This window comes from Bacteroides sp. Phil13 (assembly GCF_001940965.1).
In the GTDB taxonomy this organism is placed as follows: domain Bacteria; phylum Bacteroidota; class Bacteroidia; order Bacteroidales; family Bacteroidaceae; genus Bacteroides; species Bacteroides intestinalis.
The window spans coordinates 1-57,671 of sequence record NZ_MSHA01000049.1 but is presented as its reverse complement, the minus strand read 5'-3'; the positions used below and the strand labels follow the sequence as shown (position 1 = coordinate 57,671).

The window sequence follows — 57,671 nt, the reverse complement described above, 5'->3', positions numbered from 1 at the left end:
GTCTTCATTGAGTACCTTCTGCGAACGTGCCATCCGTGAGATGGGAGTTAATCCGGTTCTTGCGCGTGACGGTTATGACTCCTGGACATTCCATAAAGGCAGTTCCGAAGTGCGTATCTTTGTTTATGAAAATACTTATCTGTTTGCTGTTTCTCCTATCAATCTGTTGCCAAAGAAAGAGGTGGAAAGGGTGCTCGATTATATCCTGGGTGAAGATTTCAGTCCTTACAAACTCGGTATTGAAGGACGCCAGATCTACATAGCATATCGTGTACATCTGTCTGACATTACGGATGCATCGGAAGATGAAATCCTGACTAATCTGGTGAATCTGGCATTGAAAGCCGATGAGATGGATAATATGATGGTAGAAGAGTTTGGTTGCGAATTTTCTGAATATTCTAAACACGAAGACTGACTTTAAGTAATAATTGCAAACGCGGCTGCCTGAAAGATTATCTTTTGGCAGTCGCGTTTTTCATTGGAAACTGTAAGAGAGAATTCTTGTTAGAGTAATTATCTGTTTGCCAGCAAAGCGTTGTTCCAATTTGTTGCATTGTGTTCTGTTACCAGATTCCAGGAGTTGTTTTTCTCATTCCAGTTGTAAGCCATGTAGTTCATGCCATTCTCGTTCATCTGATAAACGGCTTTGGATTTCACATTCGTGTAGTCACCGTCTTTGCTGTTCCATGCTACATATTCCACGCCTACTTCATTATCGGTGTAGCTGAAGTTGAGGCAATACTGTTTTTCGAAGCGGCTGTTGTCCTGGTTCCATTTCAGGATTTCCTTTGCTGATACACGTCCTTTTTCATCATGTGTGTAGTTGTATTGCAGGTGGCGTTCCAAGTACTTGCCTTCTTTTACTTTATAGACTGTCTGGGTTTCTACACCGTTTTCCTGTTTCTCACTGTTGTAAGCGAAGTCTTTTACGTTGTTACCACTTACTGCGTTTACTACGGATGTCAATGCGAATACTACTGATAATACTAAAGCTTTCATAATGATTTTATTTTTTAAGTTATACATTTCGTTACTTTTGATGTTGCAAAGATAGGGCAGGGGCATGAGGATGAATGTTATCGTAATGTTATCATTAGGTTAACGACACTTTTACGACTCTGGAGAACTCTCTTGTTTTTTTAGAGTTGTATGTATTTTTGTATTCCTCTTTTAATCAGTGAGATGCTGATTTCCATTCGTTTCTTTTCATTGTACCTTGCCATTGGCTGGAAAGAACGCATTCTCGTCCGATATAAAAAGTAGTGCATTACTTCGTGATCCATAGTTATTTGCTATTTTTGCAGGCGAATATAAACGGATAAGATGAAATTACGTACTGTCATCTCTCTTTCACTGGTGAGTCTGATTGCTGTTGTGTTGATACAGTTGGGCGGAATGCTTTATGCTTTTCATGCACAGATGCAGGAAGCGGAGAAATCACTGAACAAGTGCTTCTGGATGTCTTTCACGGAGACAGTGGATAATCTGGTGAACAACCTTCCTTATCCTGATAATTCAATAGCTATCATAGCGTATGCACCCAATCCTAAATACAAGCGGATAGATGGGGATGAAAGGAATAAGCGCACTTCCCAACAGGCGGCACAGGCTTTGCAACGGGTGTATGGAATAAAAGAAATTCCGTTGGCCACCATAGATAGCGTGTTGCACAATAAGTTGCGGAAGTTAGACATGGATGGAACGCTGACCGTGGAGCGCATTAATGTAAATACAAATGAGGTGCTGGCAAGTACCAATCCTCAGGTAAGTATCCGTAACTTTGCCGCTGTTACTTCCGAAACAGCTTTCACCTTTAAATCCCGTGGGGAGGCTGTCCGTGCCATTCTTTCTTTCCCTGCCAGGGAGATGGAGAAGAGACTCCTGTTACTGTCATTCATTACATGGCTATTGCTGGGTACGGCTGTCTATGCCTTGATTGTACAGATGAAGTCGGTATTCCGCCAACGGCATGACTTGCAGAAACAACAACAGGACTTCTATACGTTGGCCGAAGAAATGAAACATCCCGTCAGCTGGATGAAGAACTTGATAACCACAGAAAACTGGCAAGAGATAGAGGCACAAAGCAACGTACTCTTTGAGAGAACCAATGCTACTCTGACACATGCCAAAGCAGAAATCCGGCAAAGAAGTACGGGCAGGCCTATTTCTCTTAAAGCAATTTCTATGGTCAGCTTGGCGGGAGTATTCCTGTTGCTGGCTGTCTGGTCGGGATATTTGTATTACACGACCTCTCAAAAGATACGGTATCAGGCGGAGGAGCAATTGGAAGAGGCTTTCTACCGGGAGGCAGACTTACATAGATATCCGCTTTTCACTAAGGCTAACCCTGATTTTAATTGGGATAGCTCGCCGGGAGAATTTCTCCCTTATCCGCTGCGTATGATGGACGAGCTTTATAAGGTATATCTGGAGAAAGGTTATCGCTACCGAATACAGTTGCTTACCATTCGGCATCTTTACAATAAGTTTGATGAAGGCTTCCGTATGAAGACGGCTTATGATATACAGGATACGATCAGTCTGCGTAGCCGTGTGCCTATTCCGTTCTCCTTGCAGTTTGCCGACAGTGTGTTCAGAAAACAGCTTTTGGAAACAGGTTTTCCGGATAGGGCGGATATCCATTGGATCAGATATCCGTCCCGGGAGTTGATACTTTATACAGGTAGTCCGGCTATTGACTTCGGGGATATCACTACCCGGTTGTTTCCGTTGGATAAGGATAGTACGAGTTGCATCTTTGCTGTGGTTCGTTCACCACAACGTACTATAATGAGTGCCACTTGGTATATGCAGGTGCCGCTGCTTATTGCTTTCCTTTTCGTATCTCTCTGTGTTTTCTTTCAGATACGTATGTTGCGGGCGCAGCATCGGTTGGAACAGTTTCAGAAGGACTTTACTTACTCCATGATACACGATATGAAGTCACCGTTGCAGTCTGTCATGATGGGAGCGCATATCCTCGCAGGTGGTAAGTTGACGGATAAGCCTGAGAAGCAGCTCCGTTACAGGCAAGTGATGGGGGATGAGTGCGAACATTTGCTGACGCTTTCCAATCGTGTAGTAATGTTGACAGAGATAGATCGTGGAGAACTGGAACTACATAAAGAAGAAGTTGCCCTAAGACCGTTGCTGCGGGATATAGCGGAAAAGTATCAGTTGAAAGCGGCGAAGACGGTTCATTTCGATATCGATTGTGAAGAAGGATGTAGTGTTTATGCGGATGCTTTCTGTCTGCGTGAGATACTTTCCAACTTGGTGGACAATGCCGTCAAGTACTCTAATGAAGAGGTTCTGATTATTCTTTCAGGTAAAAAGACAGAGGATGAAACCATTGTTAGAGTGCATGATAACGGTATTGGTATTCCTTTGAGCGAACAGCATAAGATATTCAATAAGTTCGAGAGGGCTGCTTCCGGCAGTCGTAAGACGGGGGCATCAGGTTTCGGATTAGGATTGAATTATGTGTTGCAGGTGGTGAGTGCCCACGGTGGTATGGTGAAGGTAGAAAGTGCGGAAGGGAGTTACAGTGAATTTACGCTACAATTCCCCTTGCGTTAAAAAAGCCTGCTGGCAAAGATGAAATGTGCTCAACTATTTGTTATTCAGATAGGGTTTTGCTATTTTTGTATACAGAGTCCGTAAAAAAACAAAGGAGGTAGATTATGACACGCAGGGTTGGCATATCTTGGCTCCCAATTCGTTGGGGATTATTTTTTCTGTTCATTTCTGGTTTGCAGTTGCTTTCTGCACAGGAAGATAGTGCACGTTTCACTCTTGATAGCATGTTGATAAAGCCGAAAGCTGCATTTCAGCTTCCATCCGTCAACCTGCTTCCCGAAAAGACTGTATATCCTTTGATTAATCCTATACAGTTAGGTGATTTACCTTCTTTCTCCTTGAAAGAGGAACTCCGTATCCCCTATCATATAAATCCTTCTCCACTATTCCGGGGCGATTATAGCACAGGAGGTGTATTAAGGCAATTTCCTCATGGAGCGGTATTCGGTTCCGGGAGCCAGACCAGTCTTCCGGGCATCGGGCGTTTCAATAATGCTTCCTTAGGATATCAGCATATCTTTAACGATCGGCTATCGTTGCAACTTCGTGCCAATGCCATGAAGATAAATATGTCTCGCATCACCGGGCAAGCCTTCAGTACTGCGGGCAGGCTGACTTATCGTGCTTCCGACCGGGTTGCCTTCAATGTCTTCGGTTCGTATGATATCGGTAATTCTTATGGGATGAGCACTAATAGTTATGGTGCTACGATGTCTCTTGATATGTCCGAACGTTTTGGTGTAGAGGTCGGTGCCCAGCGCTATTACGATGCCATGCGTGGGGGGTGGCAGACGGTCCCCGTTGTGATACCTTATTATCGCTTCGAGAAGTTTAAGCTGGGGTTGGATGTAGGTGGAATAATATACGAGATTCTGCGTAGCGCGGTGTTTGATAATCGTGGCGGCGGTGACTTTGGTGGCGGCCCTACGATTAGACCGCCAAAGTTCTCATTTCCAATAAAATAATTTCCTAAATCTTTCTTGATATGTACCGGATCATTGAGATGTGCCAGTTGTGCAAGCCTGTTGTGCATATCCTTTTGTGAAAAGCATTCTTGCGATAATTAGCATAAGAATGAATGATATTGCAATGCTATCTTCGGGTTAACGAATAATTTATTACTTTTGTGGCTGATATCATAACTGATAAAGATGGAGTTAGATAAGTCATTAAAGGTAGATTTTCTTTCAGAAATCAAAGGAATCATCCAGCAGGCACGTACTAATGCTGTACGAAGTGTAGACTTCTGTCGTGTACAGATGTATTGGACGCTTGGGAAGCGTATTTTTGAAGAGGAGCAGAATGGAAGGGAGCGTGCCGATTATGGAGCTTACTTACTGAAAAATCTCTCTAAAGAACTTGTCCCGGAATTTGGCAGTGGGTTTTCTTATCGTCAATTGGCTTTCTGCCGCCAATTTTATAAAACTTATCCAATTGTGAACGCATTGCGTTCACAATTCAATTGGACTCAATATAGGCTTCTTATTCAAATAGATAATCCGGATAAGCGGGAATATTACGAACTGGAAGCGATGAACAATTGTTGGACAGCGCGTGAGTTAGAACGCCAAATTAATTCAGGCCTTTATGAACGTTTGTTATTAAGTAATGATAAGGAAGCCGTTTTGGCTGTAGCGCGTAGAGAGCGTATCCCGGAGACACCTTTGGAAATCATTAAAGATCCTATGGTGCTGGAGTTTCTTGGTTTGAAAAAGGAAGCGGCATATTATGAAAAAGACCTTGAACAGGCATTGATTACCCATTTGCAGGATTTCTTGTTAGAATTAGGGAATGGTTTTTCTTTTGTGGCCCGGCAAAAGCGTCTGCTACTTGAAGATGACGAATTCTTTGCAGATTTGGTTTTTTATAATCGCCTGCTACGCTGTTTTGTTGTTATAGAATTAAAAACCCGGAAGATAACCCATGAGGATATAGGGCAGTTACAAATGTATGTGAACTATTATGATCGGGAGGAAAAACTTTCGGAAGAGAATCCTACTATCGGGATATTGCTATGTGCAGATAAAAATAATATGGTAGTTCGTTATTCATTACCAGAAAATAATACTACCATATTGTCAAGTAAATACCAGATTTATTTACCTTCAGAGGAGCAACTTGTGAAAACGCTTAAGCAAGAATTGGAAGAGCGAAGGTTAATTGATAATTTATAGTATAGTTAAGTTAATACAATTCATATCAAAGACATGGATACAATAAAGTTATTGTTAGTTGAGGACGATCCCAGCCTGCGTTACATCGTTCAGAGCGGATTGGAAGATATCATAGAGGGCTATGAGGTGTTGGCAGCTGCCAATGGTGAAGAAGGATTGGCAATGTGGAGGGAGCATCGTCCCGATGTCATTCTTTCGGATATAGAAATGCCCGTCATGGATGGTTATGAGATGGTGAAGCGCATCCGTGAGGTGGATAAAGAGACGCCTATAATCTTTTCTTCCGGTTTGGTTTCTCCCAAAAATGTATTGAAAGGCTATGAGTTGGGAGCCAACAATTATATCAAGAAACCTTTCATTCCCGAAGAACTGGATGCCCATATTCATGCTTTGTTGAAACTCTCCAAAGGTGAAAAGAGTAAGGACGAAAGCGAATGTTACAAGATTGGAAAGGAATATGTGCTTGATGCTACGCACGCCATATTGAAACATTCTTCCGGTGAAAACAAGACATTGACCGCCCGTGAAGCAGGACTGTTGCAAATGCTTTGTGAGAACAGAGGGGATGTAGTACGCCGTGAAGCCATTCTTGATAAGTTTTGGAATACGGAAGATGATTATTTTGCTTCCCGCAGCCTGGATGTATTTGTCACGAAACTCCGTAAGTTGATAGCTGAAGATTCATCAGTCAGCATTAAAACGGTGAAAGGTGTGGGGCTGATGCTGGAAGAATGAAACATTAGTAATTAAGAATGTAAATACCGGGATAATGAGATATAAATTTCATCATCCCGTTTTTTTTGGAATACAAGTTATAAAGGAAGTTGCTTTTCTTGCAGATGAATCGGAGAAAATATCTGATTCCTGAAAAAGATGTTATCCGGTTCGGAGAAGTGGATCAGATAGTAGTAATTATAAAAATATGGAGACAAGGAAGAAAGCATATATCTGATGACAGATAATATTGCTCCTCCATTGGTTCTTCATGAAAAGCTGTGGGTGGAATCAGTCCCTTTATGCAAATGTCCCCTTATTTGTCTATCCTTTCTATCGAGTTATTATTTGAAAAACAGTTGTTTAGTTTGTGGGTTGTCCCCTTCATTTATCCCCCACGATTGTTTCATTATTTACAGGTTACTTTTTACTTTTGTTTTCATACGATAACCAGGAAAGATGGAACTATTATTAATTATTATAAAAAGTAATATTTATGGAAAATCAAACAAAACTCTACCCAAGCTATATGGGTGAATTCTATGCAGCAAACCCGTTGAAATTTGAAAAAAGAAAGAACAATGTTAAGCCGATGCTTTATTATGGATTGGCTGTAGTCGCTGTTATTATTGTTATTTTTCCTGGTTTTATCCCTGTAGCGGGTTGGTTGGTTCGGACGGTCGGAGTAATTGCTGTATTAATATGCTTGCTTGCGGCGTATTTGAGCAATTTCGATTATTATAATAGCGAGAGTGGGGGTAAGATCAAAGAGGTGGGCTTGAAGAAGTTCAAGCGTGATGAAACCGATATAGACAGAATCCTGGAAGCGTTTCTCAGAAAAGACTTTGAGTATCTGGCTGATTTGCCCGGAGCATACAGTGCACCGGTCCAGATTCATGTGGAAGAGGATAAATTAGGGCAGGAGATGTATTGCTTACTGACTTCTTATGATTCTGACAGCAACATTATCGGTCTGACCAATGTCCTGACCTTATCAGGAAACGATTATCTTGATCATGCGGATGTAATCAGGCAGATGCTTAAAGATGCGGAAAACGACTGATTCTTATTAATTGTAGGACCTGATGAAAAAGCTGGTTTTGCTTTTGCCTTTCTGAATGTCCGCTTGCTTTTCTGTATTTATGAGTAGAAAGAAATTTAGGCCCAAACAGCAATCGGTTCAGGGCGAAGATGCCTCCCGACGGCAGCTGAAGAAAAGAACGGCACTATGGAAAATCCTGGTGCCTGTCTTTGTCTTTCTTTTCCTGTTGCATTGCAGGATGTGGTATATAGAAGAGGAAATGCTGATGCATACTGCATTCTCTTCCGGCAGCTATTTAGGATTGAACCGGAAAATCGTTATTCTCCTTATGACGATAACGATGTGTAGCTGGATGGTTTATATCTGTAAGAAAAGCACCGGGAAGTGGTATCATTGGAGAAACTTTGTCTATGCTTTTATGTGTGGAGCTGCCGTAGTAGGGTTGTGTACCAATATACTGGTGGTTTTTCTGTTCTGGTTGAACAGTTGTTTTACTTCCGGTATGCAGACCCGTGAGTATATAATTGTCAATATCGCTCCCCACGACCGGACGCGTAAAAGTCACAATCCCCGTTCTGCTGCATGGTTGCTGAATACATTTTCTTACGGGGAGATATTTATACAAGGTGACCGTTACATTCGCATCTACTTGCCCATTGACTCTGCATACCGGCTCAGCGATGAACGAGACATCTATCTTAAAATAGAGTTGGAAGACGGCTGGCTGGGATGGGGGGTAATACGGAAGATCAATTCGGTGACCACAACAAAAGTATCGGAAAAAGTAGAAGTTCGTTTCCTTGAAGATGAGCAGGCACAGGCGCCTGATTCTTGTTTGCACGAAAAAAGTGAAAACGCTTTTAAGTATACATGGAGGGATATTCATATCTTTGCCAAACTGAGGAATATTAATTTATCGGATACTACCCACGTCAGTGTAAATCAGTATATAGACGGGCAAAAAGGTATTCCGGTATGGGAGATTGATATACGCGATTCCATTCAGCCGGATATGGCCAGAGTGATATTGATTCATGGAGAGACTGGAGAAGTGATGATGGATTCGTACGAATAACACGATATTGAAGATGAGATTGAAGAGTTTGATAGGGATAATCCTGTGGGGCGGTATGTTGGTTGCTTGTGGACCTGATAATCGCGTGGCCTTGGCAGAGAAACTGATGGCGGAAAAGGAGACAGACAGTGCCATAGTAGTGATGAATAAGATTAAGGAACCGTTGCATAACTTATCGAAGCGCGACTATGCACTTTATGCCTTGCTGATGTCCGAGGCTGTCCACAGGAAGCAACAGTTGAATGCAGCTACAGATACCCTGTTGCTACCGGCTATTAAATATTTCAGCCAATCGGGCGATTCTCTGTATGCCGAACGGGCCCTTTACTGCAAAGCACATCTGGACAGACGGCTTAACCGGATGAGCGATGCCATGCAGTCTTTTCTGAAGGCTCTGCTTTTCCTGCAAAATAGTGGTAATCATGAGCAGCTCTACCGGGTGAATACCTGGTTGGGAGTTGTCTGCCTGAATCAGGAAGAATATTCCGGCAAGGTGCGTTATTCCAAAGAAGCCTTGAAAGCGGCTTTGGATTTGGGAAATATGTTCTATAAGAATATGGCCTTGTGCGATATTTCTACTGGATATTTGTTTTTGAATCAATTGGATAGCGCCCTTTATTATGCTCAGGCGGCCTATGAGGCGGCTTTAGCCGATTCTGTTCCTCGGCAGCTTCCTTTCATCTATACAAATCTGGGTAGTATCTATTCCCGGCAAGGAGAGCCTGCCAAAGCACTGGATTATATAAATAAATCAATAGCTCTTCGTCCGGCTAAGGATACTGTGAGAATTCTTTCGCTCTATGGGGCAAAGTTGGAGTTGTTTGGGAAACTGGGACAATATGATTCGGCATATCACTATTTTCAGAAAGTTATCTCCAGCCCAAATCCTTCTTCGGTGGCTGACGCCTATAATAATATGGCGAAAATATATCATAAGATGGGCCGTGCTTCAGATGCCTATCCTATGCTACAGCGCTTCATTGAGTTGTCCGATACCATACGCAAGTATCGTCATACTGAGGAAGCCATTGCATTGCAAGAGCTTTATAAACACGAACAGCTTTCGGTAGAAAACCTGTATTGGCGTACCCGGGCTGCGGAAAGGCAGCGTAATGTGTATTGGATGACTACAATCTCTCTGTTGCTGGTTTGGGTGGCAAGTGCGGTATATTTCATCTATCGCCGTAACCGCAACCATCTGATGGCACAGCAGCATCAGCTTGTAAAAAAGGAAAAAGAATTGGCGCAGCAACGTGAGATCACTTCCGAAAACCTCCGGCGCATGGTGGAGCTGGAGCAGAAGGAAGCTAAGCTGAAAGAAACTTTTTTCAGGAGACTCAGCCAGAAGGTGGTGCAGGAAATTGAAAGAGGGGGAAATGTGATTCTTTCCGATGAAGACTGGGACGATATTGTGCAGAATGCCGACATCATCTTCAATAACTTCACGAAACGCCTGCAACAGACCTATCCGAGTCTGAATAAAGATGATTTGCGTTATTGTTGTATGGTGAAAATGCAATTATCCCAGTCGGGCATGGCGCAGGTGATGCATTTGGAGCGGGATTCTGTGAAGAAACGTCTGAAACGTATCCGTATGGAGAAGATGGGGGCGGATAGTGGTGTTACGTTGGAAGAACTGCTGTATAACTTTTAAAGTAAAAAGACAGCCTCGTTCCCTTGTTAACTCGTCTCCTCGTCAACTAATTCAAATCCGTGCAAATAGATACCAAGTTCTTCATACTTATATAGTTTGTTTGGTTTGTTGCAAATATATGGGGATTTGAATTGCAGTATTGTATACAGATTTGTTATACCAATTTTGCGGAGATGTTTTATTTGTCTTGGGACTCAGAAGAAGGAGGATGTGTCTGTAAAAACACATCCTCCCGTCTACCTTGCTTGCAGGTATACCAGAGCTGAAGTTTTCAGGTCTAATTTAAATAGTCAAAGGTGAGTAGCAATGCAATTGCGTTGCGTTTGCGACTTTTCGGCCGTCCGGCTTCCACATGGCCCGATTTGACTCACCTTTGAGTATTTTATTTTTTATATATTAATGCTAATTTGCTGCCAAAAGGATACAAAAAAAGCGTGGAACGTCACACTTTCAAATGTTCTAGAAGGAACTACCAATCCCAACAACACAAATGAAAGGAACGCCCACGCCTATAGAGACGCAGGCGTTCAGTCATTTTTCACGTGTTGTATGTTATGCCAAAGGCACAACGAAAATTGGTAGTTTTCTAGAACGCAAAAAAGCTGAACGCTTCGATATTTTATTTCAAAGAACAGAAGGGATACCCCTTGCCGATTAACAGCAGCACAAATATAGTAAATTCTTGAATTAAAAAGCTTTTTACTCTTTTATTTTTCCTATAAAGCTTTCTTTTTTTACTTTCAAAAGGATGTCAAAAGTCTCCGTAACCCCAGTGTACAACAGTTTCCTTTCAGGTATTCTATTGATTTATCCAAAAGAAAAACTGGCTCTTGAGGCTGATGCCATTACATCCATTTGATAGGATGCCCCAATGCCCGTTTTATCGCTTCCATCTCGGCACTGTGCCACATTTCATGCTTGAAGCACCAGGCAAGGGCTTCATACTTATTATTGGCAACCGGATGTTTGAAGGGAATAGGCTCTAAATCTTCTGATAAAATACGGTCGTCCAGGCGGGACAGGTTACTGATACATATCTCATGAACAGCGTCCAGTTGTTTTTTTAGCTCTGCCACAGGAAATAAATTCTTTTCGGTGGAGCGGTGCAATGTACCCATTCCATTGAAAACCTTTACGTAATCGACCATCGGAATAAGTTTGCTGACGGCTTCATTCCTCCCGGTGATGCAGGTAATGGCATGAAAGTTCTGACTGATAATCAGATGTCCGATTTGCCATGCGAAGTTGGAGTCAGTGCCTTCGGGGATGGTGTACCACAGATTTTCCGGAAGTTCCGATACTAAACGATTCACAAAATTCCGCGATTCAATAATCTGTTCTTTTAAAAAATCAATCTTGCTCATAATTAGTTTATTTAAGTTATACATAGTAGTTAGTGAGCAAGCTTTCCATTCTGTGACAGCTCAGGGAATAAATTTTTCCCAGTAGTTCTTTCTTGGAAGTTCCTTTTCGAGCCGTTGGTAAACGTCGACGAGGCAGATAATCTTCTTGATGGCGGTATATTCTTTCTCCAGATTGAGCGAGGTGACTTGCTTGCATATCCGGCATTTGCAGGTCCCCTGCGGGTTGTATAGCGGACAGGTGTCATTCATGAAGTGAGTAATCTTGCGGATGGAACGGGAGGAAATCTGACGGACGCTCTCTTCCGTTATGCCCATGATTTCACTGATTTGCTTATACGGCAGGTTGAGGTTTATTTTGAATATGAATATCAGCCGGGCATCGTTCGTCAGGCAATGGTTCTGGGCTGTCAGACACCAGTCGCAGCATGCTTTTATCCATTCCTGTTCGTTCCGGTCCTGCCCGTTATAATCAATGACGGGAAGTTCGCGAAATTCTCTCAACTCATTCATTGTGGCTATTCTTTCGTTCCGGGCATATCGCAGTATGGTGCGTTTGCATATTGTGTATATCCATGTCGATAACCCGGATTCCCCGTTGAACGAGTCTATGCTTTTGATGATTTCGTACCAGACTTCCTGAGCCGCTTCTTTAGCGATTTCCTTGTTTTGTATCATGCGGTGTGCTATGGAAGATACCATGACGCCATATTGTTCTACGATTTCCTTTAAGTCAGGTTGCATATTCTAAGGTATTGAGTTTGCGAATGTAGCTAATTTGTTTTATCCTGCCAAGGCCGGTAAATGCGGGCATCACTTTCGTTTTGACACTTTGCTTTTTATGCATAACGAGAATGCGATATTTCCGTCCCGATGTAAGGAAGAACGGAAAGAAACGAACGAAAATCAACATTTTGTTGATTGATAGCGTGATACATAAATATGTACAACTCTAATAAAAGAAAAACAGATGGTCTGTGCAGTGAATACAGATGGTTTGTCTCCCATCTATAGATGGTTTGTTTACGATCTATAGACCGTTCGTTTACGATCTATAGATTGTGTGCGTTACATCTATAGATTGTGCGCCTCAGATATATAGTTCCTTCGTGTAAGAAGTATAGTTCCTTGCATAGGTATTGCATATACTGCCTGCTTTATGCAAAAGGCGTGTATATATATTCTATAGATTGTACGAATGGATTCTGTTTCGGGTGTTTTCAGAAAGGTGTCTGTTAGTAAAAGTACTATTTTTGTAACTTTATGTTCGGAATAAAGTGTAATGTCTGACTTTAGGTGCGGTAATTTGGTCCGTAAATATTTATCCTTTTGTTATAAGTCTGCAGGTATATTTCAAAGCGGTGTCTTCATCGTTCATGAAATCGGAAATTGTTTGAGATACTTGATGATGGGGAGGAATTCCCATCCCTTCCATAGGAAACCCTTTTGGTGACAAATCCGGTTGACGGGTGGGTATTCGCAAATAAGTACCATGTTTTGTTCTGAATGTGCGAGGACCATTTCCTGTATCTCCTCCGGTGGCTTCACCGACAAGCGTTACGTTTCCGCTTTCTTTCATATCTATTGTGAAGCTTTCGGCGGCAGAGCAGGTGATAGTACTGGTCAGCAGATAGATTTTTCCTTTATAAGCATCTGCTTCGGGTTGCATTAGTTGACTGCTGACGCAATGCGGTTGCTCTTTCCGGATAAAATATTTGCAGATATCCCGTCCGTTGCCACTGTTGCCTCCTCCGTTTTGGCGGATGTCTATAATGAGATAGGGAAGGTCTTTTATTTGAGGATAAGCTACTTTGAAATCTTCCAGCACGGGGGACATCATGGTGTTGATGGCCAGATAGCCGATGCTGTCTTGCAAAACTTTGGTTTCTACGGTTACCTCTTTTTCATCAGAGAAGTAGTCTCTTCGTTTCAAGGGTAAAGAGATTGTCAGTGTATCGCCCTTTCTCAGTAACGTATAGTCTCGGAGGGTGTCGGCATAGCTGGTGAATGCGTAACGGGCTGATTTCAGATGCCTCCATGCGTCAGTTGACGACTCGGCATATTTTTCGTGCTGATTAATCCACTCTTTATAAGGAACTTTGCTGATGGCTATGATGCAGTCTTTATCCTTGAACCCGTGTTGTGCCAGATAGGCATTGGGCTTGTTGATGTATAAGGAATCTTGTATGAGGACCGGAAATTGTCTCGCCGTGTACGTCCTGAAGCAGGAAATGGCATGACTGCACTGTAAGGCGGAAATGTACTCTTGTACTGCCAATCCATAGTCTGTGGTGGTTTGTGCCTGGCGGACACGGGTGATGTATGTCTGGTATAATGAATCCATATTCAGATGTTTGGCTTGGTATAGTGAATAGTTTTCCATTACTATCTGGTGTATCTCCTCAAAATCAGCCTCAAACTGTGAAGGTTTCACAGGTATTTCCGAAAGATAGAAATACTCCGCTTGAGGTTCTTTGTTGTAAAAATGCTTGGCATAAATGCGTAATCCGCACCAGGCAACGGCGCATACGGCTATTACGATAAATGCAATTTTTAAATGTTTCATGCTCTATAGAATTTTGTTATACATATTCGGTTGTTTCTTTATGGTTATTCTCTTGAAAACAACCATAGCTACAAGACATTTCCGTGCAGGAAGGAATTATTTCACCACAAAGACTACATCTGCCAAACTCTTATAACGATCCTTTTTAAATGTAAAATTAACCTCTTTCAATGAGTTTGCATTAAAGTAATTCAGATAGTCATTAACTTTAGGTTCAATTAATGAAAAGGCGCGTTTCATTTTCCACGATTGGCTCATATCTGTCGTATCAACAAGAATTACAAACAATCTATTTTCTGCGCCAAATCGCATTTCTCCTTGATTGGCATATAACCATGTCATGAGTTCCATTGTATTTGCTTGTGCATCAGTTATAACATCTTTTCGTTTAGTCTTCAATTCGTCGAGAATGTCAGTGCGTCCTATCTCTGATAACTTTTCAGAAAGAGTATACATTTGTTGTGATTCGGATAAGGTATTATCCACTGTGATACCAACTTCCTTTGCTTTTTGTTTGAGCCACGTAAGTTCTTTCTTTCCAAGTTTATCTTTTAACTTTTCATCCATATATTGATTGGGAAAGAATGTGACTTTCAAGTCTATTGGATTATTGTCTATAAAAAAGTCTACACTTTTGATTTCTCCTACGGCCGAGATCACTTTTTCATGGCGTTTAAACAATGATTCTATAAGGTACGAAGTCCAATTGTTGTACCAGCTCGTTTGCACATAATGCCATGCATTGTCGGCTATCTCTGTTTGTTTACTTACCAAATCATCATAATTGCTGATGACTTTCACATATCTACTTACGAAGTGTTTATCCAACGAATTGTTTTGATCGCCACCCCAGGCATAATGTTGCACTTTATACAAATCTGCTTTGAGTTTGGCTTCGTCAATGCCCATGGCGTCATACCAATTATGACTTTTTACTTTCAGGTAGTCGTCAAGTAACTGCATTGCATTTGGCATACCTTCAAGTTTCCCAAACAGCTCAACATTCTGCTCTGCAATCTTGGTAGCGGCAAGGGTTATATTATTCTCAACAATAAATTGTTCAATCTGCTTGCTGCGACATACAGCACGTACCTTGAGCCATAGCAATCCGTTTATGTCATGATTAAAAGCATATAGATTTTGGGCTCTGAACTCCTTGTCCCATTTTTCAAAATTTGTCATAGCGTATAGAATCTATTTTGTTGTACATACCAAAAGTATTTCACTACTACCTGCTACGCTACCTTTCCCTCCACGTCCGGCACTATACGTCTTTCTTTCAATCCTTACATTACGATAAGGCTCAATCATACCTACCATGGTATCAATATCAGGATAACTCCGGTCATTGTAACTTATAAGCCAAGTGGGGATATGACGGGCGTGTTCAAACATCAGCCGAAGATTCGACAGAGCCTCGCTGTTCTTATCAAATCCGCTATATTTTTTCGGTTCATAACGCTTGGTTCCATTGATAAACTTCTTATCTTTCCAATATTCCACGTATGTTTCCAACAGATGATAAAATGACTGATAATCGGCATGGCTGTTGCAATATGGCGGATCGAAATACGCTAAGTCTATTTCGCTCAATTTGGGAAGCAAATCAAGAATGTTTTCATTGTAACTGACGTTCTCTCTGTTATTATCGAAAACGGCAGCATTATATTCTGGAAGTAGTTCCATAAACAGTTCTTTCAGAGGACGAATTAAACTACGGTTGCGTTTGACCCGAGCGGGGTCAGCAGCATATACCAAGGCTTGCGTATGAGCAAAATGCCCCATAGTAACCTTACGGGTTATGCTTCGGCACATTACAGCCAAAGCTAATGAACGTTTATACGGATTGTCTAAACGGTGTACATTACTACGAAAGCTATCAGCAAAAGCAGCCTCTTCCGGGACAAAAAATAAACCCGAAAACAACTTCTCTATCAGATTAAATTCTATCGGGTCACTGTTTTCAGAAAAGAGAATGTGTATGTCCCGTTCATTGAGAACATATCCCGGATTTTCAATTAGTGCTTTTCCTATCAAATTATTGAAGTTCAAAAAGTCGTTAGTCACAACCTTTTTACCCAATTGTTTAAGCATATATGCAATAGATTGCGAACCCGAGAATGCATCCAATACCGTATTAGCATCCTCAGGAATGAATTGTGCAATCCATCCTCGATGAATAAATTTTGCTCCTAAATATTGAGGTTCGGGGAACTTATAATCCAAATATCTTGTTTCTGCAAAAAGCATAATATATTCTTTTATTATGCAAAGTTACTCGTTTTTTACTAACATAAATGATGATTCTTCGAATTTCTTTTTGATTAACTATGAGTTCTCTCAATTTAGGAGGAAGACTATTTGTGGGACCGTAGTAAGGTTTTCAAGTATTCCTTCATTGAGACTGTAGTAAATTTCTTTGTTCGCTTTTGTGTGGACACATGTTATTGGCATTTGTTATGTTATTAAGTCTGAACAGCCTCGCTACCCTACGGATAAAAAATATATCTTTGTGAATGAACCTGTTAATTGTCGGACATTAATCAAAACACAGATGAAAAATATGTTTTATTGGGCTGGCATCATAAGCATTCTTATCTGCCTGCCGCTTCGGGTTTCCGCTCAGTCGTACGAACAAATGTGGAAACAGGTTGAAGCTCTGGAACAAAAGAAGTTACCTGAATCTGCAATCAAAGAAGTACAAAAGATTTACGAGCACGCCAAACAGGAGAAGAACATGCCTCAGATGATGAAAGCCCATCTGACAAAGGCATCCTTATCTATCGACGTCACCCCCGATAGTCTGGACCGTGAATTATCCGGACTGAAAACCTGGGTGGCGGAAGAAAAAGACCCGGTGTATAAAGCTATACTGAATCATCTGCTGGGATACTACACCCTCGATACCGGCAAGAGGGATGAGGCTGCCATAGACGCTGCCATTGCTTATTTCCGCCTTTCACTGCAAGATAAAGACCTGCTTTCACGGAAGTCCGCTGCGGATTACCGCCCGATGACTGTCAGCAAAGAGTTGAGCGGGAAGTATTGTGGCGACAATATGTATCAGTTGCTTGCCCGGCAGGCCATCTCACGGCTGAGTGGTTATTTCATTGTCAATCCCGTGTTAGCCGGGAAAATACAAACCGAGATATTGTCTATTTATGACGGGCTGATTGACTTCTACCAACAGCAAGGCATGACGGATGCCCGCCTATTGCTAATGCTCGATAAACTGAATTACCAAGGGAATGACATCAGTCGCGGCGGTGTAAATGAAAATCTGAGGCTGACCGACGAACAAGTAATAACCCTCCTGAAACAATGGGCCGAAGAGTTCTCCGCTTCCCCGCTTTGCGGAGAGGTATATTGCCAACTGGCAGAGCGCTACGACAGAATGCAGGATTATACCGCCAAACTGCATGCCGCCCAAACCGGACTTGAAAAATACCCCCAATCACCCTCTGTCAATGATTTGAAGGAACAAGTGGCAGAAGTGCTCACTCCCCGTCTGGTGGTAGAAATCCCCTTTGCCTATCCGGCAAGGGAAGTGGATTTGAAAGTAAAATATCGCAATCTGACTGGGCTGACCGTAGAACTTTACCGGATGAATCTGCCCGTCACAAGTAATATTCTGAAAGAGGAAATAACAGCTTCCACCGTAAGCCGATATGGCAAATTGGTCGGCACCCGTCATTACCAACTGGCAGCCACCCCGGATTATATGGAAACAGATACCTTGCTGCGTTATAAGTTTCCCACCGAAGGCATTTACATATTAAAATCTATTCCCGACGGCCATCGCAAGTATACAGCATACGGAAAAGCTTATGCTTCCTCCCTGCAAGCCATATTCTTGGGATTGCCCGGCGGAAAACAGGAAATCAATATTATCGACCGCCTGACGGGACATCCGGTGGCAGGCACGGAAGTAGCTTATTACCGTGTGTCGCAGAGAGAAGGTTATCGTTTGGTCAAGGCATACCCTGCAGATAGCAAAGGAACTGTTACCCTTACCCCGCCCGATGAAAGAAACTGGCTGGGAATAAACGTCCGTAAGCCGGGTGCCGATTATATGGAAATCAGCTATGCCGGTTTCTCGGGTGCGGGATATAATGTGCCTGCCTCCCGGAAGTGGGAAAAGCATGTTTCCCTCTTCACCGACCGCGCTTTATACCGTCCCGGGCAGGTGGTGCATGTTTCGGGGATAGCGTATGAGCAATCGGGTGATTCGATACGCGTCTTCTCAAGAGTCCGCAAGGATGTGGTGCTGCGGGATGCCAACCGGCAGGAGATTGGCAAACTATCTCTTGCTACAGACGAATTCGGGGCCTTTTACGGCGACTTTATGCTTCTCGAAACACTTCTCCCGGGAGAGTTTGAACTGTCGGTAGAAAGCGGTGAAAACCGTTATATCCGTGTGGATGAATACAAGCGCCCGACGTTTGATGTAGTCTTCCAGCCCTATCAGGCCACTTATAACGTGGGAGATACCGTATTAGTTAGCGGCGAAGCAAAAACATTTGCAGGCGCTCCGGTAGGATTGTGCAGACTCAATTATAAACTCACCCGTTCGGAGAATGAATTCTGGAGGATTTCGGACCATGAAACTGTCCTGGCAGTAGGTGAAGTGCAGACTGATGCAGCCGGTAACTTCCGCTTCCCGGTCTTTCTGCGCAAACCGGATGATTTCAAGCCCGACCGACCGGGGCGTTACTACACCTATAAAATAACGGCTGAGGTCATCAACCTGACCGGAGAGGTGGAAAGCGGTACTTTGTCGTTACCGGTAGGGCAACAGTCCGTAGCCTTGCAGATTAAAGGTCTGCGCCCAAAGGTGGCTCGCGAGAAACGGGAGTCCATACAGGTGCTGGCTATGAATCTAAACCGACAGCCCGTGACGCTTCAAGCCACTTGCGTGGTGTATGCTTTGGACGAAAAAGGAAACAAAGGCAATGAGGTATGCCGCCGTACAGTCGAAACCCGCCGGTCTTTTGTTCCCGACGATATACTGGCCCTTGCTCCGGGACGTTACACTATGGAAGTGTCAGCCCTCGACGGGCAGGGAAGAACCTGCACGGCAAGGCAGGATTTCATTCTCTTTTCGTTGGCAGACCGTCACCTGCCGGTACATTCACCGGAGTGGTTCTATCAGGATGGGACAGAGTTTAATGACGGGCATCCCGTCAGCCTGTATGTGGGCAGCAGTGAGAAAGATGTCTATCTGTTGTACGATGTCTTCTGTGGCGACAAGCGCATTGAATCCAAACGGATGGTTCTTAATAATGAAATCCGGCAGTTCACCTATCCCTATAAATCGGAATATGGAGATGGCATCACCGTGAACTTCGCCTTTATGCGCGAGGGCAAACTATACACCAAGCAAGTGCAGATAGCCCGTCCCCGCCCGGATAAGAGCCTGCAACTGAAATGGATAACTTTCCGTGATAAGTTGCAACCGGGAGGAAAGGAAGAATGGCGACTCCAAATCACGCATCCCGACAAGAAAGCGGCCGATGCGCAATTGCTTGCCACTCTTTATGACGCTTCCCTCGATAAACTGTACGTCAATGACTGGGCTTTCAACCTGAACTTTCCCCGTTCCACTCCCGGTGTCCGTGCAAACCTGATATTCTCAGGCCATTCCATCTGGATGTACAGCAACTTCCCCTATATGGGCAGCACTTTGCGCGGTCTTCGTTGGTGGGATGTGTATAGCACTCTGAATGCTCCGTTCTGGCGGGTTCCGCGTCCGGAGAACGGTTTTCGTGTAAAGCAGGATAGTAGGATGATGAAGTCCGCAGCTATCAGTCTTGATGCTGAAACCCCGCCCAATGACAGTTTTGAAGTGGAAGACGGAAACTCTGTTGTGGCGGTGCTCGAATCTTCTGATGCTGTGGCATTGGATGATGGTTCGCCATACGTTCCTCTCCGGCAGAACTTTGCAGAAACAGCTTTCTTCTATCCCGCCCTCCGTACGGATACGAGTGGAGTCGTAAGCCTGTCTTTCACCTTGCCCGAAAGCCTGACCGAATGGAAGTTCATGGCGCTTGCCCATACCCGGGGTATGGATTACGGGCAGATAACAGCCCGGGCAAAAGCTGTCAAGCTGTTTATGGTACAGCCTAATATGCCCCGTTTTATCCGTGTCAGCGATAAACCGGTCATCAGTACAGGAATAATCAACTTGTCGGAAGAAAACATCCGGGGAACAGCCCGAATGGAACTGGTTGACCCGCAAACAAACCGGGTTCTGTCAACCCGCGAACACGAATTCAGTGCGGCTGCCGGAGCAACCGTTTCCGTATCGTTTGATCTGGAAACCCCGGATGAAGCTACGGTCTGGATTTGCCGGATTATAGCTGAGGGAGGCAATTTCAGTGATGGCGAGCAGCGTTATCTTCCGGTTCTGTCTGATAAACAATGGGTGACTGAGGCAATACCCGTGCAATTGAACGGTGCGGAAAGTAAATCGGTTGCATTGGACGGCTTGTTCAATGACGGAAGCAAAACCGCTACCGACAAGCGCCTGACGGTGGAACTGACTGCCAATCCCGATTGGTATGCCATACAAGCTCTGCCCGTCATTGGCAATCCTTTGAATGAAGATGCCTTGTCGTGGGCAAGTACTTACTATGCCAATTCACTGTCCACAACCATTATCAATACCCATCCCCGCATCCGGCAGGTGTTCGAAAGCTGGAAAGCGCAGGGCGGTTCATCATCAGGCAATCTCAGTGATAAAGAAGACCTGAAAGATCTGCTGCTTAAAGAAACCCCCTGGCTGGCGGATGCCCTCAATGAGACGGAGCAGAAAAGAAGCATAGCGCTTCTGTTCGACCTGAACACAATGGGCAACCGTAATCAGGTTACAGCATCCCGTCTGGAAGCATTGCAACTCCCCAACGGCTCCTGGAGTTGGTATAAAGGAATGTCGGGCAACCGCTACGTCACCACTCGGATTGTAGAAATGCTGGCACGGCTCCGGACGATGGGCGTATCTGTCGCTCCGCTACAGGGAATGTACGAAAAGGCGGTGAATTATCTCCATACCCAATGGCTGGATGAATACAGGCAGATGAAGGAAAGTGAAAAGAAGGGCGATAAGGATAGATTGCCCGGCGAGCAATCCCTGCATTACCTGTATATCTGTGCTTTGGATGCGCAAGTTGCGAAGCGGGCCGATAAAACAGCTTACTCGTATATGATTGGCAAACTGGAGGCAGCCCCTCCGGCTGATGCCATTTATGACAGGGCGCTTATCGCTACCCTACTGCATAAAGCAGGTAAAACGACCAAAGCGAACGAACTTGCCCGCTCCATTCTGGAATATTCCGTTGCCACACCCGGGATGGGACGTTATTTCGATACTCCGAAAGCCCGCTACTCCCGAAACAGTTATAGAATTCCGACGCAAGTGGCCGCCATCGAAGCCTTGTCCGACATTCTGAAAGAACCGTTGGCGGTTGCCGAAATGAAGCAATGGTTGCTTAAACAGAAGCAAGTGCAGGCTTGGGACAATCCGGTAGCTACTGCCGATGCTGTGTATGCTTTTCTGGGTGGAGATGATAATCAGTTGGCAGAGAACAGCGCTATGAAAGCGGAAATATCCGGAACGGAAGTGGTGACTCCCGATGATGCATTAGGTTATGTCCGCCGTTCGTTCTCCGGCGATGAGGCTGAAACCCGGCAAATAGAAATAGCGCACACGGGTGCAGGAATAGGCTGGGGGGCTGTATATGCCCAATATCTGGAAGATATGGATCAATTGCAATCCGCAAAAGGTAACGGTTTGAAAATCACCCGTACTTATTATAGAGATGGCAAGGAAGTTTCTTCAAAAACAGATTTGCATGTGGGAGATGAACTTACCGTCCGGCTGACAGTGAAAGCAGACCGGGATATGGATTTCATTCAGATAAAAGATACGCGTGCCGCTTGCATGGAGCCAAAGGAGGCGTTGTCGGGATATCGCCATTCCGATGCTATCGGCTATTATCAGGTGATGCGTGATGCTTCTGCCGAATTCTTTATTGACAAACTAAGGAAGGGCATTATTCAGATAGAATACAAAGTCTATATAGATCGTCCGGGAACTTACCAGACCGGTATTGCTACCGTGCAATCGGCTTATGCACCCGAGTTTGGCGGACATACAAAGAGTCTGTCTGTAACGGTGCATTGAAATTATTATTCATTTATTAATCATAAAATGCGTATGAAGCATCTATGTTTACTGATTGCTTTTTTATCTTTCCTTAGCTGTAAGGCTCAGGAGGATAATGAAGATTTGGCAAAGGAGGTGATAATCTCGGGCCGTGTCTTGAATAGGGAGGTCTATCCGAAAGAAAAGGAGGTGACGCTTGTGATACCTTATCTGTCTGAGATGGAGACTGTTTACACTTCTCCCATAGCGGATGACGGTACTTTCAGTTTCCGTTTTAGTCCTTACGCTCCCGTTCGCGAAGTTGTTCTTCGCAATTATGCGGAGCACTTGTTTGTACATCCGGGCGATAGTCTGTTTGTAGAGATTGACTTCAGTAATTTGCTGTCTCCCAAGATTACGGGAACTTCCGGCGATCTGAACCAATATATGGCTCTTTTCACTTTAGGTGGATATTATCGTGGCCCTTATTATTGTAATCCAAGGAGTACTTTCGAAGAATTTGAAAAGGAATTGGGAGAAGAGCATACCAGCCGTTGGGAACGCCGTGCCGACTTCCTGAAGGAACATTCTCCGGGTGCCGAGGTTGAAGAATATACGGCGGATTTGCTGTGGATAGATTATTATAATGCACTCTTTAGATATGCTGCGTCACAGGCGTCGGAGGGTAAGGACGTTAGTCTGTATATGGCATTGATGTTAAAACTTAACCCTCTCTTTTCGGGGAAAACCGTTTTTGCCGGTCTGTTTCCGCTTGCTGAAACGGTGAATTTTTTCCTCTATTGCAATCATACTAGAAAAGAATATAGCGATTTTGAGTTAGCAGATCTTGTCGAGGACTGCAAGGATAATGCGATCCTTCCCTATTTATATCTCCAACACATGGCCGTTCCTTTATGTCACAACGATACGCTTTGTCTGGCTGATTACAGGCTTCAGTTCGACTCTATAGTGCAGGCTCCCCATTTGAGGCAACTCGTACTTGAATTATATGAGGATAAAGTGGATTATCTGAAAGCTCCTGAAAAGGTATCCCACCAGATGCTCTATGGCAATAATGCTGATGAGGCGGCTGCCAGGAAGGACATGCCGTTTATGATTCCCGTATATAATCTTCTGGAAAAGTATGCAGGCAAGGTGATTTATGTTGATTTCTGGGGAGTGATTTGTCCTCCTTGCCTGGCAGAAATGGAGCCTTTGAAGGAATTACGCAAGCGATATTCTCCCGATGATGTGGTAATGGTGAGTATCTGTGGAAGTAGAGACAGGGAGGCATACCATAAGGTTCTGGAGCGCTTCTCTCTACAGGGGAAGAATATTGAGTGCGTCTATTCGGAAGATTGGGCGACCTCCGATGACTATCACCGCATCATGAAGCATTGGGGCATGAATAGCATACCGCAATTCCTTCTGATTAATCGTAATGGGGTTATAGTGGATTATGGTACTGCATTGAGACCCAGTTATCCGAAGACGGTGGCAAAGATTGATGCCCTCTTGGAGTAAGGGGAGAATCGGGTAGGGGTAGGTATATTAGGCGATATAAATAATTTATTGTTCGCTTTTGTGCGGACACTTGTCCGTTTACGAACACTCTCTGAAAATGTATAATCGTTGATAATCAGTGTTTTATTGTTTTGGCACGGCAATTGACTATATATTGTCGAAGGCGGTTGCCAAAAACTTCCTTTCAAAAACAAGAAGTAATAACAATAAAAAAATAACGATTATGAAAACGAACTTAATTTCTAAAGCAGTGGTAATGATGGTAGTAGTAATAGCAAGCGTAATGAACTTCTCTGTAAGTGCAAGCAATCCTACCCAGTACGTAAAGAATGAAGAGATGACCGGTGAACTGATGACCGCAAAGACTATCTTCAAGAACGAAGACGGACGTCTTTTCCGCCATCTCCGTTACACCTACACTTACGATAACGAAAACCGCGTAATCAGCAAGGAAGCCTCCAAGTGGGACAGCGTAAAAGAAGCTTGGGTTCCTTACTTCAAAATGAATGTAGAATACAATAACAATGAAATTGCAGTAAACTACGCCCGTTGGAACTCCAAGAGCAACGCTTACGACAGCAATATCGAAAAGACTGTTTACGAACTGAACGATGCTAATGCTGCCTTGATGCTGGCAAGTACAAAATAAAGTTAGCGGGGCAGGAATTTCGGTGAAATTTTATCTGTTTTCTTTAATATAGAACATCCGGATTTTTAATCAATGTCAGAGAGATTGCAAAATATTGAAACAAGTGTCGCTAAAATGCTTTTTTTACTGACAAGCGCATCCTCGTAAAAGCAGAAAATAGAGAATTTACATCTAAATTAATGCATACAAATACGTTATTTCTGTATTCTATGTATAATTTATACGCTTTTTATACATTGAATCACTATTCTCAACATATAGGATCTATACATCCGGCATACAGTATCTATAGATGCAACACATCCGATATATAGATTGGATACAAGCAATCTATATATCGGACACAAGCCATCTGTATATCCGGCAGAAAGAGGCTGTTTCAGGCATTTTTAGGTGATACTTTCGCTTTTTTAGAGTTGTTGGTATTTTTGTATCGGCTTATCAATCTGCTGACTATGGATTTTCACTTGTGAATTTACGTTTTCCCTTCCTTCCGTACACAAAGAAAGCATTCTGAATATGCAAAAAAAACAAAATGTCAAAAGGGAAGAATGGTTTCTTTAAAAGAAACGCTTTTTCGCCTCTGTAAGTGCTCTGAGAGCATTTGTAGAGGTGAATTTATTTTTTTATTTCTGATTGTTATGTGAATGTTTTTGCTATTTAACTCTTATCATTATCTTTGGGGATGAGTGAGATTATATGAGTTGGTAACTTAAATGGCAATAAATAATGGATAAGACATTAAAAGAGAAAAATGATGCTTGGACAGATACTGACGAGCATACTGAGATTCCTTTCCGTAAACGTGTACAGAACTTCTGGAAATGGTTTACTGATAACGAAAAGAAACTGTCGCAGATCGTTGAGAACCGTGGGAAGTCGGATAGTGAAAATGCGGTGGAGTTTATCACGGCCGGAACAGATCTGATAAACGAAGAGGTACACTTCAATCTGGGCGGGAACTATGAATTTACTTTCTCTGTTGAAGGTCATTCTTCCCTGTTCTATCTCTATCCCTACGTTGTGTCGCAGTTGCCTGAGCAATTCAAGGACAAATGGCACTTCTTCCCTTTCAACCAAGGTACTGATTCGAGTTTCTCATTTGGCATGTATGGCGTAAGTGTGGCTATGGATCAGGTGAAGGTAGCCGTTACCTATCAGGAAGATATTAATGCTTTCAGCATCCGTTTTTATGAAAAAGACCTGTGTTCGCTGGAAGAAGCTCAAAGTTACAATGCCTATTATATCATGATGGAAATTATGCTGGGTGAGGGATTATCGTACCAGTATATTGCCGATGTGGAACGTGCCGACGCTCCGCTTGAAGACTCAATATCTCTTCCTGTGTTGAGGACATATATCGTAGATACTCTGAAAGCTCACGACAAGGAAGTGTTTGATAATCCGCAGCAAGTCTATACAAGCTATCGTTTTGAGCCACAGGAGAACGAAGAACTGCGTTTTGACGTGGTTGCAGGCAGTTCATGCTTCCAACCCTTGGTAGCTAATTATTATAACGGTTCTACTGAGTTGTTCGATCAACTGAACCGGTTCGGTGCACAGGCTGTGTTCATTGCCTTCCCGTTTGAGAACGAAAAGGAAGGAGATGCAAAGAAAGCCCTGGATTTCCGCTACGAACTGGAAGACCGCCTTTCAGAAGAACTGCTTTCTCCGGAAGGCTTGGGACTTTTATTAGGTGGTGCCGTTGGTACAGGTACGTGTTACATCGACCTTTTGCTATTCGATAAGCCGGCATTTATGGAAAAGATAATCCCTTTCCTGAAGGATTATCCTCAATATCGCTTCTATCTCTCCGATTTTCGTCAGGACTGCGATTTGCACAGGCTGTTTGAAACGGAGGACGACGAATCAGAGGATTAAATAATAAAATCGTTAATTATTAAGATATTACTATTATGAGTATAGGTTTCAGATTAACAGCAAAGTGCAAAAATATCTCTTCCTTTCAGGAATCTCTGGATGCGGTTGCAGCCCGGAACAATATATCTGCCAGCCATTCAGAGGACTATTCTGAGTTATCTCTTTGTCGTTTGGGAAATATATTCTTTAATTATGAACCGGAAGGAGATGAGATAGTCATTGCAGGCGATTGTCAGACTAATCTGCTGGGAGCGGGTTTTCACAAATACGCTACAGAAATTGCCTGTGAACTGATACGGCAAAGCGAACTTTCTTTTGAGGTGGAGGATGATACGGAGTATTACGAGCACAGAGACTTTGAGCGGATGCGTTCCGAGCATTTCTATCCATGGTTGAAGGCTATTATGAAACTTTGCTGCGAACGTATGGAGCAGGGATCTGATATGTCTGCCATCTGTTGGGACTACAATAAGTACATACCTCAGGGTGTGAAAGGAACAGTTGTTTCACCTTTCGGACGTATTAATCCTCATCATTTCATGGAGCGAATAGAAAACGAAGGCATTGAAACACTGGCAAATGAGTTTTTCATGTGGAATAATGAAGAACGTGATGCCCAGTTCTATCGAAATATTGCCTTGAGTGCCTTGTGGGAAGATTGTTATTTCATGCCTTCCGCCCGCAGTGATGCAGATGAGGAAATCAATGCCTTTATTATTGGGAATCTGGAGAAAGCTGTCGAAATGAATGATTCCCTTCCTTTCCCGAAAGAGGATTACCTGTTGCTTTGTCGTTTAGCGGAACAAGAACCGATAGATGTTTCTTTCTTGCCGGACTATGTGCATGAGTTCCCTATAGGCTACCATAAGGGAAAAGTAACGTATAAACTGGGGAATCTTAGTTTTGACCTTCCGGGCCATTACCTCTATTTTGAAGAAGAAGATTCCCGTGGTTATTATGATGGAGTAGATGAAAACTGGCATGTGGTGCGTACGTTGGCTTATTCCATTCCTGATGATGAGGTGAACTATCTGGAAGATAATGAAAATGTACTGGTTGAGGAGAAATTCTTCAATAACGGTAAATGCAGGCTTTACGACCTGGGTGGCGAAGAGGATGGAAGCGACAGTGAATATGTGTGCCAATGCCAGATTATCACCGAACATCAATTTACCCTTTTCACAATCTCGTGTGAAGGAAAAGAAGAAGCTATGGCTTTCTCTACAGACTTTGTCGAACATCTGACTGCAAGCAAGGAAGATAAGTATGACAAACTGCTCGAGCAGATAGAGCAATGGCATACGGATGATGAGGAGCAGAAGATAGTGGATGCCATTCTGGCAATTCCCGAAGAAGAGTGGAATGCAGAGTTAATAGGTCTTCTGGCACGCGCTTATAATAATCAGGAAGAGTATCTCAAGGCTATTGATTGCCTTCTTACTGTAGAAGAAGAAGATAAAGACGCACTTTGGTTCTATCGTCTGGGATATGCTTATTATTATATGAATCAGTTGGAAAAGGCACAGAAGGCTTTTGAACGTTCTCTGGAGTTGGATCCGGATGATGACGATGTGAAGGAATTCATTGATTTGTGTAAAAGCGGAGAATCGCCCTATGATCCTGAAATGTATGATCCTGAAGAGATGGATGCCCTTGAAGCTCATATCGACAAGTATTTCGGTAAATCGAAGAATGTCTTCCATGAGATAGCCTCACCCGATATTCATGTGGATATCTATATTATCGAACCCACGCGTAAGAGGAATTACTATACGTTGATTACCAGTGGTATGGGCGCTCATCGGATGAATGTTCCCCAGGAACTGGCGGAGTATAAATTGGAGCGTGCGGAGCTGGTGATATACCTTCCTGCCGATTGGAATGTGTATGACCATTCGGAAAAGAATTATTGGCCGTTGCGTTGGTTGAAGATACTTGCCCGCCTGCCGATAGGAGAAGACTCCTGGCTGGGTTGGGGGCATACAGTGCCGAATGGTGAACCGTTTGCCGAAAACACCCGCTTCTCCGGTGTGATGCTGATTAATCCTGAAAATGTGAAGAAAGGTGCGGATGTTTGCCAGTTACCCAATGGTGAGGAGGTGAACTTTTATCAGGTAATTCCGCTGTATGAAGAGGAAATGAATTTTAAAGTTACCCATAATGCGGAAACGTTATTAGGTAAAATGGATAACGTAAGCCCGGTAGTCGATATTTATCGCGCGAGTGTTTGCGAGTAAAGCTACAGAGCTACAAGTTACAAGCTACAAGTGGCTGCGCTGTCATGCCGAAAGGTACTTGTAGCTTGTAACTTGTAGCTCTTCTCAATCCCCGGAAACGAAAGTAGTGACAGAACGTGCAGGGATAACTGCCAGTTGTTTCTTGTTCAGCTTTTTAATGGGCAGCAAGTCTTCACCTGGTGTATCGGATGTACGGTAACCTTGCCATGACTTGACTTTCGGGTCATTCACACGTAACGTGCACTCTTGCTCCTGATCAGCATAGTTGATGACTACCATCACCCATTGCCCGTTCGTGTTTCTATAGGCGGAACACATAAGACCTTTCTGGTTGGTATCTCCTTCAGGAACAATCTGTCCGGACTTATCAGTTGCCGTAATAGCCATGCGTACAGCGCCTGGGCGGATGAAACGGCTGTAGTTTCCTAAGATCCACATCAATTTAGAGTCTTCTACTCTTCCATCCTGCAAATCCGGATTCGTGTATTCACGTATCAATCCATCTTTGTAGTCACCGCCTATGGCTCGCCACCATTGCCAACTACGCGCCCCTGCGTAAACAATATCGTGGTGAATGATACGTGCTACATAAAGCGCTGTTTTCATGGTACGGTCAAATCCTCCACCACCACCAATTTCTTCGTCATTTCCCATGATGCAGGTTTCCGTTTGCCAGAAGTCAACCTTGTATTTATCTAATGTATCACGCAATTGGCGACGGTAATCTCTCAGGCTATTGAGCGGTGTATTTGTCCAGTAACTATGTCCTGCGATGAGGCGCGATACGTTCGGGGTATTTCCCAGATAAGTATCTACACTGTCCGGTGAGAAGAAAGACTGTATTTCGTATCCGCGCTCGTGATTAGTCATGTGGGTAGAGAACATACAACGGTAATCCGATGATTCACAGATGGTGATTTCTGTGTCAATCCCTTCCTTTACGAATTCTCTACTGATGAGGCGTACGGCACGTGCTATCTCTTTTTTGGTGGCTGGGGTACCTTCCTGTTTCGGACCTATCCAGTTCCAGTGACCATCCGGTTCATTGAAAGGCGAAAGGTAATCGAACTTGATGCCATCCTTCTCCTCCACTCCTTTTATCACATTTGCCAGGAAGCGGGCGAAGTCTTCATAATGTTCATCTTTCAAGTTAAGTGTACCGTCGCGTCCGGTATTGGTAGCAAGTCCGTTTTGGGTGAAGTAGACAGGAGGAGAGTTAAGAAATGCCAGGAATTTATTGACTCCCCGTTCTTTTGCCAACCGCAGGAAATTGCGCTGGCCTTGCTGCTTGTCCCAGTTATAACTTCCGTCCGGCTGTAAGAAGCATTCGGTGCGCATCCAGGGAGAACCTATCTGGCTGTCTTCTCCTTGTTCCGTACTTCCCGCACCTACATTGAAGCGCCACAAGGAAAGCCCGATTCCTTTGGGCTTTCCGTTAGCATCATTTTCTGTACTGAATAACCAGTCTGCCACCTGGTTTTGCTTCTCCTGGGGCCATTTGCCTATGATGTGCATGCTCCAGGCATCCGAAGCACTGAAATGCTCCATGACTTGCAGTGGCTGTTCCGGGCATATTTCAAAATGACTTGCAGATTGCGCGAAGGTGACATAACAGATAATTAATAGGACCGTTGTTATAACTAATTTCTTCATTGATTAGAGTTTTGATGGTAAAGTGCTATTATTAACTTCGCAAATATAGAGAATGTAAGGAATAAGAATATGGTATAAATCGTGCAAACAAGGGTGTGAAATCTTTCAATACGTAGTTTATATACTTCGGAATATAGATTTTATTCTTACTTTTGAGTCGGACAACCGAACATGTGTAGTTTTTAATATTATGAAAAATAAGAATCTTTTTATAGTTTTATTGTTGTTATTTCCCTATTGGGTATGGGCACAATCTTATTCGGTGAAACGTTTAGATGCCATTGAAGGGTTGACCAGCAATTATGTTTTGAGCATAGCCCAAGACAAACAGGGATTTCTATGGTTTGCAACGGAAGAGGGGTTAAATAAGTTTGATGGTATTCGTTTTGTACCTTACTATAAAGGTGCTCCCGGTAAGCTGAGCATCACCGGCAATGAATTGAACTATCTGCTCGATGATCCTGTAGATTCTGTTTTGTGGATTGCTACGCAACGTGCCGGACTGAATGCCTATAATTATGGCAATAATACCTTTACGGCTTATAAATATGATTCGAAAGATCCGAACAGCCTAGCTACAAATGACGTCACCAGCGTGAAGCCGGCTTCTGATGGTAATTTATGGATTACTACTTACTGGAATGGAGTTGATTATCTGGATAAGAAAACCGGGCATTTCATACATTATAATATGAAGACGGTTCCGGGTATGGTTAGTAACAATATCTGGTCGGTGGCTGATAATGGGGACGGGAAGTTATATATAGGCCATGTTTTTGATGGATTCAGCGTCCTCTCCATAAAAGATAGGAAAATAAAAAACTTCAGGCATAATCCTGCTGATCCTAAAAGTCTGCCCAGTGATGGAGTGATGTGTGTATATGCCGATAAAGATGGCAATATATGGGTAGGAACAGGCGGTGGTTTGGCTTTATTCGATCCGGAAGAAGAAACTTTTATTCTCTTTAAAGACCCGGAAAAAGAGGTTCAGTATAGGATTTTCGACATCAAGCAAATGAAGGATAATAAACTTTGGATGGCAACGGAATTCGGAGGAATTGCTATCCTGGATTTGTCCCAACGTTTGTATCTATCATCAGAACCGATACACTTCCAGTATATAGAGGAGGGGGCTGATGAACATAGTCTGTCGAGTTCCAGCGTGCGTTTTCTTTTCCAAGATTCTTTCAGTAATGTGTGGGCTGGTACGTGGGGAGGAGGTATCAGCTTCCTGAATCATGAATCTTCTTTATTTAATCGTTATAATTTTTCTCCTATCCCGACGGATACAAAGAGTCTTACCGGTAAGATGATCAGTAGCATTTGTGCCGATCATGAAGACAAACTGTGGATAGGGACAGAAAAGGGAGATCTTAATGTATTTGAGAAGGGTAGAAGGATAGCCGTGTATGGGAGAGAGGATGGCATACTTAATGGCAACCCCGTGCAGTCGTCTCTGTGCGATTCAAAAGGTAATCTGTGGTTCGGATTATTTTTCGGAGGAATATGTCATTATGATGCAACCCGAAAAAAAATCCGGCAACTTTTCTCCCAGGATATGGCTATGACCGATGTTCGTGCTTTTTATGAAGATAAAGATCACGTAGTATGGATTGGCACTTCCACAGGAATGTATAAGGCCGACCTCAACGGAGCCATTTCGCCGGAGCATTATTTGGATGAACAGGTGCGCTGTATCTTTAGAGATGAGCAAGGCAACTTCTGGGTGGGTACTTTTGGCGGGGGACTGTTTTTATACTCACCTGCTTTTGAAACCATAAAACGCTTTTACGTAGCCGAACAGTTCCCCTCGAATACAATCAATGATATCTATCAGGATAGCCGGAAGCGAATCTGGATAGCTACCGGCGAGGGGTTGGTGTGTTTTCCGTCTTCCAAGGAGTGGAACTATCATGTTTACGGGCGCGAGGTTGGATTGTGGAATACGCATATAAGGTCTGTTCTGGAAGATGCTTCGGGTAATATCTGGCTCAGTACTAACAAGGGGGTCAGTTGCTATGTGGATCAACAAGGTAGTTTTTATAATTACGGTTATGGTGATAATGTTCCTATTGCAGGCTTCCTGAGCAACAGTGTGACATCTGATGATGAAGGCAGAATTTATTTTGGCTCGCTTAACGGGGTTTGCTACTTTAATCCCGGAGAGGTACTTGCCAAACACGAAGCTCCTCCGGCAGTCATGACTGAAATGAGGATATTCGAACCTTTGGGCGACTGGGAAAGCCGTGAAGAAATACTTACGCTTGATAAATCCTCTTCTGTGGAACTGAATTATATGCAGAATACTTTTAGTGTTTCCTTCAATATCCAGAATTATGCATTGACTAATCAGGTGGAGTATGCTTATATGCTAAAAGGGCTTGAGGACTCTTGGTACACGGTGAAAGACCCCAATAATATGACTTTCCGTAACGTACCGCCCGGTGATTATTCTTTTTTAGTGAAGACACGAATGAGAAATCAGGAGTGGTCGGATAAGGTGACAGCTTTGCATATCCGCATCAATCCTCCTTTGTGGCTGACGTGGTGGGCAAAGACATTTTATGTCCTTGTCAGCCTGTTTATTATATTCTTCATATTCTATATCTATAAGCGGCGACTTGATATGGAGGTGCTGTATGATATGGAGAAGAAAAACCATGAGCGGGAGTTGGACTTGAATCAGGAACGCTTACGTTTCTATACCAATATCACACATGAACTCCGTACACCGCTTACGCTGATATTGGGGCCATTGGAAGATATGCTGAAAAGTAATTCGCTTTCTAATAAGGATGCCCAGAAAATATCTGTGATTCACCAGAGCGCCATTCGCTTGCTGAACTTGATAAACCAGATACTCGAATTCAGAAAGACTGAAACACAGAATAAGAAGTTATGTGTGAGCCGTGATAACATAGCTAATCTGGTGTACGAAATAGGTTTTAAATATAAGGAGCTCAACCGCAATCCAGAGATTGAGTTTTGCATTGAAGTGGAAAGCGAGGACATGCCTTTATTCTACGATAGGGAAGTGGTTACGATTATATTGGATAACCTGATTTCCAATGCAATCAAATATACTGAAAAGGGGACCGTTACATTAACGGTGCATAGGGTGGTGTCTGATAACATTAATTATACTGAGATAAAAGTACATGATACAGGTTATGGCATTGCTCCCGACTCCTTGCCTTATATTTTCGACCGCTACTATCAGGAAGGAAGCGAACATCAGGCTTCCGGTACAGGTATTGGCCTGGCGCTGGTGTATAATCTGGTAGTGTTGCACGAAGGGGAGATAAACGTAGAAAGTGACCTGAATGTGGGAAGTGTTTTCTGCTTTAGGTTATTGACGGACAACACCTACCCCCATGTCATGCATCAGGATTCTCCGGAGGAAACAGAAAACAAGAAAGAAGAGATAGAAGAAATCCTTGATACGGAATCCGGAGAAAAACGTATCTTATTGGTAGTAGAAGACAATCAGGATATCCTTAATTATATTGTTGAATCTTTTTCGGATGATTTTGATGTGAAGACAGCGGTAAACGGTAAGCAGGGTATGGAGCAAGCTTTGCATTGTATTCCTGACATCATTGTGAGTGATATTATGATGCCTGTCATGAACGGGATAGCTATGTGTCAGAAGTTGAAAGAAGATGCATGCACTAGTCATATTCCTATTATTTTGTTGACAGCCAAAGACTCTTTGCAGGATAAGGAAGAAGGATATCAGGCAGGGGCAGATTCTTATCTGACGAAGCCTTTCAGTGCCACTTTGTTGCATAGCCGCATAAATAATATATTGGAATCCCGTAAACGGCTCGCAGAGCGTATTAATACTTCGGCACCTCGCCAGGACTTGGATGAAAAACGTGCTCGCCTAGCAGAATCCATGAACAAACTGGATAATGAGTTCCTGGAGAAGATTAATCAGTTGATAGAAGCGCGTTTGTCATCCGAGAAAGTGGACATTGGCTATTTGGCCGACAATATGTGCATGAGTAAATCTACGCTTTACCGCAAGGTGAAGGCTTTGACCGGGCTTTCTACCAATGAATATGTCCGCAAGATAAAAATGCACTATGCCGAGCACCTGTTGCTGGAAGGCAGATATAGCATATCCGAAGCTGCTTTCAAGGTAGGAATAAACAGTATGATGTACTTCCGCCAATGCTTCAAAGAGGAGTTCGGAGTGCTTCCTTCTGAATACCTTAAGCAGCTTTAGAACTTGCCTGCGATATAAATTATTCAATGAACGTATACAGATTATTCAGTAAAGGGTAAAAAGTACACTTATTTTGCCAGTGAATGATATGTACTCCTTTATTGCATGTTTTATACACATAACAATATTATAATAATCTTTAGCTTTGTAACCGTTAACTAACTAAATAAATATAAAAATGCCTATGGAAACATGACTCTATTCTTTCTACTATTGAACTTAAGTTTATGAACTTAACAGTCGATTATTTTTATTTTGAAAACCTATTTAGTAATTGTATTATGAAGAACAAACTTTATTCAAAAGTTAGGGCTGACGTTCTGAAACAGCTCTACAGCCGATTTTTGTTGATTTCTGTCGTTGCATTTCTGGGAGTATTCTCGGTGAATGCGCAGAATTTGAATGTTAAAGGTAAGGTGTTTGACAAGAACACCCGGGAACCCCTTATCGGAGTAACCGTGTTGGAAAAAGGTGCTGGTACCAGCAACGGTACAATCACTGCCCTCGACGGTGACTTTTCAATATCCGTGAAACCCGATGCTGTTTTAGTTATATCTTATATTGGTTATGTAACGCAGGAAATACCTGTAAATGGCAAGACGAATATCGAAGTGCTGCTGAGTGAAGACTCCAAAGTACTGGATGAAGTAGTCGTAGTGGGATACGGCTCACAGTCCAAGCGGAAAGTGACTACGGCTATTAGTAATGTGACTTCGGAAGACCTTCTACGCTCCTCTTCCACCACTACTGCCGGTGCATTGAGCGGTAAGATGGCGGGTGTGTCAACCCGTGCACTGGATGCACGTCCGGGTAGAGGTATTAACGTCGAGATACGTAATATGGGAAAACCCTTGTACGTAATCGACGGTATTCCTTATGGTGGCGATGCCAGCAGAAGTTGGGTGGGTACTTCACATGTATCCGGTGAAGATGCTTTCAATGCCTTGAGTTTGGAGGATATTGAAAGTATATCTGTGTTGAAAGATGCCTCAGCTTCCATCTATGGATTGCGGGCAGCAAACGGCGTTGTGTTGGTGACTACTAAAAAGGGTACCAAAGACGATAAGGTAAAGGTGAACCTGAATGGCTATTACGGCTGGCAGAACCTGACCCGCTTCCCCGAACTTGCAAGTGCGCCTCAGTATGTAAGAGGTCTGTTGGAATCGGAACAGAATGCAGGCAAGGACCCCAGCAGCCTTTACTCTAAAGAGGAATATGCGAAGTGGCAGGCTGGTACGGAACCCGGATACAAGAGCTATGACTATTACGACATCATCATGCGTAAGAATGTGCCGCAATCCAATATCAATGCCAACATTACCGGTGGTTCTGCACGATCCAATTACTATATCTCCCTGACTAACACCAAGCAGGAAGCCATGATGAAGGACTTCGACTATTCCAGAACGAATCTTCAGGTAAACCTGGAAACGAAGGTGACAAAAAGACTTACCGTAGGTGTACAGGCCAGCGGCCGTTTTGAGAAAACAAGAGATGTGGGACTTCCCGGCGGTGATGGATATTTCTCATCCATCCTTTCCATGTTCAGTAGTCTTCCTACTCATGGGCCGTATGCCAACGATAATCCGGAGTATATGAATAATATCCCCAACCGTCCTGACTTGAACCCGGCTTTGTTCCGCAGAGACATTGCAGGATATAAGGATAATATGACCAAGAACTTCAACGGCAACCTTTATGCAGAATATAAGTTCGATTTCGGTTTGTCGGCCAAGTTTACGTACTCGTACAACTATACGCATCTTGACTTTGACGGATTCCAATACTCGTACGACCTGTACAACTATGACCGAGTGAATGATGTGTATATAGCACAAGGAGGACAAAGCGCCAGATGGAGACTGGAAGAGCAGACCGATGCCGTGGCACGCTATGGTCAATTTATGCTGAACTATACAAAGAGCTTCGGCGACCACAATCTGACGGCTGTTTTTGCTTACGAGAGGTCGGACTATGACCGTGCCAATAGATGGTCGAATACGGCACCTACCAATAACTACATCCCCTTGAAGACTTTGTCGGAACTTACCGATTATGGTGATGGCTGGACTTACCAGGCAAGGTCGGGATATATCGGTCGTTTGAATTATAGCTATAAGGACAAATACATGCTTGAGCTGCTTGCTCGCTACGATGCTTCCTATCTCTATGCTCCCGGCAAGCGTTGGGGTTTCTTCCCCGGAGTATCTGCCGGATGGCGTATTTCGGATGAGGCATTCTTTGCTCCTCTGAAAGATGCGGTTAACGACTTGAAATTGAGAGTTTCTGTGGGACAGACAGGTAGCGAAGCAGGTGTAGGTATGTTCGGTTATCTGAGCGGATACAACTTTAACAAGGGCGGTGCTGTGCTGGACGGTAAATATGTGATTGGCGTACAGCCGGGTGGTATGCCTGTGACCGATTTGTCATGGGAAAAGAATACCACTTATGATGTCGGTGTGGACATGAAATTCCTAGATAACAGACTTTCTCTTTCTTTCGACCTATTTAAAAAGGTTATCTCCGGAAGACCTGCCGCCCGTTACGATATTCTTCTGCCGAGCGAAGTAGGGTATTCTCTTCCCAATGAGAACCTTAACAAGGACGAATACAGAGGTATGGAAGGTATGATTAGCTATGCTGACAACGTGGGCGAGCTGGAATATAATGTAAGCGCCAACTTTACCTACTCACGTTTCAGAAACGTGGAAACCTATAAACCCCGTTTCGGTAACTCATGGAATGAATACCGTAATTCTATTGAAGACCGCTGGGGCGGCGTATGGTGGGGATACCAGGTAATCGGCCAGTTTCAGTCGGAAGAAGAAATCAGAAACTATCCTATCAATAACGATGGAGAGAACAACAGAACGCAACTTCCGGGTGACTTGATTTATAAGGATGTGAATGGTGACGGTATCATCAACTCGATGGACGAAAGACCTATTGGATACCCTACAGGATGGTCGCCTATGCTGAGCTTTGGTGGAAACATAGGCTTGCGCTGGAAAGGTATCGACCTGAATATGGACTTCGCCGGTGGCGGTATGCAGTCATGGTGTCAGGACTATGAGTTGAGAAATCCCTTCCATGCAGGTGGAAACTCTCCGGCATTTATCCTGGAAGACAGATGGCACCGTGCCGACCCATACAATCCGGACAGCGAATGGATTTCGGGCAAATACCCGGCTATCAGAAAAGGTACCAGCGTAAACAACGGTAAAAACAGTGACTTCTGGTTGCACGATGTACGCTTCCTCCGTCTCAAGAACGTGGAATTGGGATATAGCTTGCCTAAAGAGCTTATCAGCAAAATCAATGTGCAGAGACTGCGTCTGTATGTAAGTGCTTCCAACTTGTTCTCCATCGATAACGTGGGAGAGTACGAGATTGACCCCGAAATCGAGGCAAGAGCTGCTGTGGTATATCCGCAACAAAGGACTATTATGGTAGGATTCAACGTAACCTTTTAACTATTGTCATTATGAAAAGTAAATATATAATATTCGCATTATTATTGGCCGTTGCCACTTCTTTCGTTAGTTGTGACGAAGATGGCTGGCTGCAGAGAGATCCTAAGGACAGGATTACCGATGAACAACTCTGGAATGACCCCAATATGATACTGGGACTGTTGGCAAACTATTACGACAGAATGCCGCAGCTTGCCGGTGTATTCAATACCGGAACCAACACGGAGTTCGATGATGCCATGTGGTCGGGACACGTTGACCAGAACTGGCACAATGACATCAATTATGCCGATGATTACGGAAGATACTGGGACTATGGCTATATCAGAGACATTAACCTGTCATTGGAGAATATGGAGAAATTCAGTGTGAAGCTGAATGAGACGCAGAAGAAGCAATTCAATGCGGAGTTCCGTTTCATCCGGGCTTATGTGTACTTTGAGCTGGTGAAGAGAATGGGTGGTGTGCCCCTCATCACTACGCAGTTGATTTATGATGGCAGCGGCGACCCGTCGTCTTTGCAGAACCCCAGAGCGAAAGAATCGGAAGTCTATGATTTCATTTATAGTGAGATTCAGGATATAAAGGATAATTTCACCCAGACTGAAGGCAGCCGGACTCGTGCCAACAAGATTACGGCATTGGCTCTCCAAAGTCGTGCCATGCTGTATGCAGGTTCCATTGCCAAGTACAACAGTCAGATGAGCGCTCCCATCAGCACGGCGGGCGGTGAAGTAGGAATCCCAGCATCTATGGCTGTGGGTTACTATGAAAAATCGCTGGAAGCATCCAAGGCTATCATTGCTAATGAGAATTACGAGCTTTATGACATAGCCGGCTCTCCGAAGGGAGAAAACTTCTATAAGCTGTTCATGGATAAGAGTTGTAAAGAGATTATCTTTGCCAAGGATTTCATGACAGGCAAAGTACATGGATTCACTTATGATAACGTGGTTCGCAGTTTCAGAGTCGATATTGAAGGTTCGTCCATACTGTCTCCTTCGCTGAGCCTGGTAGAGAGTTACGACTATCTGGACGGTTCCAAAGGTACGTTGCGCGACAAGGATGCCGAGGGCAATTATATTGCTTATGATAAGATTGACGGTATTTTTGCCAACAAGGACGCCCGTTTGTACGGTACGGTGATTTATCCGGGAAGTGCTTTCCGTTCGTCGCCGGTACAAATTCAGGCAGGTGTGGCCACTTGGGAAGATGGCGGGTACAAATTGAAAGTTGGTGACTTGGCTTCGGTTTATTCTGACGGTGAGACACTGACTGGTGCTGATGGTCCGAGAGACAACGACCAGTATGTAAGCAACACCGGATTCTATATCCGCAAGTATGTCAGCGAGAATCCGCAGGATGGTGTACGTCCGTCGTTGGCATCCAACTGGTATCCTTGGTTCCGCCTGGGCGAAATCTATCTGAATGCTGCCGAAGCAGCCTTCGAATTGGAAAAGCCGGAAGCAAAGGACTATATCAATAAAGTGAGAGAAGTGCACGGCGGTTTCCCTGCCAACAGTATTCAGACGCTTACTAACGATATTATCCGTAATGAGCGTCGTGTGGAACTGGCCTTTGAAGACCATCGTTACTTCGACCTGAAACGTTGGAGAATAGCCGATAAGGTATGGGATGGTTTGGACTCTAATCCGGTAGCGGTTGTTCACGGTCTGTATCCGTATCGTATTTCCCGTCCGGGACATCCTGACAACGGCAAGTTCATCTACGAGCGAGTACGTCCGACGCGTTTCAAGAAGGCCCGTTTCTTTAGGATGGCTAATTACTATTCTTCAATAGACCAGGCTGTCATAAACAATAATCCTAAGATAGTAAAGAATCCGTTCCATTAAAAAGTAAGTATAAAGATGAAGACAAAAATTTTATTTATAGTAGCATGTGTATGCTTCTTGCTTGCAAGTTGCGAGTATGACAATTACGATGCTCCCAGTGCAAAGCTATCCGGTAGAGTAGTCTATAATGATGCTCCTGTGGGGGTTCGTACCAATGGGACTCAGTTGGAGCTGTGGCAGGATGGGTATGAATTGTACACAAAGATTCCGGTGTACATTGCCCAGGACGGTACGTTCTCTGCGTCCTTGTTCAACGGCCAATATAAACTGGTTCGTCTGTCGGGTGCACCGTGGGAAGACCAGCCTATGGATACGATAAGGATTGAGGTAAAGGGCAATACGGTGGTTGATGTGCCTGTGAAGCCTTATTTCATCATTAAGAATGAGAGTTATCAGAAAGGAACGGGCAATGCCATTACCGTAAAGTTTACCATTGAGAAGGTGGTGGAATCTGCCGAAGTGAAGTCTGTTAATTTCTATTTGGGAGAGGGTATCCTGACAGACCATAACAAGAACGAGTATAAGGGTGAACTGGATTTGTCGGGGTTAGTCTTGGGACAGGAAACGACAATGACTGCCACTATACCTGAAAAGATGCTGAAGAATGGATATGCATTTGCCCGTATAGGCGTGCAGTCCAATAAGTCGAATGAATACTTCTACACTCAAGTACAGAAAGTTAGTTTTTAGTAGGGAGTAGACGAAAGATTGTTTTAGCTGAGGCAGAAAATCTTGTAGAAAGGTTTTCTGCCTTTTTCTTTTGAAGGGATGGGAGAGCGGGAACTATCTTTGCATCTGCTATTCTCCGACATTCAGCAAGACTTCTGTCCCTTGCAAGAGTGGTGAAGTGAATTTTACACGGACCTGACCTTTCTCTCCGGTACTTTGTATGTAAGTCAGCAAACGACCGTGAAAAGCACGATGATGATTATCTGTATAGTCGCTCATATCGCTGTTATTGGAACCTTCGAGCCCTAACAGGCGTGCCGGACCTTCGATAGTGCAAGTGATATCATTGTCTCCAAGTTTCACGATTGTGCCATTTTTGTCAACGATTTCTACAATGAGATGTGCTGTGGCACGATCGCAGGAAAGAGTAGTGCGGTCTGCACTGACCCGAAGGGTATAAGGACGACCGGAAGATTGAATCGAATAGCTTGAAACAATATTTCCGTTGGTATCGCAACCTTCAGCTTTCAGTTCGCCTACCTGATAGGGAATATCCCAGTAAATGATACCACTCTTTTCATCATAAGGCTTCATGTCGCCTATTACTTTCCCATTGAGCAACAGACGCGCTTGCGGTGCATTGGTATAGCAAACTACGCGTATTTCTTGACCGGAATCATAGTTCCAGATATCCCATGCATCGGGTGACAAGAAAGTACGTTGGGAGTTCTTGAATCTGGCTTGTATGGGATAAGTGCCGATATAAGTAACCGGTTTCTCACTCCACAGTGAAGCACGGAAATGTCCGCGAGGCTTGGGGAAGCTACCGAAATCGAGCAATCCGGTGTAGAGCCCTCGGGAAGGCCATGCTCCCGATTCACCAAGATAATCCGTACCTGTCCAGATGAATTGTCCAAAGATAAATTCTTTGTTCTTCACTGCATACCAGGCATCAAGGCCGGAACCGTTTTCACTGCCGTAAATGACACGTTTGGGATAAGTGGCATGATCTTCATCGTAGCGGTTTTCTGTATAGTTATATCCTACTACATCAACAGCATCAGGATATTCTGTTTCATTGGACATCACGACACCTGCCAGAGCTCCTGTTACAGGACGAGAAGTATCGACAGCACGTACGCGGGCTGCCAGGCGTTTGGCTATCACTCCGATACGCATGGCGTCGGGTGCATCGGGCTTATAGCCGCCAAACATAGGTTGGTTGATTTGTGCTCCATCGAGAATAGGATGGGAATAGGGATCATTCGGATAATCTACTTCATTGCCGATACTCCACAGGAAGATGGACGGATGGTTACGGTCACGACGTACCATATCGGTAACATCCTGTTCAATCCATTCTTCAAAGAAGTCAAAAGAGCCATCAAAGCCCGGTTCACCTTTATTCCATCCTTTGATCCATTTACGTTTTGGGAATTCCCATTCATCAGAAGCTTCATCCATGACAAGCAGACCTAATTGGTCGCACAGATCGTATACGATGGGAGCTTGCGGATTATGGCTCATACGGATGGCATTCACACCTATTTCTTTGAGATTATTCAGGCGGCGTTCCCATACTTCAGGCGGCACTACGGCACCAAGTACACCGGCATCGTGGTGCAGACATACACCTTTGACTTTCATCCAATTGCCGTTAAGTGCGAATCCTTTATTAGGGTCAAAGTCCAGTGTGCGGAGTCCTATATTGGTTTCACAACCGTCAATGCGCTTTCCATTACTGAGTAATTCAGCTTTCAGTGTATAGAGGTAGGGATCATTCAGGTTCCAGCGGTGAGGCTTACTAACTTTCAGTGTGAGGGTTTCTTTGGTGATACCTTCTTTCCCGTCGGAAACGCGAGTACGGCATTGTGCTACTTGCTTGCCCGCAGCATCGTATAGTGTAGCAGAGAATTCAAGTTTCTCACGGGTAGCTATATGTTTTTGTACTTCCATATCAACGGCTATGGTGGCCTGTCGGTCAGTCAGAGAAGTAGCATACCAGCCTGTGCCCCATTGTGCAAGATGTATTTCGGGTGCAGCAATAAGCCATACGTCACGATATATGCCCGACCCTGTATACCAACGGGAATCAGCATAACGGCTATGGTCTACACGTACGCTCAATACATTGTCACCTTCTTTCAAATACGGGGTCATATCGTAAAGGAACGAGATGTAACCATTGGGGCGTTTACCAAGCAGGTGACCGTTCAGATAAACTTCACTGCGGTTGTATACTCCTTCGAAATAGATGTAATGACGCGCGGCATTGTCGGTGATGTTGAAATGCTTGCGATACCAGCCTATTCCACCCGGTAGGTAGCCTGTACAGCTGGCCAGTGAGGGCGACAATTGTCCTTCAATGGACCAGTCGTGCGGCAACGTAAGTTTACGCCATTGAGTATCGTCGAAGGTGGGGTTTACGATGGTTGAGTCGTCAGTCAGCCGGAAGAGCCATCCGTCGTTGAATTTAGAGGCGTCACCGAATGAGACTTGCGCCCGAGCCGGGCAGGCTACCAGAAAGGCTGCCACGAGAACAGCCAGTGTAAGAGCATTTTTCATGGGGTTATGATTATTTAGAGTTATTGTTGCAAATATAAGCGATATCGATCTTTTATGTCTGGCATAAATCATTCAGCTTAGGGGTATAAATCATTCAATACCTGGATTTGTACATTCGGAATAGAGATTTTATTTCTTTTTTTGGCTTGCAATAGAAAGCTGATAGTAGATTCTATCCTTTGGATCGGAACACAACGATCAGGATTGAATGTTTATGACTACATGAACGATACATTTACATTCTATCGGTATGATGAGACTTCATGCGGGCTATTATTGATGGAGTCGATTCAGGATTCAGCCGTAAAGAGGTGCTGCAAAAGTATAATTTAGGTACTTCGGCCAATATTATCCGTCTGAAAAACGCTTTGTTGCAAGTCACACTTGCTGATCCTGTGTTTGGGGTTTGGTTTAAGAAGAGAGTGTGTATTCCTCCTGCCTGATCATTCTGCTGCCTTGCAGCTTTATTCTGCCGGGATGCCGTATTGCCGAAACCATAAGCCTTTGCCAACTTCTTGCCACCGCATTGGCACAATCGTGCCATAGGCGTGGCAATGTTGTGCCACCACGATGGCACAGTCGTGCCACAGGCATGGCAAAAACATGGATCTATAGATGGGAGATCACTAACCTGTAGATGGGAGATTGCTACCATTCGTAGTCTTCTACGTAAGCGTCAAACTCTTGTTTTCCGGTTGCACCGCACTGTTTTAAGATTTTCTGTACGTCCCTTTGTTCGGCAGGGCTGAGGAGGCGTTCGCCTTTGCGGATGCGGTAATAGGTTCTTCGGCTGAAGTATTCCATCAAATGGATTATGGCGAGTTGTCTTTGTTTGTGGGGCAGGTTATCGAGGATATTCATGCAGCCTTTGGCATATTGCACTTTTTTACTGGAGCGATAATGGGGACATGCACCCTTCAGTTTAGCCTGGTATTTGGGGCTGATGATTACCCAGTACTCCGCGCTGTCCGGTACTTCTTGCTCTACCAGTTGCCGCAGGCAGGTAGATGCTTTGGGACATTGGCGGTTGAGGCATAAGGGGTAATTGTAGGGTACGTTCGTAAAATGATGTTCTTCTTCCATGATTGTGAGTTGTCTCCTTTTATGATGACTACGATTGAATTTCATGGCAAAAGTAATCATTATTCGGATACGATTACCCGGATAATGATTACTTTTATCAATTTATTTCTCTTCGAACGTATTGAAAGAATGTGGCTGGAGCTCTACATTCAGGTAACGGTTCCCCAACTTCACGGTTACTTTTTTAGCCTCATCATTAAAGTTTCCGGCTATCACTACCTTTTTCTTTTCCGGAGTTTCCACTACCAAGACCGGTGTCCTTCCTTCTGTTGAAGGCTTGTAAGCTATAATGCGTGAGCCGGGTGCTACGAACTGGCTGTAATGTCTTACCGCATAATATTCCGGTGTAAGAGTTGCCTTACGGGATTTTGAATCAACATGTATCAAAGCGTTCTGTTTCCAACCCCAGGGACTTTCACCGTTATCACAAAGGGCACTGTTCCATAAGGTGTACTCTTCGCAACCGTTACCCAGGTAGTGGTTGATCAGATGGAAGGTGTGTTCGCCCGCTCTCCAGTCGAAACTGCCCCAGCCGCATTCGCTCTCTGTCTGTATGTATTTGTACCGGGGGTATTTGGTACGTATTTTAGGCAATATCTGTCCTCCTTCCCACTGAAAGCCAACTCCCTGAATGCTTTGTGGCATGCGTGGATCGGAAAGTATTTTATCAACATAGTCATAGCGGTTGGTATTGAAAGTACCAAGGTAGAGAGCTACTTCAGGATGATGTTTCTTTAATGTGGGCGCCAGATACTCTACGTTGAAACGTACGGTACCCTCAGCTGTCCAGGCACAACCGGGATACGGAGTATAACTGTATGCTTCATTCTGATACATGATCATATCGATGGGAATTCCTTGTTCTTTATAAGCATCGATGAATTTGCAGAAGAAGTTGGCGTAGGTTTGCAGATAGCGTGGGTCCTGAATCATGTAGTCATTCACTGCGAGTTGCCGGGGGAAGACGTTATCGCGTGTCTCCGTATTGTCTTCATAGAGTGCTACATCAGACAGGGGCGACATCTTATTAGTCCTGTCACTGCGAACCGGATAGTCATTGTTGATTTTCATCCAGCTGGGAGGTGACCAGGGAGATGTCCAGAAAGTCATGTTGGGGTTATACTTTTGCGCGGCACGGACAAAAGGGATGATAGCCAGTTTATCACGGTTGATGTTGAAGTATTTCAGCTGGAAGTCGCCCGATACTTCGTCGCAACTGTACCAGTCGCGTGCATAGTCGTTGGCGTTCATCGAAATACGGCCTCTGTTGAAGCGAAGCTCTCCTTCGGGGGAAAACATTTTCTTCAACAGGTTATCCTGTTCATCGCGGGTGAGCATGTTCAGGGCATCCCAGCACAGTTCGTTGAAGGTGGTTCCCCATGCTTTGAATGTGGTGCCCTCTTCCGTTCCGCTGACTTCTAAGAGCGGAGTCTGTCCGTTACTCGGTTGTAATTTCACTTTTGATTGTTTCCAAGTGTTGCCTTCAGTGCTGCTGACCCAATTGTAATTCTGGGCATAGGTGTTAGCAGCCAAAGCGGCGAGACAACACATGAACACTCTTTTGATGTTTTTCTTTCTCATGATAATAGTTCATTTATGTAATTAATAATTCACCACGGATTACACTGATACTCACAGATTGTTTATATTGAGGAAGCAAGTATCTGTTTTTATCTGTATAATCTGTGGTGGTTTTGAATATATCCTTTCCGGCTACGATTATTCTTCGCTTGCCGTTGCCGATATTAAATAGGCTTCCACTTCATTCCCATTCACCTTGCATGTAAAGCTGAATGTTTTGTTTTGAGGATCATAGCTTCCGCTTCCCTCCGTAACATTCAGGTTTTTCCATCCGGCGAGGCTGAGTGTGTTATCTTCGTTCACTGTAATGGTGAGTCCGGTGTCTTTCACTCTTGCCAGTTCTTCAGTACCTGTATAATAAATACGAATTGTATTCTTGTTTACAGCAACGGCATTACGAATCAAACTAAAGGAAGCTGCGTTGTTGGTACCGATGTAATTGTAGTATCCCGAGTAGTTGTTGTAGGTCTTTATAGCGAACAGAACCACTGTTTCAGCTTGTGCAACGGGATACTCCTTGCAAGATTCCATTTTCAGCGGAAGGGCGTATAAGGAGTCACAATGTAATCCTTCCGGGTGGATGGCGACAGGTATGCGGGTATAAGATTCTCCGGCACGGATCACTGCATTCATTGAAGATATGTTGTAATTAGCCGTAGGAAGTGCCTGATATTGGATTTCCTTACTCGATTTATATTTTTGATTGTAAGAAGTGATGCCCGAGGGATCCTCAACCAATGTACAGTGAATGTCCCCATCCGGATTCAATGAGCCGCTGGTGCCTACCGATACGAAAGTTTCTGCACTTTCGTCCGCATAGTTGACGTTGCGGGTCACTAATGCTCCTTCTTCTCCGATACCTACCAGATAGGCTTGTTTTATATACTGTTCCTCTTCCCAAACATTGGTGTTCTCACATCCGGTGAGCATAAAGAGCGAACCTATCGCTAATGAAAATAAAATATGCTTTTTCATAATTGTCTTAATATTGAAGTTAATTACCAGCCTGGGTTCTGAACCAGTTTTGCATTATGATCCAACGTTGTCTGTGGGATGGGGAAGAAGTACATCTTCTGTGTAAATACACGCTTCTGTATTCTCTCTGAATCCCATATTGTACGGGTGTAGAATCCGGTACGGTTGTTTACTCTGGCTTTGGTATTCCAACCGATAATCTTTGTATTATAAGCTGCGTCCGCATCGCCCCAACGGCGTAAATCGTGATAGCGAAGTCCTTCGAGGGCAAACTCCACTTTACGTTCCAGCTTGATGGCTTCACGCATGTCGTCTCTGCTGTTCAGTTCGGCATCGGTAATACCCGGCATGCCGGCACGATAACGTATCATATTGAAATATTTCTTTATTTCTTCTGTATTGCGAGCCACGGTGATACCTGTGGCTTCATCCGTATAACTTCCTTCCAATTCATTTAAAGCTTCTACATAGTTGAGGAGGATTTCCGCATAACGGAATACAGCAAATGTTTTGGCACGACTGGAGCCTTTCATGTTATCTTCCTGATTGATGTATTTGCGGAGGGTATAGCCTGTACGGTTGTAGTTGTCCGGATATTCGGGAAGGGGGCCTGCATTACCATCAGAGTAATAAGTCACTTCCACATTGGTCACCGGGTCATTGCCCACATAAGAGGTACCAGGCCAGATACAATGATTATATCCTATGGTTGCGTAAAAGCGAGGTTCACGGTAGGCATCTACTTTGGCTACATTGCCATCCACGGTATAGCCGTCAGATACTCTGTAAGCAATATCTATCGGATCACCTGCATGAGAAGCATCAGGGTAAGGATAGTTTGCGCTGGAATGGTGAATGTCATATCCATCTATCATTTTGTAGGAATCAATCAAATCCATACAGAGATTTATACCGTTGGCACCTCCTAAGGCAGTTGGTGTTGCTAACCACTGTGGGGAGTCTCCACCAGTTATGGCATCACAATAATAAATGTATTCTGGGATTAACTCTGCATTGACAGAACCGTCGAACAAGGTCTTATACGATGCGTAAGGATCAATGTTACCAGCTCCATTGGGATAACTTTCCTGTGGAATGTTGGTCGGAAGTTTTTGAGTTCTTTCTGTACGCGCAGTCGTATAAAGTTTGTATTTATCCATATTGATGACACGTTTTGCAGCTACGGCGGCCTTCCCCCATTTAGAGTTGTCGTTGGTTGGAGAGATATAGTTTCGTCCATCCGAGGTTTTCCAGTCTGTATATCGGTTGTTACCGTTATACCATGGACTTGCGGCATAAAGGCGCAAACGCGAAATGACAGCTAATGCTGCACCTTTTGTCGGAATATTTTGGAACTGCTGTGTACGGGTTTCTTGAAGGAATTCTGATGCTTTTTCCATATCATTGCAAATATAATCTACACATTCATCATAAGTGTTTCGCTCTACTGAAGCTTCTTCAGACGGAGTATCGGCATCAAAAGGTTTGTCTGGAACAATGGGCACGGGGCCATATTGGCGTAGCAAACTGAAGTAAAAATAACCACGCAGGAAGTAAGCGCGGCCTGTATAGTCACGACGTTCCATATCCGATAGCTCTTTGCACTCATTGATGCGGGTTAGTACAATGTTGGCTTTACGAATGCCTTGGTAAAAAGTTACCCAATTATTATAGTGTGCACTTTGCGGTGTTTCGTTTCCTAATAATAATGCCATTGCAGAATGTCGGTTACCACTATCGCCATAATCCTCTGGCCAAGAGGCAAAACATTCATCGGAGGCCATACCGAATGGGAAGGAAGATTCAGTGAACAGTTTACTCTCATTCGGAAGTTTAGTGGCAATTCCATTAATATATTCGTTGACACGTACTTTGCTCTGGAAGATAGAGTCGATATTAGTTTGATCATAAAAGTAGGAATCTACATCCAGATAAGACTCGCATGAGCTTAATCCAAGACTTACTCCCGCCCAAATGAACATACTGCAAAGAAGAGCTTTAAATGTATATTTAGTATTCATAATGATTTCGTTTTTTATATTAGAATTGAAGATTTGCCTGTATGGTGAATACGCGTTGTAGTGGGTATACCGCACCGTTGTCAGACGCTTGTGCTGGATCCCATAATTTAATTTTGTCCCAGCAGTGAAGATTATCACCGATCAAACTGATCTGACAGCCTTGCAAACCGATTTTCTTGAAGCATGGTAGAGTGATGTCATACATAATTTGTACATTCTTCAAACGTACATAAGATCCGTCTGCAATCCAGAATGTGGATGCCTGATTATTGTTTTTATTCTCTCCATAAGTGAGACGTGGGAAACGCGCGTTTGGATTTTCCGTGTCCTTGGTTCCGGAATAGGAAGCCGGTGTCCAACGATTGCTGGCATCTGCCACAATGCTGAGTATGTTTCCTGTTTGTCCACCGTTGAAAGGGTGGAAGCCGTTTCCTCCATACAGGAAGTTTACTTGACCTACTCCTTCAAGCAGGGCACTTACGGTTAGTCTTTTCCAATGAAATTCCAAACCGAATCCGTATTGCAGGCGTGGTACGTTAGAATAACAGATAGGTACTTCATCGTAACTGTCAATTTTGCCGTCTCCATTGATATCTTTGTATTTGATGTCTCCTGGCATTACATTGCTTGTGAAAGTCTGTTTGGGACTTGCATCAATGTCTGCCTGGTCTTTAAATAATCCTAAGGCCACCAGTCCTCGTTGAGTCCCCCAAGGTGTTCCTTTCCATGCTTGATAGGGGTATTTGATACCACTTTGTTCGTATTCAAGCAGTTTGTTGTTAGAGTAAGTGAAGTTAGCACGGCCTGTCAGACTCATATCATTTTTGAATCGATAGGTATATGAGATGTTGCCATCAGCTCCCCAGCTTTTCATTTCACCTACATTTGCCCAAGGTAATGTAGCTAATCCCATTTCGTCAGGGATACTGGCACGCTGTTGGAAGATGCCTGTACGGCGTTCGCTAAAGAAGTCGATAGTAAAGTCTACGCTATTATTAAATAACTGTCCGTCAATACCTATGTCGACCTTCTTGGCTTTCTCCCAACGCAGATTCTGAGAAGCCTCCTGGTCTTCATAAATAGTTTGACCGCTTCCCCAGATACCTGCTCCGCTACCTTCTTTCATGGTGGAAAGGAACGGAAAGCGTATGCTGTTATCATTGGTAAGTCGGTCGTTACCTACGATACCATAAGAAGCTCTGATTTTAAAAAAGTTGATGAAAGGCAGATTCTTCTGTACCCATTCATATTGTGTGGGCACCCAACCTGCTGAGATTGCAGGGAATACACCGAATTTTTGTCCTTTTTCAAATGCTTCTGAACCGGTATAGCCGATGTTTCCTTCCAAGAAGTAAGTGTCTTTATAAGCATAAGTGGCACGGCCGGCTAAACCTGTGTATCTTTTAGGAATGGATGCAATAAGTGTTTGTGCTTCACCGGTAATGAAGTCTTCCATATAGAAATCAAGTAATCCGGTTACGCGATGCTGTTCGTTGAATAAACGGTTGTAATTTATACGGGCATCGAAATAGATTTTCCGTGTGGTTGAATTGGTAGATTCGTATTTATCGTCTGTTCTAGCGACCTTTTCTATCAGGTTCAAAGAGCCATCTCTGTTTCTTCCTTGAGCATAATAGAGTGCGGGAGTTTTTGTCTGAGACTGTAAGAGGGAAGAAAAAGTATTGATTGACATGGTGGCTTCCGCCTTCAGACCTTTTATCCATTGGTCAAAATCTTGTTCAAGGCGTAGGCGGATACTGCTTGTCGTCTCATTTCTCTTCTTATAACCTGTATAGTTTAGTAAGATATATGGGTTCTGTTGGTCAGCACTGGCACCGTAGGCTGGAAGCGAACCATCCGAATAAAGTACCGGAACGGTCACAGGGGTCAGGTTGGCTTGTGTTTGCCACAAGGCTTTCGTATCATTGGCATATCCGGGGAAAGAGTTGGTTACAATCTCTGTTGATAAGCCCAGCTCAATAATAGTACTTTTGGTTAGGTTAGCATCGATATTTGCGCGGAAATTGTATTTATTATAACCTACACTATTATCATAGTTTTTAATTCCTTTATCTTGCTTATAGATGGCATCCTTGTGTTGGAGGCCCACACTCATGTAGTAACGTGCATTCGTTCCACCACCATTGATACTGATGTGATGCTGATTGTTCCATACATAATCTTTCAGCATGACATCGCGCCAGTTTACATTGGGATATAAATCCGGGTCCAGTCCTGTTTCTATCAGGTTTAACTCGGCATTACTATATACAGGACGTCCACCTCGTACAACGGAGGCTTCGTTGGCCAGTTGTGCGTATGTATATCCGTCCACATATTCGGGATTGCGTGCAGAATAGGAAAGCCCGACATTACTTTTCACACTGATATTCAGTTTACCCGATTTACCGCGCTTTGTTGTAACGAGTACCACACCGTTGGCACCGCGTACACCATATACAGCTGTAGAGGAAGCATCTTTCAGGATGGTGAAACTTTCAATATCGGCAGGATCAAGTATATTCAGGTCGCCTTCTACACCGTCAATCAACACTAAAGCGGATGCACCTGCACCGAAAGTACTGATACCACGAATCCAGAATTCAGAAAAGTCATTGCCAGGCTCACCACTTCGGGTTACGGCAATGATGCCCGGTACACGACCTCCCAACATGTTTGTTACCGAGGATGAAGGAACTTGTAAATCAGATGCCTTTACGTTAGTTACCGCACCTACTACCGAGATTTTACGTTGAGTACCACGACCTACAATCACTACCTCATCGGTCTCATTTACAATTTCTTTCAGTGCAATCTTTTGCTTGGTTTTATTTCCGTTTACCACCAGTTCCTGGGGTGCATAACCTATGTAGGTAAACACCAATACTGTATTGGCGGGAACATTGTCCATGCGGAAATTACCATCAACATCCGTGATAGCTCCTTTGGAGGGATTGTTTTTATATTGAATCGTAACACCGGGTAATTCTTCACCTTGCTCCGTCATCACAATACCGGATACGGTGAAACCATTCTGTGCGGCAAGTGGAAACACACTTGCAAACAATAGGAATGAAAGTATAAGGAAAAATCTATTTTTCATATATTAGTTTATTTATTGATTTACGGGAAGGAGTTTATTCTATAGCGAGTTTACGCACATTCAATCCTGCACCTCCGGCTATATAGAAGTTTTCTTCAGAATCCATAGCTATATCTTTGGGATATAGGAATGTACATTCCAGTGGGAGTCCGTCTGTTTCAGTCTCGCCCGACATGGTGCCACCAGCAGCAATTGTTACGTAGCCATCCGGGTAGGATATCTTTCGGATGGATTGTCCGCCTGCGTTTACTACATATATGTTGCCTTCATTGTCAACAGTTACTCCATTTGGCCAGGCAAACTGTATGTCTTCCCGATAACCTTCCGTATTGGTTTGGTTAGGCCAGCCGTTTCCGGCATATCTTTCGTCCGACCATGTGCCGTCAGCGTTCTGTTTAATCCGGTATACAGCATGTGTCCTGTCTTCTGCAAAATAGAAGCAATCTTCTACACGGCTATAAGCCAGATAGCTACAATGGTCGGAAACCCAAGCTTCAAAGTCCCAGCGGTGTTCAAGGAGTTTTTCTACTTTGTACTGTCCGCTATCATCTTTTTCTGTCAGATTGATACGTACGAAGATCCCCAGGTGATTTCTTGTATAGAGGTATTTTTCTTCATCGTCAATAATGCAGGACCAGGTTTCACCATTGTTGGCGGATAATTCGGTGATACCTTCGCGCAATAGCTCCGGCTGCCAGCTATTTTCACGGCGCAGGATATATACTTTAGCTGATTTGACATCAATAAAGTACATTTTATCACGGGTTTTATTGATTGCAGGTTTACCTGCTTTGAATCCGCTTATCAGGGTTGTAACCAGGTTCTCGCTTTCTGAAATCAGGCGTACCCGTTGTTTGTCCGACTCTACTGCTACAATGTTATCTCCTGCCACTATACCGACAGCAAATACATTATTGAATAGTGCATCGTAGATGTTTCCATCGGTATCTCCTCTTTTATTGTAGGTTCCGCAAACTGTAGAAACTTTCTGTACCTGCGTGTAGGCAAATGTCTTGTCGATGGTAAGCTCTTTATCGCCTACAACGACTTTAACAGAATTATTACCGCCTGGTTGTTTTGGTACGGTACAGTAAATAGAAGTTCCGTCACTTGATATGATGTTAGCCTCTTTGGTATCGGCAAAGATCACTTTCATCTTGGATAGGTCTGTACCGAAGTTTCCCTGAACAATGATTTTGTCACCTATTCCTCCTTTTTCCGGGATAAAGCCGGTCAGTGCCTGAGGCTTTGAGGGATCATACTTGTTGGTGATGACGGGATGTTTCACGATGTCTTCATTGCTACAACTGCTGATGAAGAACAGGGCCAGCAACAGCCAGCTTTTTCTTTGGATTGATTTAAGAAATTTGTCTTTCATATATATTATTATTAAAAGGATTGGTCACTGAAACTCTTTATCCTTGTTATTGGTTTGCGGTCTTCAAGGCCGATGCAAATAAATATAGAAAAGAACAGGGAGGAGTACTCAAATGAGGCAGAAAGGGGTACAGAGCGGGGAATGCGTTATTTGTATACCTTAACTGCGTCAAAAATACACTTGTTGCTGGAGAGGGATTTTGTTGTAGTATAGGGGAAAGCAAATAATAAAGTAGCAATTGGTTGGAGGAATTCAAAACGGAAAATGAAAGGAATAAAATGATGAGCAATAAACTCCGCCAACGGGTAAGTCGTTTATTTATCTTCTTCCTTTTTCTGATATTCGGTAGGCGTCACGTCAAATTCCTTTTTAAAACACTTCGTGAAATACTTTGGATTGCTGAAACCAACCGCATAGGCAACTTCGGAGACATTAATGAAAGGCTTTTTCAGGAGTGTACACGCATGTTTAAGCCGGATGTTGCGAATAAACTCTACTGGGGAGAGACCGGTCATTGCTTTCATTTTTCTATTTAGAGTGGATTTGGAAACGTTGAGTTCAGAGGCAAAAGTGTCTATCTCAAATTCTGTTTCCATCAGATGCCGCTCTATGCATTCGATGGCTTTTTTCAAGAACTGTTCGTCAGTGCTCTGATAATCCAGCGTTACAATATTGATTTCCGTATCGATCTTGAACATCTCTTGCCGCTTCCGGTTTATCTTCATCAGATTGTCAATACGTGCATTGAGCATTTTCATTTCAAATGGCTTTGTCAGGTAGCCGTTTGCTCCTGCATTGAAACATTTCACCTGGTCTTCCACTGAATTTTTTGCCGTAAGCATTAATATCGGTATATGGCTGGTATTGATGTCCTGTTTCATTGTTTCACAAAGCTCGATTCCATCCATTTCGGGCATCATATAGTCGCTGACCATCAGGTCTACGTCTTCGCTTCTTACAATTTCCAATGCTTTTTTCCCATTCGTGGCGGTGAGTATATTGTAGTGTGTTGCCAACTTTCTTTTCATCAGTAGCAGGAACTCTTCATTGTCATCTGCCAGTAATATCGTACCTTGCTTCTTTTCTGTTTCTTCTATTGCTTCATTTGACGCTATTGACGGTATTTCACTGGTTTCGATAATGTCCTTTATTTCCGGATAATAATTCCGGTCGATAGGGATTAGAACAGTGAATCTGGAACCTTCTCCGATGCTGCTTTCTACCTGGATGTCTCCCTTATGCAAGTCGACTAGTTTCTTGGTTAATGAAAGCCCTACACCATTTGATTGAGGTGCATAAGCTGTTTTGTTCACATAGAATGGAGTGAATATCTTGGATATTTCTTTCTGGTCTATACCTATTCCTTCATCCTGCACCTCTATCCGGAGGAATCGGGAATTATCCTTTTGCAGAGTCGATACATTCAGCTCTACTTTTTTATCGGCAGGTGTATATTTGGCCGCATTCGAGAGTATGTTGTACAGAACCTTGTCTATTTTGTCAAAGTCCATATATCCCCAAATGTCTTTTTCTTCCAGGTGAAGACTGAAATGAAGGTTTTTCTTTTCAATGATCGGTCGTATGCCTGTATGGTAGATTTCACGGATGAAGCTGCTGATATTGCCATAGGTAGGGGTGAGTACAAACGAGTCGTTTTCAACTTTCCGGAAATCTAGCACTTGCTGGATTAAGCGTTTTAAGCGGAGCACATTACTTTTCAATATATGTACATCTTCCTGTGGAGATGCCTTTGTTTCTTCCAAATCATCTGCTATGCAACTGATGGTAGTGAGCGGGGTGAGCAGTTCATGGCTTATATGGGTGAAATATTCCAGTTTAGTCTTGGTCAGTTCTTTCTGGAATCTAACCCGGTCGGACCGTCTTACCCTGTGCAGGTAATAGAACATGATGGAATAAAGGATCAGAATGATGAGAGTTATATAGGTACCGTATGCCCACCATGTTTCGTACCAAGCCGGCTTTTTATAGATACGCAGTTCTGTGACGTCGTCTTTCCAGTAGCCGTATTCATCTGTAGAGCGTACCTTGAAAGTATGATATCCTTTAGGAATTTTATTGTAGAAAGCCGATCGGTTGCCGGTTTCGGTGTATACCCATTCCTTGTCCACGCCATCCATCTTGTAGGCGTATCTTATTCTCGATGTTGCTGTAAATTGAAGAGCGGAGAAGAAGATTTCAAGATTGTTATCTTCGGGCTCCAACCAGACGCTTCGGGTCGATAAATCTTTCGACTGGCGCTGGGGATTGAAGAAGAAAGAATTATTGGATACTTTGATATCTGTTATGATGACCGGATTGGAATTGATCTTCTTAGACGGGAATTTTGAGGAAGCCATCGATACAAAGCCACCATGCCCACCGGCATAAAGCTTGCCGTTAAACAAGTCTATGACGTCCTTCTTGAACGAGTTTATCTGAACGGATTCGTCTGAATTTGAATAATGAATATACTTATCGGATTGGATGTCATAAGCGGTCAATTGCCGATTTGTTAATATCCAAAGGGTATTTCTGTCATGCTTCATCCCTAAAATAGACTGTCCGGTCATTCCGCATGAGCTACTGAAGTCCTTCATTGTCTCTGAGTTGAGATCCATTCTCAGGATGGAACCTTGAGTGGTGGCGATCCATAGATGGTTTTCCTGGACCACTATCTTATCAATATTGTTACTGGGTAAGGATGAATTCTGGGTTGAGTATTGTTTAATCGGTTTCAGTTTATCCCCTAAAGAAACCTTATGTAAACCGGAATCTTCGGTTGCCAACCAGATGTTACCGTGTCCGTCTTCCGCAATAGATGTAATGTTGGGCAGAGAGAATTCGGGGATGATAAAGTCTTTGCCATCCGGTTTTAGATAGAGCTGTCCGGTGGTAGCTACCCATAAATTTCCCTTACTGTCTTCATACATGGATGTAATGTTGCCAGTAGTCCCCTTTGGTGTATATAAGTCCTTTGCCAGTAGGTAGTCAATTTCTCTTTTACTGTTTAGTTTTGCTTTGTAGAGAGTAGGCTGGTCTCTGCATCCCAACCAAAATTCTCCCGGCTGTTTCGAACGGAGGATATATCCTACATTATGCACTCCGGAATTTGTATTCGAGTAGTCATAGAATTTATCCTGTTCTATGTCATACCAGCAGAGTCCCCAACGTTCCTGATTAAACCAGAGCCCATTGTTGGGGTCAATACCCAGAGTGGTTATATTCGTGTCGAAACCTACATGTCTTTTCAGTTTGGGCAGGAAGTTATTAGCTATGGCAGGATTTTCCATTAGCAGGTGATACCCGCTGTCATAAGCCCCGGCCCAAAGGTTGCCTTCCCTGTCTTTAATGATCTGGCTGAACATTTTGTTATAATCGAACATATACGGACTGAGGTCCACTTTTTCCAGATGTCCGTCCACCACTTTGAAAGCATAGAGTTCGTGGTAGCCGAATATCCATATATAGCCGTAAACATCATCTTGTACTACACTGAAGAAGGCGGTTTCAGGCAGGTGCAGTTTTTCATTGAAGATTTCTTGATGCGTGTACATTTTATCCTCTGTTGCATCCGGATGAAAGCGGTAGATACCGTCTCCCCAGGTTAATATCCAATATTGGTTATCTTTGTCCTGGAATATTTTAAAAGGATTGTTATTTGTTCCGAGCGCGGGGAAACTCATGAGTGTATCTGTATTTTTGAGATACTTATACAGTCCCCCTCCCCATGTGCATACCCATATATTGCCGAAATGATCTTCATATATTGAGTTTATGCCATTGTTGGGAATTGGCGGGATTAAATTTCCATAGCGTTTCTTCAACGAATAGTCGGAGTTGTAGTGATAAACCTGAGTACGGGTACATATCCATAGTTCTTTCCGGCTATCTACCAACATGAAGTTTATCCATGTATTCTGGATTTCTTCATCAGGGAACGGTCGTATCTGATAGTTGCTTTTATCCACCAAATTAACGCCCTGTCTTGTTCCTACCAGCAGGTAATTATCATCTTCAGCAAAACACCAGATGAAGTTATCGGTTAATAAATGCGGCTGATTAAAATCTGATTTAAAGGTTTGGAGTTGATACCCGTCATATCGCCCTAAGCCGTTTTTAGTCCCTAACCAGATGAATCCATTCTGATCCTGATGTAAGTCTATTACTTCATTGGAAGGCAGCTGTTCCAGAAAAGGCATTTGTTTGGCTATTATTTGCTGTGCATATGAGGAAATGCTCATTAATAGGAAGATGACAATGAGAAAGAGGGATACATATATCTGAATTTCTGTACGATGCATTCTGTTTTCCATAATGTTACAAGGTATTTTCTTTGGTGGCGATTGCAAAAATAGGGTATTATTGGCAATACTTCAATCAAAATGGCATTTTTGTGAACCTCCCTGTAAAGTATGGGCATAAAAAAAGGAGTACCGCTGTACTCCAACCTTTGTTAACCTTAAATCTAATACTATGAAAAA

General features: G+C 43.6%; 33 protein-coding genes (1 of these 33 running past the window's edge). 17 read left to right on the top strand and 16 right to left on the bottom strand.

The window, feature by feature from the left end:
- On the top strand, positions 1-418 hold the final stretch of the coding sequence (locus tag BWI44_RS09065; RefSeq protein WP_025831419.1) for a trypsin-like peptidase domain-containing protein. The gene continues 665 nt to the left of window position 1, outside the view; only the last 418 of its 1,083 coding nucleotides appear in the window; its start codon lies off the left edge, out of view; it ends in the stop codon at positions 416-418.
- Between the two features lie 98 nt (positions 419-516).
- Here BWI44_RS09065 and BWI44_RS09060 read toward each other — a convergent pair whose 3' ends face one another.
- The gene (locus tag BWI44_RS09060; RefSeq protein ID WP_195208610.1) at positions 517-1,068 is read right to left on the bottom strand and encodes a DUF3836 domain-containing protein; all 552 of its coding nucleotides are present in this window, start codon (positions 1,066-1,068) and stop codon (positions 517-519) included.
- A gap of 258 nt (positions 1,069-1,326) precedes the next feature.
- On the opposite strand from BWI44_RS09060, the gene BWI44_RS09055 reads away from it, so the two are divergent.
- From BWI44_RS09055 to BWI44_RS09025, 7 genes are all read left to right on the top strand, one after another.
- Entirely contained in the window at positions 1,327-3,585 is a 2,259-nt protein-coding gene (locus BWI44_RS09055) for a sensor histidine kinase (RefSeq protein ID WP_286813000.1), read from the top strand.
- Positions 3,586-3,689: 104 nt separating this feature from the next.
- Positions 3,690-4,550: a hypothetical protein gene (locus BWI44_RS09050; protein WP_044534445.1), complete on the top strand. Its 861-nt coding sequence runs from the start codon at positions 3,690-3,692 to the stop codon at positions 4,548-4,550.
- Between the two features lie 186 nt (positions 4,551-4,736).
- Positions 4,737-5,759, top strand: coding sequence for a PDDEXK nuclease domain-containing protein (locus tag BWI44_RS09045; RefSeq protein ID WP_195208608.1), 1,023 nt, complete (start codon positions 4,737-4,739; stop codon positions 5,757-5,759).
- Positions 5,760-5,792: 33 nt separating this feature from the next.
- Positions 5,793-6,494: a response regulator transcription factor gene (locus BWI44_RS09040; protein ID WP_044534446.1), complete on the top strand. Its 702-nt coding sequence runs from the start codon at positions 5,793-5,795 to the stop codon at positions 6,492-6,494.
- Positions 6,495-6,969: 475 nt separating this feature from the next.
- On the top strand, positions 6,970-7,536 hold the full coding sequence (locus tag BWI44_RS09035) for a hypothetical protein (protein ID WP_195208607.1): 567 nt from the start codon (positions 6,970-6,972) through the stop codon (positions 7,534-7,536).
- A 79-nt stretch (positions 7,537-7,615) separates the two neighbouring features.
- On the top strand, positions 7,616-8,590 hold the full coding sequence (locus tag BWI44_RS09030) for a hypothetical protein (protein WP_195208606.1): 975 nt from the start codon (positions 7,616-7,618) through the stop codon (positions 8,588-8,590).
- Positions 8,591-8,603: 13 nt separating this feature from the next.
- Positions 8,604-10,244, top strand: a complete 1,641-nt coding sequence (locus tag BWI44_RS09025) for a tetratricopeptide repeat protein (protein ID WP_195208605.1) — start codon at positions 8,604-8,606, stop codon at positions 10,242-10,244.
- An 845-nt stretch (positions 10,245-11,089) separates the two neighbouring features.
- Here BWI44_RS09025 and BWI44_RS09020 read toward each other — a convergent pair.
- The 5 genes from BWI44_RS09020 to BWI44_RS09000 all read right to left on the bottom strand — a co-directional run bounded on the left by BWI44_RS09020 (position 11,090) and on the right by BWI44_RS09000 (position 16,421).
- Positions 11,090-11,608, bottom strand: coding sequence for a DinB family protein (locus BWI44_RS09020; protein ID WP_195208604.1), 519 nt, complete (start codon positions 11,606-11,608; stop codon positions 11,090-11,092).
- 60 nt (positions 11,609-11,668) lie between these two features.
- Positions 11,669-12,349, bottom strand: coding sequence for an RNA polymerase sigma factor (locus tag BWI44_RS09015; protein WP_286812994.1), 681 nt, complete (start codon positions 12,347-12,349; stop codon positions 11,669-11,671).
- A 577-nt stretch (positions 12,350-12,926) separates the two neighbouring features.
- Positions 12,927-14,171, bottom strand: coding sequence for a S41 family peptidase (locus tag BWI44_RS09010; protein ID WP_117692931.1), 1,245 nt, complete (start codon positions 14,169-14,171; stop codon positions 12,927-12,929).
- Between the two features lie 96 nt (positions 14,172-14,267).
- Positions 14,268-15,353, bottom strand: coding sequence for a hypothetical protein (locus BWI44_RS09005; protein ID WP_044533258.1), 1,086 nt, complete (start codon positions 15,351-15,353; stop codon positions 14,268-14,270).
- Between the two features lie 12 nt (positions 15,354-15,365).
- Positions 15,366-16,421 carry a DNA adenine methylase gene (locus BWI44_RS09000; RefSeq protein WP_044533257.1) on the bottom strand — a complete coding sequence of 352 codons (1,056 nt, stop codon included), beginning with the start codon at positions 16,419-16,421 and terminating at the stop codon, positions 15,366-15,368.
- Positions 16,422-16,725: 304 nt separating this feature from the next.
- Between BWI44_RS09000 and BWI44_RS08995 the strand changes: the two genes are divergently transcribed.
- The 5 genes from BWI44_RS08995 (at position 16,726) to BWI44_RS08975 (ending at position 28,605) form a co-directional block, all read left to right on the top strand.
- A complete protein-coding gene (locus BWI44_RS08995) occupies positions 16,726-22,353 on the top strand; it encodes an alpha-2-macroglobulin family protein (RefSeq protein ID WP_229036092.1) in 5,628 nt (1,875 codons plus the stop codon).
- A gap of 33 nt (positions 22,354-22,386) precedes the next feature.
- Positions 22,387-23,838 (top strand): TlpA family protein disulfide reductase, encoded by a 1,452-nt coding sequence (locus BWI44_RS08990; RefSeq protein ID WP_195208602.1) that lies wholly within the window; start codon positions 22,387-22,389, stop codon positions 23,836-23,838.
- A 223-nt stretch (positions 23,839-24,061) separates the two neighbouring features.
- Positions 24,062-24,487, top strand: a complete 426-nt coding sequence (locus BWI44_RS08985; RefSeq protein ID WP_117692929.1) for a DUF3836 domain-containing protein — start codon at positions 24,062-24,064, stop codon at positions 24,485-24,487.
- Between the two features lie 729 nt (positions 24,488-25,216).
- Positions 25,217-26,368 carry a hypothetical protein gene (locus BWI44_RS08980; protein WP_195208601.1) on the top strand — a complete coding sequence of 384 codons (1,152 nt, stop codon included), beginning with the start codon at positions 25,217-25,219 and terminating at the stop codon, positions 26,366-26,368.
- 35 nt (positions 26,369-26,403) lie between these two features.
- Positions 26,404-28,605, top strand: coding sequence for a suppressor of fused domain protein (locus BWI44_RS08975; protein ID WP_195208600.1), 2,202 nt, complete (start codon positions 26,404-26,406; stop codon positions 28,603-28,605).
- A gap of 84 nt (positions 28,606-28,689) precedes the next feature.
- Here the strand turns inward: BWI44_RS08975 and BWI44_RS08970 are convergent, their stop codons facing one another.
- Positions 28,690-30,258 carry a glycoside hydrolase gene (locus BWI44_RS08970; protein ID WP_195208599.1) on the bottom strand — a complete coding sequence of 523 codons (1,569 nt, stop codon included), beginning with the start codon at positions 30,256-30,258 and terminating at the stop codon, positions 28,690-28,692.
- Between the two features lie 190 nt (positions 30,259-30,448).
- On the opposite strand from BWI44_RS08970, the gene BWI44_RS08965 reads away from it, so the two are divergent.
- The 4 genes from BWI44_RS08965 to BWI44_RS08950 all read left to right on the top strand — a co-directional run bounded on the left by BWI44_RS08965 (position 30,449) and on the right by BWI44_RS08950 (position 40,505).
- A complete protein-coding gene (locus BWI44_RS08965; protein WP_286812991.1) occupies positions 30,449-34,489 on the top strand; it encodes a hybrid sensor histidine kinase/response regulator transcription factor in 4,041 nt (1,346 codons plus the stop codon).
- Between the two features lie 281 nt (positions 34,490-34,770).
- Entirely contained in the window at positions 34,771-37,962 is a 3,192-nt protein-coding gene (locus BWI44_RS08960) for a SusC/RagA family TonB-linked outer membrane protein (RefSeq protein WP_195208597.1), read from the top strand.
- A gap of 11 nt (positions 37,963-37,973) precedes the next feature.
- Complete coding sequence (locus BWI44_RS08955; RefSeq protein WP_195208596.1) at positions 37,974-39,815, top strand: RagB/SusD family nutrient uptake outer membrane protein; 1,842 nt, start codon at positions 37,974-37,976, stop codon at positions 39,813-39,815.
- A gap of 15 nt (positions 39,816-39,830) precedes the next feature.
- Positions 39,831-40,505 carry a DUF3823 domain-containing protein gene (locus tag BWI44_RS08950; protein WP_118422543.1) on the top strand — a complete coding sequence of 225 codons (675 nt, stop codon included), beginning with the start codon at positions 39,831-39,833 and terminating at the stop codon, positions 40,503-40,505.
- 108 nt (positions 40,506-40,613) lie between these two features.
- Here BWI44_RS08950 and BWI44_RS08945 read toward each other — a convergent pair whose 3' ends face one another.
- From BWI44_RS08945 to BWI44_RS08905, 9 genes are all read right to left on the bottom strand, one after another.
- Complete coding sequence (locus tag BWI44_RS08945) at positions 40,614-43,049, bottom strand: glycoside hydrolase family 2 TIM barrel-domain containing protein (RefSeq protein ID WP_195208595.1); 2,436 nt, start codon at positions 43,047-43,049, stop codon at positions 40,614-40,616.
- A 235-nt stretch (positions 43,050-43,284) separates the two neighbouring features.
- On the bottom strand, positions 43,285-43,704 hold the full coding sequence (locus BWI44_RS08940) for a hypothetical protein (protein ID WP_195208594.1): 420 nt from the start codon (positions 43,702-43,704) through the stop codon (positions 43,285-43,287).
- A complete protein-coding gene (locus BWI44_RS08935; RefSeq protein WP_195208679.1) occupies positions 43,698-44,132 on the bottom strand; it encodes a DUF6078 family protein in 435 nt (144 codons plus the stop codon). The genes BWI44_RS08940 and BWI44_RS08935 overlap by 7 nt, the downstream gene beginning before the upstream one ends.
- A gap of 102 nt (positions 44,133-44,234) precedes the next feature.
- Positions 44,235-45,713 (bottom strand): glycoside hydrolase family 30 protein, encoded by a 1,479-nt coding sequence (locus BWI44_RS08930; RefSeq protein ID WP_195208593.1) that lies wholly within the window; start codon positions 45,711-45,713, stop codon positions 44,235-44,237.
- 138 nt (positions 45,714-45,851) lie between these two features.
- A complete protein-coding gene (locus BWI44_RS08925) occupies positions 45,852-46,688 on the bottom strand; it encodes a BT_3987 domain-containing protein (protein WP_195208592.1) in 837 nt (278 codons plus the stop codon).
- 23 nt (positions 46,689-46,711) lie between these two features.
- On the bottom strand, positions 46,712-48,709 hold the full coding sequence (locus BWI44_RS08920; protein ID WP_195208591.1) for a RagB/SusD family nutrient uptake outer membrane protein: 1,998 nt from the start codon (positions 48,707-48,709) through the stop codon (positions 46,712-46,714).
- 19 nt (positions 48,710-48,728) lie between these two features.
- Entirely contained in the window at positions 48,729-51,812 is a 3,084-nt protein-coding gene (locus BWI44_RS08915) for a SusC/RagA family TonB-linked outer membrane protein (protein WP_195208590.1), read from the bottom strand.
- Positions 51,813-51,846: 34 nt separating this feature from the next.
- Complete coding sequence (locus BWI44_RS08910) at positions 51,847-53,190, bottom strand: IPT/TIG domain-containing protein (protein WP_007216600.1); 1,344 nt, start codon at positions 53,188-53,190, stop codon at positions 51,847-51,849.
- A 314-nt stretch (positions 53,191-53,504) separates the two neighbouring features.
- Positions 53,505-57,503, bottom strand: coding sequence for a hybrid sensor histidine kinase/response regulator transcription factor (locus BWI44_RS08905; RefSeq protein ID WP_195208589.1), 3,999 nt, complete (start codon positions 57,501-57,503; stop codon positions 53,505-53,507).
- Positions 57,504-57,671: the final 168 nt, after the last annotated feature.

Excerpts from the sequence above, each read along its gene's own strand:
- BWI44_RS08955 (WP_195208596.1), top strand. The coding sequence starts at position 37,974 with ATGAAAAGTAAATATATAATATTCGCATTATTATTGGCCGTTGCCACT.
- BWI44_RS09015 (WP_286812994.1), bottom strand. The coding sequence starts at position 12,349 with ATGCAACCTGACTTAAAGGAAATCGTAGAACAATATGGCGTCATGGTA.
- BWI44_RS08920 (WP_195208591.1), bottom strand. The coding sequence starts at position 48,709 with ATGAATACTAAATATACATTTAAAGCTCTTCTTTGCAGTATGTTCATT.
- BWI44_RS08990 (WP_195208602.1), top strand. The coding sequence starts at position 22,387 with ATGAAGCATCTATGTTTACTGATTGCTTTTTTATCTTTCCTTAGCTGT.
- BWI44_RS09020 (WP_195208604.1), bottom strand. The coding sequence starts at position 11,608 with ATGAGCAAGATTGATTTTTTAAAAGAACAGATTATTGAATCGCGGAAT.
- BWI44_RS08910 (WP_007216600.1), bottom strand. The coding sequence starts at position 53,190 with ATGAAAGACAAATTTCTTAAATCAATCCAAAGAAAAAGCTGGCTGTTG.
- BWI44_RS08960 (WP_195208597.1), top strand. The coding sequence starts at position 34,771 with ATGAAGAACAAACTTTATTCAAAAGTTAGGGCTGACGTTCTGAAACAG.
- BWI44_RS09040 (WP_044534446.1), top strand. The coding sequence starts at position 5,793 with ATGGATACAATAAAGTTATTGTTAGTTGAGGACGATCCCAGCCTGCGT.
- BWI44_RS08930 (WP_195208593.1), bottom strand. The coding sequence starts at position 45,713 with ATGAGAAAGAAAAACATCAAAAGAGTGTTCATGTGTTGTCTCGCCGCT.
- BWI44_RS09005 (WP_044533258.1), bottom strand. The coding sequence starts at position 15,353 with ATGACAAATTTTGAAAAATGGGACAAGGAGTTCAGAGCCCAAAATCTA.
- BWI44_RS09010 (WP_117692931.1), bottom strand. The coding sequence starts at position 14,171 with ATGAAACATTTAAAAATTGCATTTATCGTAATAGCCGTATGCGCCGTT.
- BWI44_RS08995 (WP_229036092.1), top strand. The coding sequence starts at position 16,726 with ATGAAAAATATGTTTTATTGGGCTGGCATCATAAGCATTCTTATCTGC.
- BWI44_RS09045 (WP_195208608.1), top strand. The coding sequence starts at position 4,737 with ATGGAGTTAGATAAGTCATTAAAGGTAGATTTTCTTTCAGAAATCAAA.
- BWI44_RS09030 (WP_195208606.1), top strand. The coding sequence starts at position 7,616 with ATGAGTAGAAAGAAATTTAGGCCCAAACAGCAATCGGTTCAGGGCGAA.
- BWI44_RS08935 (WP_195208679.1), bottom strand. The coding sequence starts at position 44,132 with ATGGAAGAAGAACATCATTTTACGAACGTACCCTACAATTACCCCTTA.
- BWI44_RS08980 (WP_195208601.1), top strand. The coding sequence starts at position 25,217 with ATGGATAAGACATTAAAAGAGAAAAATGATGCTTGGACAGATACTGAC.
- BWI44_RS08985 (WP_117692929.1), top strand. The coding sequence starts at position 24,062 with ATGAAAACGAACTTAATTTCTAAAGCAGTGGTAATGATGGTAGTAGTA.
- BWI44_RS08965 (WP_286812991.1), top strand. The coding sequence starts at position 30,449 with ATGAAAAATAAGAATCTTTTTATAGTTTTATTGTTGTTATTTCCCTAT.
- BWI44_RS08905 (WP_195208589.1), bottom strand. The coding sequence starts at position 57,503 with ATGGAAAACAGAATGCATCGTACAGAAATTCAGATATATGTATCCCTC.
- BWI44_RS08925 (WP_195208592.1), bottom strand. The coding sequence starts at position 46,688 with ATGAAAAAGCATATTTTATTTTCATTAGCGATAGGTTCGCTCTTTATG.
- BWI44_RS09025 (WP_195208605.1), top strand. The coding sequence starts at position 8,604 with ATGAGATTGAAGAGTTTGATAGGGATAATCCTGTGGGGCGGTATGTTG.
- BWI44_RS08945 (WP_195208595.1), bottom strand. The coding sequence starts at position 43,049 with ATGAAAAATGCTCTTACACTGGCTGTTCTCGTGGCAGCCTTTCTGGTA.
- BWI44_RS09035 (WP_195208607.1), top strand. The coding sequence starts at position 6,970 with ATGGAAAATCAAACAAAACTCTACCCAAGCTATATGGGTGAATTCTAT.
- BWI44_RS09050 (WP_044534445.1), top strand. The coding sequence starts at position 3,690 with ATGACACGCAGGGTTGGCATATCTTGGCTCCCAATTCGTTGGGGATTA.
- BWI44_RS08915 (WP_195208590.1), bottom strand. The coding sequence starts at position 51,812 with ATGAAAAATAGATTTTTCCTTATACTTTCATTCCTATTGTTTGCAAGT.
- BWI44_RS09055 (WP_286813000.1), top strand. The coding sequence starts at position 1,327 with ATGAAATTACGTACTGTCATCTCTCTTTCACTGGTGAGTCTGATTGCT.
- BWI44_RS08975 (WP_195208600.1), top strand. The coding sequence starts at position 26,404 with ATGAGTATAGGTTTCAGATTAACAGCAAAGTGCAAAAATATCTCTTCC.
- BWI44_RS08970 (WP_195208599.1), bottom strand. The coding sequence starts at position 30,258 with ATGAAGAAATTAGTTATAACAACGGTCCTATTAATTATCTGTTATGTC.
- BWI44_RS09000 (WP_044533257.1), bottom strand. The coding sequence starts at position 16,421 with ATGCTTTTTGCAGAAACAAGATATTTGGATTATAAGTTCCCCGAACCT.
- BWI44_RS09060 (WP_195208610.1), bottom strand. The coding sequence starts at position 1,068 with ATGCCCCTGCCCTATCTTTGCAACATCAAAAGTAACGAAATGTATAAC.
- BWI44_RS08940 (WP_195208594.1), bottom strand. The coding sequence starts at position 43,704 with ATGGTAGCAATCTCCCATCTACAGGTTAGTGATCTCCCATCTATAGAT.
- BWI44_RS08950 (WP_118422543.1), top strand. The coding sequence starts at position 39,831 with ATGAAGACAAAAATTTTATTTATAGTAGCATGTGTATGCTTCTTGCTT.